A 57,671-nucleotide genomic window follows, 5' to 3' on the forward strand; every position below is an offset into this window, starting at 1 on the left:
TTTGAACGTCTGGATCAATGGACGCGAATGAGGGTGCGAGCCTTTATGCGCAAAAAGAGATCTACGGTGTCAAACCGGCTGATACCAAACAAAGTACTGGAATCAGCCGGAATGGTATTTCTAACAAGCTTACTCACCACACGTTCCTAATTCAGGAGTGAAATAAGCAATCCGGCGACGGATGAAGGAAACTCACTCCTGAAGATGGGGAACTGACGAAGGAAAGCCGTGTGCGGGAAATCCGCATGCACGGTTTGACGGGGAGTCCGAGGGAGTAATCCCTCGTCTTACCCTACTATCTCTGAAGAGGAGGAAAAGGGTTGAGCTTTTGCAGTGGACTGAGGAAAGGCTGATGACACCCATGATTTGTTCTGGCGAGGGCATACCTGTGTTTTGGCCTAAGCTATTTGAGCAGAGAAAATCCAAATTAGGGAGGTTACTATGGTCACTGGCCTTTATGCTGAGATTCACCGGATACTTCGTACAGATTCACAGCTTGTAGAGTTAATGAACCTTGATCCGGCAGATGTATTAAGGGTAGAGCAGCGGATTCAAAAGCGATCGCAGCCCCTAGATCTTATCAAAGGCAACCTGCCTTTAATTAGCTTTTATGCGAGCCGGAAGGGCAAAATTAGCCGAGAGAATGATCTGGTTTATCATTCGTTCATCAAATTCAATACTTACACTGCTAATAATGTGGATTTGGCTTTGAAGATCTCAAAACGGATTGTTGAATTATTTCGGAATGTCATAAGTCCGTTTAAAAATGTGGAGAACTTTGAAACAACGCTGTATAAGGAGCATGAAACGCCAATTCTTATGTCTGATGTATATTGTTTCACTACGGTACTTCACTTTTCTCTATCTTTGGACGGGGAATGTTAGGGATTATTGCAGCCCGCCTACTCTATGCAGGAAGAATAAATAAGAGCTTCGGGCTTGCTGATCAGCTCACAGATTAGACAAGCTTGATGTATCCATTAAAGGAGTGAATTTTCGAATGGCTAAAAAGATGATTATTAAGGGTGTTGGACAATTTCTTGCAAAGAAATATGCAGCCGATGGTAAAGGTGTTGAGGTGGTATCGCTGGGTACGCTTCAAAATCTGAAAATTGACCTTAACGTAGAGCTTGAAGATGTGTTCGGTTCTGATGGCCTATTCGCGATTGATAATCTTGTGAAGTCTAAATCGATTGAAATTACAGCTACAGACGCAAAATTCGACTTGGCTCAGCTATCCCTAATGATGGGATCTACAGTGAAAGAAGATGTAAATGGTTCTCTCTGGGTACTCAATGAACAGCATGAACTGATTAAAGGAGAGCTTGACCACAGTTCTGCTTCCGGACCGGATGTTGCTCTAGCAGAAGTCACATTCGGCAGCACCCTTTATGGCGATGGCAATTTCACTGTGAAGCTGAAGGATGCCAACTCACTCCTTGAGAAAGTGGCGTACAGCTCAACTGTTGCGCCAACAGACAAACAGTTCATGGTGACTTCCGATGCAGGAAAAACCTATGTGATTCTGAATATATCTCATACCAATAAGGATGTTGTACTGAGCTACCAGCGTACAGAGATCATTGATGTGGTAGATATTCTGGTTGACGAGGTTCCGTTCCCGGTTCATATCATTCATCATGGATCATTTTTGCAAAAAGATGGTACGTTTCAAGGCATTGAAACAGAGTTGTACCAATGCCGGGCAAAAGGTACGTTCTCTATCGATGCTGCCCGGGCTACTGCATCTACTTCTCAGATCACCCTGCAGGTGCTTGATCCGGAACGTGCGGACCGCAAGCTGGGAAGTATCAAACGTTATTCGGCAGCCTCGAACGTGTAACTTCTGAAGCTTGCTGCGGATGAACGAGGCCCGGGTCCCTACCCGGGCCTTTGTTTTTTTCAATAAAACACAAAAGGAGTGGGATTATGAGCAAGTCTGTCCAGGAACTACTGCATGCGAAAGAGATGAATGAGGCTGCACTAAGACGGATTCAAGCAGAGAGCACAGAAGAGGAATTACCAGAAGACAAGGAAGTTCGTTTATCAGAACGTGTGTGGTTTGAAGAGGATGAAGAGATTATGTTGCGTAATGGAGAACTGTACCGAATTCCACCAATGACTTTTGGGGATACGAGAGAGTTCATGCAGTACCTGAAAACGGTCAATGTAGGTGAAATCATTCTTAACTTTGCACCGGGCCAGGAAGCCAAGGAAAAAACACTTCATGATATTTTGGGGCTGGCTTTTCAAATCTATCCGGAAATTGCTTACCGCGATAAAGCGGGGAAACTGGTAGTGGATCATTCATTTATTGACCGTAATGTTGATCTTCGTACGGCTAAGCGTATTCTGGATGTCATGATGGATCTCAATGGACTAAAAAAGTAGAACGGGCTGAGGGAGAAGAGCCGACAGGGGTAGAAGTCCGCGACACAGAGACAGGAGGGCCTGTCACATGGAGCGAGGTTTTTTTCTATCTTCATAAGCATTGTAACCTCGATAAGTGGGCAATCAGGAGATACACTTACCCGCAGATTCAGGAACTCCTGAAGCAGGTGCACAAATATATTCGTTTTGAGGTAGAGGTTGTAACCGCGCCTCTTCGGGCAATGTTTGGGGGAGGCGGCGGAGAAGAGGAGCAACCCGAAGGTTATAACGATGAAGACTACCGTGAAATTGATGAAGACGGGGTTATGGCGCTGGCACGTATGTTTGGCGGAGGGTAAAAGTGAAGTCCTGCCTATTCTACTTAGGGTGGGCTTTTTTTTATTTGATAAGGGGAGGGATGAACTATGGCATCTGATCATAATCAGGAGCAAAGTAATTCGTTAGAAGCGGAAATTCTGCTCAAAATGGATTCTCTTGCAAGGCAAACTGCCTCATTTGCTGAGCAGGTGGATGCACTCATTGCTTCTTTGGGCGATATCTCGAAGGAAGCGGGAGCAGTAGATATCGTCGGCCGCAGACTGGAAGCAATAGTTGATAGGATAAAGGGGATGAGTAGTAGCATAGACAGTGTTGAGACTGCACCAGATGACTCCCCGGCTGTTTTTCTGGCCCGGAAGATGGAAGCTCTGCAACAAACCCTCACAGATAAGGTCAGAACGCTGCTGGATATTCAATTTACCGAGCTTGCCAAAGCATTGAACGAGCTGAAAGCTGTGCCGGTGAGCTTCGGTAACGATGCTGCTGGCATTCAGCTTGGCGGGTACCCTCAGTACGGGCGGGATTCCTTGGGACCACAGCGGAAACCTGAATATATGAGCGGTGAGCTGAACACTGCCGTGAAGATTCTGGCGGACCAAAGCCAAAAATTAATGTCCTCTGTTATGAATGCTATGCAAAATATCCTGGGGGATTCGTATGACAATGGTGCATCTCTGTTGCTCTCTATGGGGTATGAAGCCAATAAATCGTTTGAATATCAAATGGCACAGGCAGCTTCAAACTTTAAGATGAAGGATGGGGGGGGTCCAAATTCGCCAGAGAAGCCGGTTCAAAATATGGCACTTGCCTATGGACTGCCTGTGGAAGATGCCGCTGCGGCCTACCGGTATGCGTCTACGGCTGCAACCGATCCGCTTGAAGCACAGCAGATTGCAGCTCAGGCTGCCAAACTGAAAAATATTGGGGGCATGGATACCCAGCAGTCCGCAAGTGGTCTTGCTTCTATTGCTGCCAAGTGGGGACTTAACGCAGCAGGTGTTGAAGATGCCGCCAATATGATGGTTGCGGGTTCAAAATTAGCTTTTACCCAAATAAGTGATCTGCTCGAAATGCAAAAATCTGCAAATATCGCCCCTGCATTTATTGGATCTGATGAGGATAAGCGGCAGACGATGGCCCAATCTATTGCTGTGTCTTCCATGTACCCCTCAATCCTAAGCAGGACAGGAGATCCAGGGGAGGCGTTCTTTATGAATATGCTAGCCCCACTGGATAATCCTGCCTCCAAGAAATTTGAAGAGATGTCTCAGCGGACGGGGTTTAAGACTCTCGATCCCTGGAATGGAAGCCAAGATGTGAATGGGGAAAGGGGGAAGCCGCAAAAATCTGGAATGGACATGCTGTTTGCGATTACGGATGTCATGGATAGGCTCGATACGAATGACCAGGATTATGTTCAACAGACCTATGCCAGCAATTTAGGGAATGACTCCGGTGCAGTTACGGCCCTATTAGAGGACATGGCCCGGGTCAATACAGCCCCAAGTGTCCAGGCAGAGGGTGGTGCTGCAAAGTTTGCAGAGAAATTGCAGGACAAGCAATGGACTGCGGATCAATCCAATCAGATGCTTGCAGAGAGTATGCTGACCTATGAATTCCAGGAACAGAAGCTGAAGACGATGTGGGAGGTTTCGACACAAGGGATATTCGATCATCTGAAGGAAGAGTTCCAAACCGTAAGCTCGAGGGTTATTGCCTTTTTAGATGTGATCCGCAGCCATGTCGGACATTCTTCTGAGGAGAATATAAGTCTCGGGAAGGGTGGGCAGGGTTTAGCTGCTCAGCAGGCTCCGAAGGCAGATCTGCAAAATCACATTACGGCTGTACAAAAACGGCTCGATCTCGTAAACAGTAAGCGCAGCGTTCTGAGTGTCGGCCATTTGAATGACAAGCTTGGCACCCAGCGTGAGGAGTATGAACAGCTCAAACTGCAGCGTGCTGAGATCGAAAGCAGTGGTAAATATGGTTCTGAAGAGCATGTAGATGTTAACCGCCGGATGAACAAGAAGCAATGGGATGTCGATCAGACCCGGCGGAGTCTCGTGTGGGCTCAATCGGTTGATCCAAGGCTGGACTTAGAAGCACAGCATTTGGAACGCACACTGACAATGCTTATTCGCCAGATGAAAGAGATGGATCGTCAGGCCGACTTCGTAAACACCCGGATGGAACTGCTGGACACCGCCATGAGGGTTGACAGGCAGGATGGAGATTTGCTGGTTAACAGCATAGCAAGGATATCCGGGGGATTTATCAGCGGGACCATGAATGCCCGGAAATTTGAAGAAGAGCTGAGGCGGGTTAGTTCCAGTGCAGGCCATTCAGATCAACGTATCAAGCAATTCATTAATGACATGGTACAGCTTAATAAAGAGTTCCAAGATACAGGTGATATTCAAAATTATATAGACGCTTTAGCCCGGTTAGATCGTGTGGCTAGACTGCAAAATTCAGGGACTGCCCCTAAGCAGGCGACTGAAACTGAAAGCAAGCCAGCCTCCGAAGGCAAGGACAGGGATAAGGACAAGGACAAGGACAAGGACAAGGACAAGGACAAGGATGAGGATAAAAAATCCGCCTATGATGTAGCCAAGGAAGTCCAGGAATTTTTCAACGATGATTGGTATGAGGATAAGGATGAGGAAGATAACGGTGGCAGAAGAAGCGGCTCTGGCGGCTCGGATGAGGAAGATAGCGGTGGCAGAAGAAGCGGTTCTGGCAGCTCGGATGAGGATCATAGCGGTGGTAGACGAAGTGGCCCGAGTGGCTCAAATAGAGGTAGAAGGGGAAGCAGAAGAAGCGGCTCCGGCGGGGGCAGAAGGGGAATTGCAGGAAAGCTGGCAGGCTTGACCAGAGGAGCCGGGAAACTATTCTCTAAAGCCGGGAAATTTGGAAAGCTTGCTTCAACGGTGGGTAAGGGACTGAAGATCGGGCTAAAGAAGGTTCCATTGATTTCGGCAGTTGAAACCGCAATGGACTTTTATAGTGATGTTGTCGCTCCGCTCAGCATGACTAAAGAAGAAAGAGCAAAGCAAGATGCGAGCGGACGGGTTGATCTGCAGAAGAAGGCCCAGGCAATCGGCGACGGTAATTTTTTGACGAAAGCTTTTGGTATTGGTGAAATGATTCTGGATGGCGGTATTCGAGGTGGGATTAATCAAATTTTCGGTGGCACCGGGGTTAAATGGACGGAATATGCGGACGCTCTAAAAATTTCGTTTAGCGGGAAAAAAGGCAAAGATCTTACTAAAGCGCTGGAGCAAAAGTTTAAAGGGAATGCAGACTCTGAGAAAGTAACCAAAAAGGTTGAGGAAAAACCAAAGAAGTCGGATGATCCGCTTGATTCGAATGTAGATAGTAAGAAAGGCGATATAGATTATTCTGACCGGAATCAGGCTGTCCGATATGAGGACGCACAATCGATGATGTCCAGAACGATGAGTCTCCAGCAAAACGAAACCGCTAAAATTCAGGCAACCCATGATGAAAGCTATGCCAAGCTTGTCATGTCCGGCGTTCGCGAGGATTCCGCTGAGATGCGGGCCCTCTTCGAAACTTACTTTAAAAAGAATATTGAAATGCTGGACGGTATCCTAAATGGAACGAAAAATGCGGACGGGAAAATCATTGACGAGGGTCTAATCGCCAAACGCGACCGGCAGCCAGCGGGGTCAGATTCTTATAACGAAATAGACGCCCAGATTGCTAATATACAGGGACAAATCTCTTCACTGAAACTCCAGGACTATCAGATGAGCGCTGATAGTGAGTTCAATGACATCATGGGGCAGCTAAATCATGACTTGAAGATTTCAAATGCGGACTGGAGCATGAAGAGAAGTGATGCTATTCTTTCAGGCGCCAGAGAAGACTCAAATGGTGTCAAACAGATTCAGAACGCGATGTCTCAGGATATTAACTCGCGGATTGGTATCACACTAGGCGATTTGCATACCCTGCTTGATAAAAATAAGGATAACGAAACTCAGCGTAATAAAATACTGGAGCAAATTAAGGAGCTGGAGGTTCAGCAGAAGAATAATCTGGTAGACATTAAAAATAGCCTGCTGCAAGGGAAATCCACTTTCAATCTTCCGGATGGTGTACAGGCCATGAGTTATTACGAAATGAAGGTGAGTGAGGGGACAGCCAAGCAGGTATCCTTTGGTTCTGGAGATGTAAATGTCACCATTCAGGCGAATGTCAACGGCCAGCAGGATTGGACGGCTGTAGGCAATCAGGTGGCAGGCATCGTTAAGAATGCCAACGTCAATGTCTCTCGCGAGCTCTCTCAGCAGGTAAAGACAGGGATGCAATACAATCATAGATAGGGGGAGAGGCAATGCCTGCTCAGTATCCTTTTGGAACAGCAAATGATCGCTATAAGAAACGGTTATTTGTAGAATCAGGACTGAATTTCACAGAAGTAGACGCTAAGATCGTAGAACCCTATGCCCCGCCAAGTCCACAATTATCGCTTAAAGAGATCAAGATCATAAATGCTCCGAGCCATTTTCACCAGATGGGCATTTCTAGCTACAAGGTTCAACTGAGCCTGCTCTTCAAAGATAAAGAGGCTTACAATAATTATCTTACCTACTGCGGCTGGACCCACAAGTTTTATGATGAACGCGGAGTTCTGTATTTGGGATCGCTGGAAAGCATCAACCCCTCGCCAGTATGGCTTAATAATGGTTTGGACAGCAATCAAGACCGCAACAGGGGATATAAGTGCGTGATTGAGCTAGTGCTGATCAAGAAGGATGGCTATGACAAGAAGCACCGTTTTGAATATCAGGATACTGAGGGCCACTGGGCCGAAACGGATATAGAAGAAATGGCTGACGCGGGGCTGGTTACGGTGGTACAAGCAGACGGTACTCCGGTTCTCTACTTCAGGCCGAACGGCTATATTACCCGGGCAGAATTTGTTTCCTTTTTAAACCGGACCCGGCGGTTTGTCGAACGGATGTTGAGAGAGTAGCCTGCAGGCTATTCTCTTTTCCGTTCTATACTATAAATGAGGTGAGCTGAGATGACGACTTGGGTAGATGTTACCCCAAATGATTGGTTCTACAACGAGGTTATGGAAGCGTCCGGGATTGATCTGGAAGATGGGAATCCTATGATTTCCGGAATTGAGTATGGGATGTTTATGGCTGATGCCCCTTATTTGTACGAAGAACAGAGTGGTTCAGAGGGAAAAAAGCAATTTACGCTCTCGAAGAAAATCGTCCCCACTCCGGCAAATCCACTATTTGTATATGTAGATGGTGTGCAGACCGTATATAAGAAGGTAAGCAATCCTTCGGCAACATCGACTCTGATTGAATTCTATAGTGCCCCGCGCAAAGGGTCTATCGTGTCATTTGTCAGCCAGGGGAAAGTTCTTACAGACCGTTTTGGCCGTCCGCAGGACCCGACAAGCTGGTCAGGATTCGGGCATCCGAAGCATGTGCTGGATAATGGGGATGATTACGTCTGGGACCCGTTCAACAGAAGCTATCAGGAATATTGTTATGCGTTCGGCCGACCCTTGAAGCGAATTGTAATTGACGAAGAGCTGTGGGGAGTAAGTGTACCCAGCGCGCTTGTCGCTAAATATCTTGGGAACAAAACGGATTCCTATATGATATCCCCCGCCCCCAATGCCTGTATCTATCTCCCCTATAATCTGAATGGTGTGACCTGCAAATTTAACTATATTGTTTTTAAAGACGGGTACTACCAGCTGAAGGGCGGAGAGTTCAAGGCGACAGCCGGAATGACTTGGCGTAATGACCGTTTTTTCCCCAACGCATACATCACCCGGGGAGAGGCCTTCACCTTAATCGATAGAGTGCGCAAGACGCTGTATAGCCGATTTAGTGATATTGATGCCCCAACCGCCAAGCTGGATCAATATATGTATGCCGAGGAGGGGCAGCGGCGCTTCCGGTTGAATGGCACGTACCCGGCAGGTCAGGGTCTGCTGAAGGTCAAACGTAATGGTGTACTGCTCACTAAAGATGTGAACTATCAAGAGACGGACAACCATTCCATTACTTTTGTGAACCCGCAGCCAGCAGGCACTACTTTATATTTTTACTACGAAAAAAAGGTATCTACTAGATTTCTGGATGTGGGTACACTTACCGCACTATATAACAATGAAACTAAAGAGACGATCACCGTAGATGGACGGGTACCGGATGGGTCCTGGTGGGCGGAGCCGGTGCTTTCTATGGAAGGTGAAACCTTTCAGGATGGCCGGTATTTAATTGAAGGCTATGAGCTCTCCCGGTTTATGAATGGAAACCCTGTAGTGGATAACATGTACACACCGATGGATGCGGTTGCCGAAGGACAGAAGAAGCCTTATTTTCTGCCATCCACACTCTTAAACCGGGCCCAGGCTGTAACATTTCTTAACCGGTTCAGAAAATGGTGCATTGAACGTTTTAAATGAGTAAGGGGGATAAGGATGCAGTATGTGACCGAAGAAATGCAAAGGCTTCTGGCTGATCGTTTAAAGCTCGGAGAATATGCGAAACCCGTGTGCCGGGTTGAAGTAGACCGCATGGCCTTTATTCCTGGACGAACAGAAGAGATTTCCTTTGTGACCGGAGAGGCGTCAAAAGAAGTGAGTCTTCAGCAGACGTTCATTGAAGAGGGATCAGCGGGACAAACGCTGGTGAACTATCAGGCTATCGTGCCGCCAGTTCCAGCCCGGGGGTCTTTCTCCCCGGACGACATCACCAGTAAATTCGGCATGAGAAATGGGAAAATGCATACCGGTATTGATATAGGCGCATCCGTGGGAGAGACGGTTGTCGCAGTATGGTCTGGACGTGTGTCAGCAACGAGTCATAACAAACCCTATACCGGATATGGCTATTATATTGATGTGCAGCATGACAATGGCGTAATGACCCGGTACGCCCACCTTAGTCAGATCCTTGTCCAGGTAGGCAGCGTAGTCCAGCAGGGCGATACGCTTGGGCTTACCGGGAATACGGGACATGTGATGTCTGGAGGAAAGGATGTTCAGGGGAATTATGACGACCCCAGCTCTGACCGTTCGAAAGGCAAGGGGGCTCATCTCCATTTTGAAATCAGAGTAAATAATGATCCTAAGAATCCGCAGCCGTACCTGGAAGGCACCTCCAAAATGTTCACTTCTTCGACGAATACAGGTGGAGGTCTTACCAACGGAGCAACGATTAAAGGAACCGTAGGGGCGCAGGTGTTCAATCAGCAATTTAAGGATAAACAATGGATTAATGTCCCGGGGATCAAAAATATAAGCCCCGATGCGGTTAACCTAAGTTCTATACAGTATATGCAAAGGCCAAGTTATGACAGTTACTTGGTTTACGACTTTGTAGCCAAGAAGGTGAATGCACCGCGTTCATGCTCGTTCGACATCGAGTTTGAATCGGCGAAGGATTGCCTTCTAAAAGTCGGGTATTTCAGCAATGTGACGGAAGGTCTGGAGCTCAATATTTATTTCAATACACAGCTGCAGGTGAAGGTTAAGAGATTCGATGCCGGGAGTTCTATAGAATCTGTTGAAGATGTCCCCTTTCCTGCCGGAACATACACCATCAAGGTCGAGGTTCTATGGTATGGCGGGGTCAGCTGCAAGCTGGGCCTGAATGATATAAGGATTAATGAAGTGAATGGCGGGGTGAACACGGATAAGCTGTCCGCTGCGGATCCTGCGCAGAAAAACGGATACTATGAGACCGCTGAAATCGAGTCTATTGTATTCAATGAAGTGAAGAAAGAGAACTCCTTGCAGGTGGGCCAGTTCGTGTATATGGATACGCTGGTTCTGGACAATATTATTTCGGTTGATATAGATGATCAGCTTGAGATGGAGTCGCATGAAGCCCGAATTGTCATTTCGAACCCCGATGGATACTATTCCCCCGACTATAACCCTTTCTATTTCCCTGAAATGTATCAGGAGTCCCCTTGGAGCTACTATATTAATGGTTATCATGTAGGCGTTCTTTCCGAGAATACGCCAGTGCGTATTTATTACGGGTATGGTCAGAATTTTATTCGTGTCTTTACAGGGCTTATTGACAAAGTGGATGGCGTGGCAGAAGACCATCAACTGACCATTACATGCAGGGATATGTATAAAAAAGTACTGAATCATGTGCTGCTGGAGGATAAAGCCTATCCCAAGGTGAGTGTGCTGGACACTAAAAGAACGGAAACGAAAGTAACGGACGCAGGCAGTGTGACCGACGGATACAGTGGTTCCCGCTTTGAAGAAATTGTAGCGAGGGCTAAGTACAATGCCAAACACCCCAACTTCAAGGGAACTGCTGTAGATTACCTCTTCTTGCTGGCTATTGCAAAGCATGAAACGAATATGGGTACGACAGGAGCGGGCCGGGAGTCCAGTGGAGGCTATATCCTGGGATATGGTGTGCCCAGTGGCTCAGCCAAACAACCGGAATATGCGGGGATTAACAAGCAACTGTATTTTGGAGCCAAACGCTACGTAGAGGCGTTAAAAAGCCGGAGCTGGCGGATCAACTCGCTCGAAGACGTGAAATACTTCTGGCGGGGAGGAGACAAGGGAAGTTATCAATGGTCTAAAGACACGAACTGGCCAAATCCGGTATGGAATATCTATCAGAGTTATGTGGCGGACCCTTCACCCTTTGCGGATATACCGGCATATCCGCAGACTACGTCTTCCACAACTGCAGCAACAGGTACGGGACCAGATGATCTAAAGGCCGCATGGCTGAAATCCGCAGTCGTGACAGATCTGATTGTTTCTGCTGGAATGACCGGCTGGCGTCAAGCTCCAAACGATATCCACTATCCTGACTATGTGATTGAGGAATCGTATTTCATCAGTACTAGCCAAGCTTCTGGTAAAGTTATTCGTGCTGTCCCGAATAAGGAAGGCGAGTTTGAAGAGGTGGACATTAATGCTGTCTTGACACCGAATGGCTGGCTTAACCCTTATATAGAGGAGTATGGCAAGGAGTTCGAGGCCTTCGAGACTAAAGCTGGGGATGCCATTTCGGAAATTACCAAGGATACCAACTACCGTTCTTACTGTGACCGTTACGGGACATATCGCCTGGAAATGATTAATATGAATAATCCCATCGTCGGACAGTTCACAGAATATGACAACCTGGTTTCCTTGGAGAAGTCTACCGACTGGAGCCGGGGCCGCAGCCATCTTGCTGTGTTTGATGATGAAGGGAAATATATGCACTTTGTAGACACGGAGATCCTGCTGGAACTCAAGGGCGAGGTCCGGACTGCGGTCCTTAATGTTCCGTATGCCAAAAGTGAGGCGGAGAAGCGTAAGATTGCCGAAAGATTTTTCTTTGACAATAAGTGTATATGTCGTACCCTCCAAATCTCTGTTCCGGGAAATCCTGCGCTGGAAGTAATGGATAGAGTATACATCTCCGACTGCAATACAACGACAAGAAGTGTCTACACTATTAAAGGGATCAGATCATCGTTCTCCGTCGAGAATGGTTATCTGCAAATCATTGACCTAACCTGGTCGAGCGGAGAGGGGGCTATTCTCTAATGGCCGGTGTAGCCAATGACTATTTAATTTACCCCATTATGGATCTGATCAAGGCGGAGACAAAGAAGGCTGCTACGAATACAACGGCTGCCGATCCATTTGCAGGCACTCCTTCTGTCCTGCTGCTCAGAGAACATCCTCTTGATGCAGAGAAGGTTACCGGGGCGCACATGCTCTATGAATCAGGGTATGTTACTGATATTTATATGACGTTTGGGTGCGGTGATGATATGGCCGGGGTTCCTGTTAACGTAGACTCGGAGCATGCAGACTGGGAATACTACACGGTCTGGCGGCTGGGAGCAGTGAACGTGGTCCGCAAGAATCCGGCGGGGGCAACGCTAGAGAATTTAATTATCGGTCTAAACTATGATGAGGAAAGCGGACACTTAAAAGGGACAACCTTAACGCGTATATAGGAGGGGGTGAAGCAGAATGTCTTTTCAAATCACACACCCGGCAGGAGGCACGATTGATAAAGTCCGCGAGCTGCCTTATCCGCACTTTAGTAAATTCACCCGGCCCTTTGTACGCGGGAGAATGATTGATGTGACGGGTGTGGCGAAGATCTATGAGGATACGTACAGTCTTCCTTATGCAACAGAGTTTCTGTCCGTGGCCTTTGCGGCTAGCGAATATTGCATCGGAGATTTCTGGGAGCTAACTGTCAACGGAGATAAGATATGCGAGACAGTTTACACCAAGGAGCTGCCGGAAAGTGTATCCATGGGCAACTCCTTCGGAATCGTCTATCCACTCCCGGACAACGCCGAGATCAAGTTCGAGTACCACAATCTCAGCGGCTCCGCGAAGCAAGTATGGTACAACGTGAAGTTTTTGCGTAAATAAGGAGGGGTGTGTAAGATGCCAAGTAATACAGTTGCTTGGGTTGAGGGCAGCGCAAATGCAGACAAGATTGTCTTTGAGCTTTCAAATCAAATTGTAAATGCTAAACTGCCGGATGACGAGGAAAATGGTTGGACTGAATCCTATAGATCTGTACAAGACAAATGGGTAACTTATACACCTGTAAGCACACCGTCTACGGCGGGAATGTATACGCACATGGATGGAAAAAAGTATCCGGTGTATAAATTGAGTGACTTGACGGGAGCAAAGAATCCGGCTACGGAAGCCTCGCTTGTAGATTCCGACGGATACGTAAAAGAGGTCAACACGTTTAACTTTAGCAATACTCCAACAGGCAGGAAATTGCTTGTGACTAAGGTTGCGTATACGGACCCTGATACAAACTTGCCTGTAGTGCGGCCTGTCGCTGATTTACTTGTAGTTAACGTAGATGATGCGACTAGAGCATCTAAAAAAGCCTGTTACATTGTAAAACAGGGATATAGTAAGGGTTCTAATTTTACCGACCATGCCCGGTGGCAGGACTTTAAGATCGTAGCTCCGATGCCCTCGGATTATGATTCCTTTTTGGCAAATGGTCAGCTTAATATCTATCTGTATATCAATAAAGATTATGGTGCTGTAGCCCCAAATCTCGCCTTACCATACAATTTCAACCAACTCACATACAAGGCTGACTTAACACATTATTCAGATACGACAGTGGTGCTAAAGTCGGTCAAAAAGCCTCCAGAGGGACAGTCGGCAAAAGACTTCTATGTGATGCTGAAAATGCCTGCGCAGCAATTCAACTATTTTGATGTGTACTACGGTGGGAATTTTAAAGTAGTCGAAGCTGCGGGGAGTTCGCTCAGCACATATAATATGGCTTGTGATATAGCCACAGTAAAGATAAACCAAGTACCTACAGTTAAGAGTCAGGTAGAAGCTCACTTAGCTTATCTGAAGTGGAATGACCCTGATACATCCGAGGGTAAATATACCCCTGCGTATATAGAGTGGCTGTACGACTACGACGGAACAACCCAAGTTACCAGTCCACCGGCGCACTTTTTCTTTGGGGCAAATAGTACCGTAAGCTGGCTTGCCAACAAGAAGCGACGCCCGGACTATGGAGTGAACTATTGGCTGTCTGTCAATAACAACCGGGTGGCGCTGGTCCTCGAAGGAGATCCGGCTCCCGATATTGAAGGCTATTACCGCAGCTTTGGATACATCGGACGGATTATTCCGTTCAATGATACAGACTATGCCGGTAACTTCGGGGTGACTGTAGGCATGGGTGACATGACTGTGGAAAAGTCCGGCTTTACCATTGCTGATATTCGTGTAGACCAGAACCCTGCCTATGCCGGATTTGGGCGAAATACCTCGAACGGAATGTATTCCTTCTCTATGTTCAGAACGGCTTCAAATGTTATGTACCAATCTTACTACCCCGCATTTATCACACAGCTTCCCTCCTATAGTGGAGTTGGTAGTATCCCTTCCGATCTGTCTAAACTAATCCTTGATAAGACTAAAAACTTCTTCCAGGCATCGGTTTGGACCAAGCGTTACCATGCCAGTCCTGTCTACCTGGTACATCAGTACGAAGGTTATCGCGGTTACATGGATGGTGTTGTAGCCATCAATGATTTTAACTTAATTAACAAGGATGAGCTGATTGTAGACACTGAAGAGTGGAAAGACCCGGCGGACCATTCCAAAGGAACCTGGACAGAAGTCTATAAGTTCTTCAGTGTGAATTCCCCCGTTAATTTTTTGAAATTCTCTGCTAACCCTGATGAATGTTCTATTGCGATTCTGAAAGAAGTAAAGTAACAAACTGCTAAACAACACCCTTTCTTCTCCCCGCTTTACATTTCCCATTCTAAGGAGGACTCCCCGCATGGCAAATTTTAAGTACGCTGAAACGATTACCACTTCCCGTGAATTACTGGATACGATCAAATCACAGGTGATTGGAGCATCATACCCCTTCAATGCAACGGCAGGAGAAACTGCTGTTACTAACACATGGGCCCTCGAATCAGAAGTTGTAGACGTAGCAACCGGTAAGATTAAAGAGTTAGTTCTAAAGGGAACGAGCAAGATCAATGCGCTGACCCGTGAGTTCTATGTTAAATTCACTAACAGTGGATTCGGAGCTTCTGCAAAGCATAGCTCAATGGTTGTACAGGTTCTTTTTAATAAAACAGGTTCCGGCGGTTCAGCTACCTTCGGAGAGGCAGGACAGCCTGTCAATATTGAATGGGCAAAGCAGGATGCAAGCCCTGCGACGGACCGTACCCATGATAAACCGGTGTATCTATATATGAACGTGATGAATAATCGGCTGGCGATGGTCATCGTTGGTGATCCGGCGGTAAACTTTGATGATTATCGGAAGTCTTTCGTTTATATTGGAGCGCTGAAGCCGTTTAAATATAACGAGGATGATGTGGATGGCAATATCATGGTAACCGGTGGATCAGTAACCAACGAACCAAGTACCGTTCCGGGGGCACCTTATAATTTTGGCGCATATACCAGCTATGGAAACAATACCCTTCAAATGTTTAAGACGAGATCAGGAATCAAATTCCAGCAGCACTTTGCGTCTTTTATTACTCAAGCACCGGGACCAGGAAAAGCATTTGTTGATACTCAAGTAGGCGACACAGGCCTGAAACTAGAGCCGCAGGGTTTCAACGCCTCTTCTTGGACTAAGAAATATCATCTTTCTCCGATTTACATTGTTCACCCGTTTGACGGGTACCGCGGCAGCCTGGACTACTGTATTGCTGTTTCGAAGAATAATATTCTTCATCTGGATGAACTGATTGTGGATATCCCTGAAAATACAGAAGGAAAGGCCTGGAAGCAGGAGGTCTATCGTTACTTCGATCACAACACCGAAAACCATTTTATGAAAAAATCAGCGAATGTTCAGATGGGGATCGCTTTTCTGAAGGAAGTTCGTTATTAAAAGATTACCCAATCAAATCGTATAAGTGCTTAAAGGGAAATTTCAGATAGCCCTCTGGATTTCCCTTTTTTCTTAGGACGGAGGATATTATGCCTAGCCAACAATACAGCTTCAAAGTATCCGACTATGCAATATCCAAGACCGGATACATCCTAAAGGCAACCACTCTGCCGCCAGCCATCCAGCCGTACTTTTTTGTCTATGTTCCGTTCGGAAGATACAACAGCGTGTTAATGCTGGATTTCCTTATGGCTACACGAAAAGAAGTTCCAGCTCTGTTGCAGCAGCAGATTTCACAGGCTGTTCGCGATGATCTGGCTGGGATTGAGAATGGAATAGTTATTTTTGGGCAAGAGCCTAATCGGCCTGCTGAACTGATGCAAGCAGCGCACGCCACGCATGATAAAAGAATGGCTTTCTTTCTAAGGAATATGCAGGCAAAAATGCCCGAACGAGCCGGAGAGCTTACTGACCTGAGTGTTGCTAAGCTGAGTGAGAACAGCCGGAAAGCCGATCATCTGTTCAGTACAGAAGCTAGTGTAAATGAGCACAACCGAGAGGGATATATCCTATTGGATGCTATAGGCAATCGCGACGATTATGGAAGTTCTATGTTTAAGGACGGTCTGCCTGGAACCATTCTCCCCAAAATATCTGAAAGCCTGCAACCATTGAATGAACTATGGGCTGAGCGTCCCATTGATTGGGACTTTAATGTGTTTCGTAGTATTTTTATATCCAATCGTGTCGCTGTCTCCGATCTTGAGCGGCTGCAGATGAAGGATCTGGCCTTTCGCGTAGATAATCATGATCTACTCGTTGATCTGCAGATTGAAGCAGCGTTCCGTCCATATACGCCCCAAGGAACAATTATGCGTGAGAGATTTGAGGCTAAACGGAGCAATATTTTCGACCTGCGGGTTAACACAGAGCGTTTACTGGGGCGCCGGATGTTCAACTGGGATGGCGCTGTGAATCGTGACTACTTGTTAAGCAGCCGCATTATTAATTGGATAGGGAACGTACTAAGTGACCGGGAAGAAGGGAAACGGCTGTTTACCTGGGATGCAGCTCCGGTTACTACCCGCCAAATGTTGGCTGGGCGTGTTAATGATCCACGCACTATAGTCGATTATAACAGGATTAAAGGTGCCCGCATTGGAGATAATCATCCCACATCAAAAGTTCCGAACGTCTTTTCCGCAGATAGAGATGATGCAATTAGTGAAGCTATTGTCCATAAGGACTATCACTGGGCGGAAATCAAAACAAGACAATATAAAGCGCATTTAGCAAAAGAAGTTCAAGCTCAGCGTGAGGCTGAGGTTATCACCCGCCGCTTCATTGATAATATAGTGGGCAGTCGGAATATCAATCATGCTGCACATGTAATACGAGAACGTGGAGAAGCCGAACGAGACATATCGTTTCAAACCTATACCCTACGTATCCGGCAGGCTGCGAGGAATGTGCTGAAGGATTGTGGATTCTTCGTTCACTCGGTTGCTACCCGCAAGCACGATGCACTTCTCGCGTTGGAGCGAAGCGTGCAAGGGGGAATGAAAAATATTAATCGCTCAGCGATCCGTGGAGGGGGAGCCTTAGGGTCGCGCAACTGGGATGGCCGGATCTATCGGCATACGACAGGTTCTGGTAAACGTTCAGTGGATCTGGCACTTCACCTGACTTCCTTGGAGCAGGCAGAGCTGAACCGTAAAGTGGTCGTTCAGGTTATTCGTGAGTTTGGACAGGCTCAGCGAAATTCAGCAGACTTATATCTGTCTCAGAACTTGGAGGCGGGTTATGGTCAAATCCGTAAGCTTCAACTCTCACATGATGAACTGGCATCAAAATCAATTGAACTGAACACAAAACTCGCTCGCTCCATTATAAGCAGCAAAAACCCGCAGCAGCTTGCAGCCCTCGCCCGTGCAATCGAAGGCAATAGGTCAAGTGCTATACCTGTTCATTTAACAGACACACTAAATAGCTTCAAAAAAGAAAAAGACCTCTACGTGTCTGGGGGAATTGCTGGAGCGAAGGTACGTCAGGGAGGTATACCTCTCGCTGAGCTTACAGATTCACCTACTTTTGCAAATGGTATTGCGATTCCACGTGCAGGGGATATGGTCGAGGAATTTGAACGCTTTTTTAGTGAACTTCGTGAAGGAGACAAGTGGGGAATACTGCCGGAGGATCTGGATGTAGGCATCATTGACCGGGAATTCATGAGCACAATTCTGGATGTTATTTTTGCCTGGAAAGGATTCTTCTCTGATTTCTTCGATCCGATGATGTTTGCGGACCGCCTGCATGACAGCCACTCTCTGTTTGATTATGCATTGCAGTGGGCTAAAAAGGAGAGGGCTGCTGAGTTAATGTCTCCGGATTTTCTGGTAGGAGCAAGAGGCCGCCTGGATGCTCTTATGGAGTCCAAAGTCGTGTTTGCTACAGATCAGGCCCATAACGGTCTGCTTGTATTTGATGTCGGTTTCGCAGATCGGGATAAGCTTAGAAGCGCCTTAGAAGCGCCGGTAGAAGAGTTGGCATCCGGGATGGAAAAGCCTGGTCACGTTGAGGAAGGTCAGCGCTTCGATAAGGAACGTCTTTCTGCTGATTTGTCTGAGGAACTGCTGGCGGATGATATGCTGCGCCCCGCTATTATCCAGGTACAAAATCCTTTTGGATATTTTGAACCTGACCCTTCTTATCTAGGTGTTCACACCGAAGGGGAGCAGAGCCACCGCCTCACCCATTTTGAAGAAGGGAAGATTGCCGGTAAACCCCAGAGGCCCTCCGAATTAAGCGCCGGGGACACCGGGAAGCAGGAAGGAAGGCCTTCTGAAAGAGATGATTCCAAACAGGGGCGTCTCGAAAAACGAATATCACACTACGAGGAAGCTATCCAGGGAACAGAACCTATTCGTCCTGGCGATATGTTGGATACTGCAGAGATGGATCGTTCCACTAAACCGTCAGAGGTGGCTGCAGGACTGGAAGGAGTACGACCGGATACCTGTCCTGCCTTATATGCCCAGGAAGCCTTCTTTGCTCAGCAAGAAGAGCGGCCTGCGGAGCACTTGGAGAGAGGAAGTCTGGGGCAACAGGAAAAGCGTCCAGCTCAAACAGATGATGGAGCATCAGGAAGTCAGGTTTCAAGGGCTGCTGCTGCTGAAGAGTCCATGCTTGCAGAACTCCAGGAGCGTCTAAGCTATCTGGCTTCAGGGTATATCTTTGGAGAGCATCAGGATCGGGCAGGATTTATCGCAGAGATGTACTACGAAGCAGCTCGAATGAGTGAGCACGGAAGTACGCTTGAAGATGGCCTGCTGGGGTATATGCGTCTCGCATTTCATCAAGCTTTCTTGGAAGAGCACATGTTTGCAGTTAGACCTTCGGAAGCAGCGGAGTTGTTTGAAGATATTGTAGGGAGAGTAGAACCATTTCCGGCCATGCTTGAGGAAGACAAGCACGCAGAGCCTGAAGCTCAGCCGTCCTATTATCACGATGCACTTATCGCTGACAAACGGGAACATTATACCGAGCTATTAAGCGTCATTACCGGTACGAAAGAGGCTGCTGAATCTATCATTGAGGATTACCTGGCAGCGGTAAAGAAACTGAAGGACAGTACTTTTAATCAAGACCTAACGGCTACTGAGAGAATTAAGCAAGCCTTCATGGAGGCTATCCAGACCGAGGGACAAGGACTTGTGTACGACTACAATAACGATGTATTAGAAAACGGTATGGACCCGGAAGAGTGGACGGGGGGCTATGGGGTGCCAGAAGACTATGATCCGCATGATCCGTCAAACCCTTATTATCCTTGGGTAGAAGACCTGAATACGCTGGAACTCGGTCAGGATGACTGGATTCGATTCGACAATCAGAGTGGCACAGCTTGGAGCAGGGATAAGAATCAGGGGTTGTTTATATGTGAGCAGCAACTGGAATCCCTGACAGGACTATACCGAAACGATTTTTCCCACACAGATTATATGTTTGAGGCGGACTTTAGGGTAGGAGCGGAACAAGGAGATCATGCAGCAGGTATTTTGTTCCGGTACACCAACCCGCAAAACTACTATATGTTTGTGATCCATGGCGGCGATGTAGACGGAACGCTTGGGATGAGTCGCCCTATGCAGCTCTACAAGGTAGTGGATGGCAACCAGCAGCAGATAGGGGCTCCTATGAACCCTTTTGCCTGGGAGAAAGACAAGTGGTATAAATTTCAGGTTTCTGTCGAAGGGTCTCGGATCAAACTGTCCGTTAGCGGGCGGCTCCAATATGATTTTACAGATTAGAGGTGCAGGTATTGAAATCAACATTTGGTATTTTCACGAAAGGGCAGGGGCAAGTGTCCTTCGGGCGGATGAAGGCATCGCTAGTGAACAATATTAACGACCCCAATCACCCGGACAACCCAGCAAGTCCAAATAGACCAAGAGTAGGCACGAGAGAACCGGGGGAGGTTAATCCTGTTATTGGTGATCCGGGAAAAGGACAAATTGGGCGCTGGCAGACGGTGAATCTGGATTCCCTGGAATCTGTTATTGACCAGATTATTGAACAGTATCTTCGGGATAAGACCTGGTACTCTAACGTTCGCTGTCGTGAAGCTCTTTGGAATATGTACAAACGGCTTGCGTGGTGGGTGAAGCAGCAGGTTGACCCCAACCGGAGTGACTACCAGCGGGCTTTATTGTTAATTAAAGACTGCATAAGGCACATTTTGGAGGAAGCGCAGGACCCTGAGCTTGCCCACAATGTCAGTCTCCCTACATGCCCGGCCCCGTTTTACTTCCCATTCAACGCAGACTATTTTAATCACTTTGACGGGAATGACGTGGAGCGCACACTGTTTGACATGACAGCACTGCCAAAGTCTGACGATTTCCATGGACTTTTTCGCTATGTTTCATCCGTCGAAGATCAGGAGTGGGAAATTGTCCATTCTGTGGGTTCGAACGAGACTAAGGGAAATGAAAATATAATGAAAATAGCCCTCAAGCAGTTACTCCCTGGCAATTCTTCTAAAGTTACTTTTAACTGGCGCTGGAAACGCATGGGCTATATTTCTTTCAAATACTGGGCAAGTGCAGCCAATGGGAACGGACTGAACTTCTTCATCAATAACAATCAGGTGGGCGGGGAATGGTCTGACGGGACAGGGTGGCAGGAAGTGAAATTTAATGTGGCTCCTGGACAAACGTATAAGTTCGACTGGCTAGTACGTAAGCAGGTCGGGGATCAGTTCGGACAGAATGCTGTCTATATCAAAGATGTGAAGTGCATTGAAGTGATCCGCAGCCTGGGCGGAGATACCCCGCCTGACTTTGACACCATGGGTTCTGAGGCTTACGGTATACCGGGCTTCGAGTGGACCACCTGGTCGAAGAGCAGTGTGGTTAAAACCCATTTTAACGGAGTGGTTACAGACGAAAACCGAGCCCGGACCCTCCTTTACCACCTGGACAATGAATGTGACGGTACTGTTCGCTTTGCTTACAGAATGGGCACTGCACAGCCTGGGGTGGCCAGCGAGCGTTACTGGATGTTTTCCGACAACCTAAAAGATTATTTTCAGTACAGTCAGGGGAAGCGGGGCAGTTCAGTTTCGGCAGCACACGACCCGTCGTGGACTTTGGATGGGAGCAGCTCCACTACGCAGACGAATCAAGCGAAGATCGCTTATTCTCTAGTGGTTGGGGAGGGGTGTACAGTAGATGCCCGAGGGACAATTGAAATGGTCTGCCCTCCTCTAGAAATTGACCACTATGAGGACTCCGTACTTCAGACGATCGAAACCGCAAACTGGAGTCAGAGTGGTAATCTTCACTGGCAGAAAATAAACAATAGCAGCACTTACCGCATTGACAATCCTACTGAAGGAAGTGGTGCTCTCCAGACGGTTCTTTACTTGGAAGATGACGGCTGGTTTGAGTTTAGTTTTGATCACTCACTACGACCGACAGAACGGCTTGAGGTTCTGGTTGACCAGAAAGTTGTGTTTGAATCTGGGAACACGAACTCTGGACAAAACATTTATATCCCGTTAAATCAGGGTCAGCGCTTTATTTCTTTTCAGATTACAGATACCTACACTGAAGAAGGGATCACTGCCACTACAAATCTTGATTACAGCTATGGTTCAGCAACAAAGGGAAAATCATATACCAAAACGGGCCCGTTTGAAAGTGAGTTTACGATTACAAGAAACTGGGAAATGAGTAATGCTGGAACCTTTACAAGCCAGGATGGGAGCCAAATCAATTACACTGTCACCCTAAATCCAGGGGCTTCTTTTGAGGTGGAAGAGATGCTTCAGCTCACCGCTCCCTTGAATGAGAATCCGGACGAACCTATTTTCGAAGAGGATTTTAACAAAAGTGATGGCAAGCATGATCCAAGAATCAGCATGACTCCCAATTGGAAGTGGAAAGACATCCTCGATTATGCTGACCCAGATATAGGGGACGGGGTATACAAGGTTGTAGGAAAGGACAACTTTCCCAACACTATCACACTTTCCGGTGTTCCTTTAACGAACGATGGAGTCCTTGAATTTGAGTATGGAGGGAAATTCGGGCTAAAAGAAAATCTAGTTCTTACCATCGATGGGAATGTAGTCTGGGCTGATGCCAAGACTGAAACCAGTGCCACAGGAAACACCGTAAAAGTTCCGGTCAAAGCGGGTAACCACACGTACCAGTGGATTTATCAATACCTTGGAGGAACAACATATATTGATCCCGAAGCCGAAGGAACCGGAGCTCCCGATTCAGGAGAGGTGAGCTACCTTGCAGGCTCCCTTAAACAGCCTATTGTATATGGTCAAAGCGACTGGACCTTACTAACAGATCGTCACTCACGGATGCGCAGCGGAGGCACACATTTCAACACTCCTTTATCGCAGCAGGAGCAGGCATCAAGCACCAACGGAGCAACCATTACGCGAAACTTTTCTTTTAACAGCTATGCGGACGTGAGTTTCTACGAAAAGCTGACCATTCAGGCTGGGAAGGATATACCTCAGGCAAGCCGGATTAAGCAACTATCTGTTGGTATTTCCCGGAAAAACGACCCAAATGGAAATTTATTCGCTGGTAATGGGTATTACTGCTTAAATATTACAGGGGTAGACCCCGGAGAGGGTTCAGGCTGGGCCACTGCTTCTTTTTATACCCACGGGTGGATCAATATCACCTTTGATTTACTGGCGTATCTGGTTGATGCGACAGGGGGCCTTGTCACATCGGATAACAGAAACAAATCGGGGCGTGACACAGATCATCGGGGAGAATTTAGTGTACACATTGTCCCTGTCGGGGGAGAGGCTACAAAGGGTAACCAAGTCTATCAATTGTTGGAAAATATAGGGCCACAGGATAACTATAAGGATATTACGGCCTGGAATAAAGCACTGTCCGTTCCTCCCATTAAGAAAAGTGTTCCTCCAGGTAACTACTATGTCTATTTTAGGATGTTTGATGCCATCGCAGACTACGACAAAGACGCTAGTGGTCTTCCGTACTATGCAGCATTTAAAAATTTTAGTCTTACAGGTTCAACAGCCCCCTCAACAATACCTAATAGTGTAGACGATACAAGCGTAAAAGTTGATCTCCTTGATATCTCAAATGGATCTTTGGTGGAATCATACACTTACGGAACAGAAGGTGCAGTAAGCCGGGATATAATAGTGTCCTTTGGCAGCTTGCAGCCAGGGCGTGCCTATCAAGTGAGGTATACCCTGCTGAAGGGAGAAGGGACAACTGGAGGATTGAACGGCAATGGAGGGAGCATGCAGCTCAGCTCCGGCTGGTTCTCCGAAACCTGGTCCCCCTATTGCCGGGATAAGAACGGGAGCTACTACTCCCCAGGCAACAGCCCGTACCCGCCGTCCCCTAACACCCCCCCTCAAACACTGCCCGCAAATGATGGTTCGTATTGCTGGATTGATGTCATCAAGCTCTATCAGTCCAACCGCACAGTCTGCCCAGGAACTGGGCTTGATGTGGTGGTCACAAGTGGAGGTAGTCTTATTTCACAGCATGTCTACAGTTCACCAAGCCAGCAGGAAGTAACTGTAAGTTTGATTAACAGTACCCAAACAGCCAAGACATATGAAATCTCAATGCGTTTCTTGGCTGGCTGCAGCGGGGATAAGGCTTCCATGTATAAAGGGAAGTACAAACTGGTTGATAAGAGCATAATTATGCCTTCCTATGCCCAGATCACGGGTTTTCGTGCAACTAATCACAAGCCTATCTGGATGGGGGGGTGTTATACAAGTAAGATTCACGTCAGGGTATATAACGAGACAGGAACTTTGGTGTACAGTACTGATTTCATCGGTGGAGGACTGGATTCATTCCTTGTTAGTAAACTACCCTTTTCACCCTACTCTAAGTATAGAGTTGAAGTTGAGACAGAGCAGGGTGGACAGATCAGTACTGTGACTGGGAAGCATTATATGACTACTTTCAAATTACTTGACTTTACAGCCTACGAAAATTGGGTTTTTGTCCCTGATCCGTTCAAGGGGAAGCTGGAGTTCTTTATAGACAGCACACTAGTAGACACGTACACAAATCAAGGCGGCTTCTATGATGTTTCTTACCCGGTTCCAAAAGGGGCTCATGAGTTTAAGTGGGTATTCACGGAACTCGGAAACGGCTACAGCTGGGATTACTGCGACATTGATCTCCTGGAGCTGACGAATTGGGTATGTGACAGGGTACGTGTTACACCGTATTGCGAAAAAGGAGGAGGGGATAAATGTGTTGAGGAGCTCATAAAGTGCCTGCTGAAATTGTGGCAGGACAGACCAAAGGCTTGCTCGATTGGTAGAAAAATATGGCTGTTTACGTAAGGAGGACTTTGTTATGGGTGTCGTGGCGCTCAAGAAAAGCGGATTGATTTACCGTGATACGTTCGAGGCAGTGTCCTTAGATGGGAGATGGGAGATGTCACCGAACGACACATCACGTTATGAGCTGCTTGGGAACGCACTGCGGTTAAAGTCTGGTGTTGATCCTCTGTTCGCATTCTTTTCTCCACTTTCTGCGACTGAAGAGTTTGTGATTGATCTGAAAAATCTATACAATCCATCCGCCAAAAATAATCTGGGTGGGCTTACGGTGTTCGGAACTGCCGAGGACCGGCTCGATATGGAAGAGTACTACGATGAAGTTGAAGGTACAGCCCGATCATATCCGTGGATGCGGCTGGTACGCAGCTATAACGCATATAGTGCTTATTGGTCTGAGGATGGTGCGAACTGGAATATTGAAGGTACGGATCAGTTTGACGTGGCAGCGCCTAAGGTTGGCCTTTATCTGACGGGCGAAGAGAGCATGGAGGTGGAAGTGGTTCGGATATTTAGCTCAACAATGATAAAGATGACTGGACTCATAGAAGGCAGTCAAGTGGAGCTGGTTCAGGCGGGAAAAGTTGTCTCCTCCGCCATTTGCCGTACTGGAATGTCTGAGGCGGAACTGGACGTATCAGGGGTGCAGCTACCCTTTAACGGGAACTTCGTTGTCAGGCTGCCTGAGAATAACACCTTTACCAGTACTGAAGTGCAGCAGATCTGGGGAGGTGACGAATATAATTTTGAACCTAACGCTGATCTGTACCTGATTGACGGGAGTGGCAATGAACTGCCCTTAATCGAAAATATGGAGAAATTCTTAGGGTACGTGCAGTCTACGACGCAGGACTATAAGGATTTTCGAATATTGATCCGCAACAATATGGCCAGCGGGACAATCAAGAGCGTGAAAATCAACATTACCTGGCCGGACGGGACCCCAGCGGATATGAAGCTGGCGGATCTGTACCGGGATATTAACGGGGAACCCGCTGTGAAATATGCTGTTCTTGATTATCCTTCAATTGCTGCAGGTACAGTTACTCCATTCTGGCTACGAGTGCGCCGGATTACCGACTCCATGGCCTCGAAGGGAATCTCTGATGTTAATTTTGGGATAAGTATGATCTCGACCTATATTAACTAAGCTGTAGCTCGTATATAAAACAACAGGCGGGTGGGGGTGAATAAGTTGGCCGTTCGCTTTACGCGTACCGGAATGAATAGCAAAGTTACAGACCATAACCAGTTGCTGAATAAAGGCACTCACACACATGCTGAAATTGATGCCGCCCTTTCGGAGCTTGATGCCGCACGAAAAGATTTCAACAGCTTGGATGCCCGATTAATTTATATTCAGGAGAACTCAACTGGCGGCGGTGGAGGAGGCAAGGGAGGCTACGGAGGCCTGAAGTACCGCTATGAGTCAGCTCCAGGAACCCGAACCTCTCCACAGACAGATTTTACAGTCCCTGCGTACACCGTTGGAAATCATTCATTACTTGTGTTCGCGGAAGGTATTCTAATGTCCTCGCAAGAGGATTATCACGAAATAAGCACAACTAAGATCAAGTTTAATGACAGCATTCCCGTGGATCAGCGGATAACCTGTATCTGTCTTGGTGTCGGGGGTGGAGATACGGAGTCACCTTCAGAATCGGTGGATGTAGATATTAAGTATGAATATAACGAAGACCAATCCATAAAAACGGAGCGGACATATAGTGCTGGCAGTGAGCCGTCCCTGTTGAGAGAAGTGGCTTACACTTATGTAAGCGGCCGGGTTCTGACAGAAAGTGTGACCCAAGGGAATGTCACCATCCGAAAAACCTTTCAGTACGATGCTTCATTCAACGTTGTACATGTAATATCAAGAAAATTGTAAGGAGTGAAAAAATGGCAGCACCTAATAGATATAATTTAGGCAGGGTATATATTTACAACCTGGCTAGCACGGTTGTAGCCGCTATGATAGACGACCCTTACTGGTCAGTTTCATACTCTGATGTTGTGCCTAAGCCTTTTAGTATTACAAACCGTGGAAGTATGATTTTTAAGAATAAGATAGATCCTTCCTTGTACTTCATGCTTAACGTCAACTCTTACAATAATCATTTTATTCAGCCCGGTTTTTATGAATCCGAAGCAGGAACTATTGTTGCCGATATAGTCAGAGATGCCCAGTATCCAGGTGTTTATGCGTCTACGCCTATAACAGCATCAAATGTAAGTAATATATCTTATTTTCAGCTTACAGTTCTTACAACGAATAACTTTATATATTTAAACGGAGAGGGGGACGGAACAGCCGACCAGTATCCGTTACGGCTATACGCGGGCAGATTAAAGCCCTATGAATCAGAAGACCCCCTTATTGCAAATGATTTTGTAGGGCTGTTCACTCACTTTCCTGTTGGCAACAACGGTTCTGATTACACAGCCTATGCCAATGGAGCCAAAAATGTAGGTCGGGGATTTGTAAGGAGATCAAGGAACGGGACAAAGAACCACATCTACAATTTTACAACTAACAGCCAGCTTGTATCCCCAGGAGTAGGAGGGCGTTTTTTCATCTCTCCTTTTTATATTTACGATAATGCCGAGGGTGTCCGTGGTGAGTTTTTCGATATGTACACCGTCTGCTTTAGGGATGGAACTGCCTATCAGGATGGTTCAGTGCTTTCAGTTGGAAATGATAAGTACTATATATTTCATGTTGTGGATCAGATACCTCCTTCGAATTTCCAAACTTCTGGAGCGCAGTCAAATGGTGCAACTACTCAAGGTAGATGGTATTTCTTTGATACTGCGGTTCTTCATACCAGTAGCGATAAACCCCAGCGGGCGATCCTCGTCAAAATATAAAGGGAGGCGGTGATAATATGGCTTTTTTCAGCAAAAAGATCAAAATCAATCTACTGTTCAGCTTTTTGGTGGCGAATTTCAAAAGTATTAGCGATGGCTCCTGGACTGTAGTGTTTGAGAGTGCCACTATGCTTGTCGCAAAATCTGTCGGCTCTTCCGGAAACGAAAAGATGTACTTGAAAATCGAACCGGATACCAGTAAGAGTGCCACGGGAAATACTGTAAAAATGACGATATCAGATAACATGTCCTCTACGGATGGCAGTGTTCCTTCCCCCTCTATAGCAGTAAGTAGGTTAGTTCAGTTTCACACCGCTGCTGTGGATACTAACGGACTGATTGACTATCATATGTCTGTACTGGCAGACCGGATTTTTCTTTGGGTGGCAGGGGATGCCAATTCTACAACGGGTCTATCTGTAATGGCTTTCGCCGGACGTATTTCTCCCTACAAACCGGAAACTTCGGTAACCAACGGCTTTTCAATTGGCACAAGTTATAAGTCTCCAGAAGATGGCTTCCGGGTGATAAAAGATTCTTCAGGAGGCACAGCGAGTTCTCTTTACAAGTCGTATTCCACACTGGTTCCTGCAAACCCAGGCCCTGGAGGGGATTATAATGTATTTCCTCAAGTGCTGGCTAATGCGGTAGATGGGGCACGTGGAGAGCTTCCTGATATTTACCATATTCCACCGATCGGAGTCGGTCAGGGGGACATCGTGAATGTAGGGGGTAAAGCCTACACGGTGTATGCGCTCAGCCCTCAGCCTGCTGGGGGTGGTTATAGTAACTTCGCTGGCCCAAAAGTTGCGGTATACATGGGATAGGTGGTGACGGATATTGCCTTCATTTGACGGTAAAGCAATACAAGGCCGGATCGGAACCCGGACCTACTCGAAAGAAACTAAGGTATGTTTACCTCCGCTAATTCGCAATAAATTCCCCCTTAGCACTTCCAGTGCCCTTGTAGGACTGACAGAGCATACTGTGAACATCCTCAAACGTAATTTCTTTGTATATCAACCCCTACAAGAATCAAAGCTTGCCCAAGTACCTATTGGTACTTCCGCCATTTTCAGGGGATTGACAGAGCGGGCTGCTGACATTCACCAACGTGCTATTCCCCTCTATCAACCCCTCCTGATCTATAATGCCATTCAAAGGCCGGGACTGCCGGGCGTTGTTCTGGGTGGCGCCTCAAAACAGAAAAAGTACCGCCGGTTCCCCAATCCCCATATCCCTCTTACGAAGGGAGTGAAGTAATTGAATGAGGTGTGGATGATGCTGACGCACGATAACAAGCCCCTTACTATCGAGTTTGAATCAAGGCTGGAGAGTGGTGAGGCGCAGGTCGTCTCAATCCCCTTTAATGCACGAAACCTAAATATAAAGACTGTGAGGGTAGTTCCTCAGGAGAATGACTGTGACGTTGAGCTGACAATTCTAAGTAACAGGTCAGAGGCTGATGCTGAAGAACTCTACCAAAATGATACGACCTTTAGCACAGGTGACCCTGAAGAGGGAATTTACGACAACATTGATATGCTGTATATCGACGGGGATGGCACCTCAAAGCTGCACTGCCGGATCAAGAATACCGGAGCACTAACGACCATTTTTAAAACTAAAATAATGGCCTTAACAATTCGATCGGAGGTGTCTAATTGATTGCCTTATTAAACGGAGGGACACTTAGCACTCTTCAGGCTGGAATGGCTTATCTCTCCGAAATGATAGATGTGAGCGTGGAGTATGAGTATGCCGGTGAAAACATCTCCAAAGAAACTGTCTATGATAAGCTAACGCCTCGCAGCGTCCTGAAAACTACTGCATACACGTATAACCAAGAAGGCCTTCTGGAGACGGAAACGGTCAACAAGGCTGGAATCACAGTGGTAAAAACCTTTTTCTATAATCTGGACGGTAACTTGACTAGCGTAGATATCACCAAAATGGAGGGATAATCGTGGATCTGTCTGCTACTACAACCATGTCAGTGGTACAAGATGAGCTTAATATTTACACTTTGAAGAGCAATTACCGGCGTATATTCAAAAAGCTAATGGGTCTGTCATTTGGCTATGATGCCCCAGGTAAAGAGGGGGTAACCTCAGAATCCACTGTAAACAAAGTGTTAACCCGTCAGGAGTTCGAGATTTTGTTATTTGGACTGAACAGCCAAATTCTGTTTCCCAATACTGGAGCGATGTTTGCTGCTTCCTTCGGTTATTTGGCTGATGACCTTGAAGCAAATGCAGAGGCTATAGCTTTTACGTTTGGAACCTTGGTAGAAGAAGAGACTGCCTATCAAATGCAGATGCGCTTTGGCGTCTAGGAGGAGGGGGAAAAGTGTCCTACGATTTAAGTGCTATCCGGCGTTACACGCTTGCCAGCTATGCTAGGTATCAATTTGTGAATCAACTGGGGATTTTGCTTGCTAACGATCCATTCTGGACAGTGATTAGCCTAACAACGACTAATGGTGTTACAGGTGCAACGCATGGAGTCATTAAGCTAACCAATAAAGCAGATACCAATATGGAGTTTTTAGTAGGGTTGGACTGGAGTGTAAACTATGGGGCTGCTTTGCGGTTCGGTCTTAAAAAACAAGGTGCAACGCCATCTCTTGACTGTTATACAGAGAGTGGAAAGAGCAGCCAGTACGATATGGCTTTGCAGCTTCAAAATCCTGGTACCCCCGCTAAACATATGGCTGCTGGTGCGTTATCCCGAATGGATGTAATCACACAGAAAGAATGTATTTTTGTAATGACTACGCCAATAACCTACAACGATACAGATGTTCCTGTTCGTCTCTATCTGGGGCGTTGCAAAGCCTTCGAGGTGGAGGACAACAGCTATGGGAGAGAGTTCTATGGCGTGTTTGGGCATGTTCCCCTGGGAGTGGCTGATGCTGCTTCGTTGGAATTTTCTAATGCAACCGGATATGTGGTTAGCCGTGGCGTAGTCAAGAAAAACCGGTCAAATCAGCTTTATGGTGAGTATGACTTTGTGGGAAGCTCACAGGCACTATCTCCCGGGTCGGGTGGACGGATTATCATGTCTCCCTTTTTACTGGGTAATGCACAAGAGGGTATTCGCGGCACTTTTTGGGACGTGAATACTGCGGTGCTGCGAAGTACACAATTCTTCCCGGATGGCTCTGTCATTGACATTGATGGTGCTCGGTATTACGTGCTGCACTGCAATATTGAAGCGGGCAGCTGGTGGCCCCAAAGTGCTATAGCTACTCATACTGTCGCTCAGTATGGATATAACTTTTTCGACTCCGTGGCTGTTCCGTTCGGTACAAGAGTGATGTTATTTAAAATCTAGGAGGTGAACCGCGCAATGCCAATGTCAAGCATTCGGAGATATGACATTCCTTCAATAGCCCTTTCAGGCCTCATGCAAGGAATTAGTACTGCGCTAGCTGATGATCCTTTTTGGTCTATTCAATTCTTGGCAGGGAATGGACTGGGAAACGGTGTTACCCATGGAGGCATCGTTTTTACTAACAAAAATGATCCCAGTATGGTGATTACAGTAGGAGTGTGTACACCTAACACGAACTATCCTTCGTCTCTGCGGTTTGGTTTGTTTAAGAACGCAACACCAAAGCCTGATTGCTTTACTAATACTACAGCGGTTGCCTCACTCAATGCTCCTTATTTTGGGGGATGGGGGGGACAATATCTGGATGCCGGACTTGGTTGTTACAACTCGGCGGGGCAGTCGATTATTTCTGGAACTCAAAAGATAGTGGTAGTGTCACACAAGGAATATGTGATGATTCTCTCAGAGCCCATTACCTATCCCAATGTGCATTACCCCATCCGTTTGTACCTTGGCCGCTGCAAGGCCCTCGAGACGGAAGATCCGGCTGTAGCGAATGATTTCTACGGATATTTCCCTCAAATTCCTGTAGGGGTGAATAGCACTTATCAGACAAATATTCCGAACTACCTAAATTTTGGACGGGGTGTAGTCAAGTATTCTCGTGCAAAAGAAGCATACCAGTATTACAGCTTCATGCCGCAGTCCCAGCAATTATCTCCGGGTGTAGGAGGGGCTATCTTTGTGTCTCCATTCTATGTTTACAACTACAACGAAGGTGTCCGTGGCGAATTTTATGGTATGCGTACCGCTGTGTTAAAGCCATCCTCACTATCCTCTTATCCGGACGGCTCCATAATGAATGTTGGAGACGATGAGTATTACGTAGTTCATGTTAGCACTGCTGCTAACATTAATAAAGCATCCTACGGCACGTGGTATAGCGGTTCTAGTTCTGGAATGAATGCCTTCCCCAAATTCTTCGATTCTCCGGTCCTTCCCAACAACGGCCAGCGTATTTTGCTGTTCAAAATTAATTAAGGAGGCGAACTATGCCTGCATTCTCTGGAAAAGTTAGAATCAACCAGCTTTACGATGCCCTTGCCAGTCACTTGAAAAGCTCTGCTGCTGCAGTGCTATGGACTCCGGTTAACGAGGCGGAGACAGCCCTCTCGCTGACCTCTACAGGTATAAGCGGCACGGATAATCTTTTTGTTAAATTAGATGCGGGTAACTCCAAATCAGCAACAGGGAATCAACTGGTACTGACGGTAACGGACCTGATTAGTGAGGATGGTATGGTCAGTGCTACGAGATGCGACCGGAATGTCGTTGTTTTTTCGGCTGCTGTGGATACCAATCTCCTTTGCGAGTATGATTTATCCGTTACCAAAGACAGAATTATCCTCTGTGTAAAGGGGGATCCTTACGCCAACAACAATGTTAGTATGATTGCTTACGCAGGTCTTTTTAAACGCTATAGTTCTGAGATGAATTCGATGGCTCAAGGCATCGGCGTATCTTACCAGGGGGATAATGGATTCTATTGTCTACAGGATATTACCGCGCAGCAATACTATAACGTGTATCAGGGAAGAAGTGTCATTGTCCCGTTAAATCCTGGCTGGGGTACATTATACAATGGCAATCCTGTTATTCTTGCGAACATGTACGAAGGTGCAAGAGGCGAACTGCTGGATATTTTGGCGCTGCATTACTCAGGTGTAACTGCGGGAGACCAAATAAAGATGAATAGTAAAGAATATAAGGTTCTACAGCTCACCACAAACGGCAGCAGCTTCCTCCCAAGTACAACAGTTGCTGTTTGTCTGGCCTGATGGATGTTTTGCAGGTAGGACAAGTTCAGGTGCGCCGGGATCTGGCTGGAAGTCTGAGCAAACCACTGCCACTCACACTTTCATATGATGTTGCAGTTCCGCAGGGTCTGATTTTTAATCGCTCATCACGGCCATCTGCAACCCTCGGCGGGGTGTACACCACTTCCTATGTTGGGAGTATTCCAAACCCAATCGTCCCCGTACAAAACCTGATTTTCAACGATAACTTTCGTGCCATGCTTCATGCAAAAGGATCAACCAGTGAATATAAAAACGGTCCCAGAGCGTACGCGCAGTTTATCCCGCAATATATCATCATGGATACACGCCAGCAGGAAGCAAAGGAGCTAAAGGGGGTCTCGCTCAGCGGAACGGGGAGCGCAACTACCAAACGGCCCCGAAAGTATCCTCTGGAGTTCCTGCCAAAAAGGAGTTGAGTGCAGTGAACGGAGATTTTTTCTTATTGCAATATCAGAAGACAGCAGGTGGCGGGATGAAGCTGGTAGACCTTGATTTCAGAATCAATGCAGTTGATCCTGGGAGTACAGCCCGGAAATCCTTCTACACTGGAAAGGGTAAACTGCTGCTCAAGACAGTCAAAGTGATTCCGATAGGTGTATCTTCCAGCTGTGAGCTGACAATCGTACGAAGTGCGACGGCAGAAATCAGTGATATGAAAGAAGTCGTCTATGCGAATGCAACGGAATATAGTACAGGCAATACGGCAGACGGTATTTATGATCTTGTAGATATTCCATATGTAGATGCAGACGGAACAAGAAATATCCATCTCGCCCTAAAAAATACGCTGAGCACAGGCACAGCCGTAGACTTTCGCATCATCATTGAGGCCATAGAGTTAAAATAAACCTGGCAGTCCTTTCTTGTATAAGAATGGACTGCTTTCTTCATGTAACAACAGGAATCATTCCAGTATTGAATATGAGAGCAATCCGCACAATCGGCCTATCCTAATCATACTAGAAGATCAAAGGAGTGGAGCCGTTGCATAAGCAGCTCAGGAAGTTCATTCACCGGTGTAAGCCTGTTGAGTCATCTTTGGCATTCATAGCGGGCTTTTGGGGGCTACTGTTACTTACCCCGCTAGACACTTTTGGTGCCGGTGCTGACTACACCAAATTCTTAAAAACTCTGCCCGAAAATACATGGGGATGGATCATGTTGATCCTCTCTGCGGCAACCGTGGCGGGTATGCTCGGTCGGTATTACCACATCAGGAGAGCTGCGCTCTTGGCGTCAACTTTTATATGGTTCTTCATCAGCTCTCTGCTGTTTGCAGGGAATCAAGCATCTACCGGGTGGGGGGCTTACCTGAACTATGCATTATTATCTTCATGGGCTTACGTGAAAGTGGGGGAGCAAAGGCATGGACGTTAATGCGCTAGTAGCCCTGGCGGGCGTGCTCGTTACAGCGCTTGGCAGTGTGGCTGTGACTAAGTTCAATAATCGCAAGGATCTTACACTCAGCGACCGCCAGCAGCTCTCCCAGGAGCAGAAGCAGATTCGGGACGAGCTGAGAGAAGAGATTAAGTCTCTGCGTGATGAGATGAAAATTTGGCGTGACCGCAGTCTGCACCTGGAGGACGAGCTGCGGAACTGGAAAGAGAAATATACTACGCTGGAGCTTGATTATATCAAGGCGACTGCCAGAATTGAAGAACTGGAGAAACGTCTGAACCAACGCGAAGGAGGTGATTAATTTGTTAACAATCCAGCAGCAGCGAATACCAGTCAATCCGTTCTCGCGGCCAGGGAAAAAGCTTGTGGCCAAGCGGGGCATTGTCATGCATTACACGGCTGATCCAGGTGCTTCTGCACAGGCCATTGGCAATTACTTTAGCAGTCTTAAGAATCAGAATCCGGATGACGGAACAGGTGACCGTTACGCCAGTGCGCACATTCAGATCGACCGGGTAACGATTGTCCAGTCCCTGCCTTTTGATGAGATGGGCTACCATTGTGGCAGCAAGCAGCCTTACCTTCCAGAAGCCCTTTCCAAGCTTGGCTCGTACCCGAATAATTCCACAGTAGGTATTGAGATGTGTATTGAAGCAGACGGATTGATCCATGAAGATACCTTCAACAATGCTGTGGACATGGTAGTGTACCTCATTCAGCATGAGGGTTTCCCAGAAGTGATTTTTACCCATAAAGGGGTTGTCGGCTGGAAGGATTGTCCGCTTCCGTGGGTCAGGAACCCGAGTGAACTTGAACGCTTTAAGCAGGAAGTGCACAGCCAACTCAATTCACAAGAGGAGGAAGAAGATTTGAACTTGTCAGCGAACCAATGGACGATACTCACTACTCAGCTCAAAGAGCTTTACGATAAAAAACTCATCACGGATTCAACTTGGCTCGACAAGGCAGCCGTAAAGAAACTTACGGTTTCCGAGCTGTTATTCATCAATACCGCTATTATAAACCGGGGTATCAAGTAAGAAGCTTCTATAAAAGGAGGGATAAGACATGAACGTAATTACTTTAATGGCGCTAGTGGCCTTTTTATCCGAAGCCTTAACTGAGATTCTGAAACAGGCCTTTCCGATTCAAGACAAACAAACCTATCTGCTGTCCATTGTTATCGGTGTGATTCTGGCCTTTGTTTTCGAGGTGGATTTATTCAATCTTACCGGGCCCGGGCACTATGTCTCTATCGTTCTGTGCGGTATTCTTGCCTCACGAGGCTCCAATTATATCAACGGATTGTTAAAACAAATAGGGATTATCACAGGCAGGTCATAGGGTTGCTGCCAACAAAAGCGAAAAACCGAGCAGAAGTTCTCTCGGTTTTTTTGCTTTGGACCACAGTATACTCAGTTATTTCTTATGTTCTTGTCTACTGCCCGAAGAGGAGCGGTCAATGTAGTTGTTCAACACTTCCAGGGAATCCAGGTCAAGAAGAGTTACGCTTAATTTAGAATCCAGCAGCAGCTCCGCTACCTTTTTCATAATTCTCCCGGCCCGCATTTGTGAAATGTTCTCCGTTTCTGCTGTCTGGGTCTGATTTAAGCCGGCGATACGATGCTGAAGAACCCGCAGCTCCAACTCGGAAAGATGTTCTTGAATAGAGGCGACTATGTCTTTGACATAACTGCTGTCGGTAGCCTCTTCTTCTGTATTGTCGCTGCTGGTGAGAAAGTCCATATAAGTAGGATCTGAGTCTATGCTGGAGCCATCGGTTACCTTTTCCTGCAAATACTTCACTCTTGATCCAATAAGCATCGCTTTTTTGATCTGTTCCTCTGGTTTCTTCAGATTTTTTGCCAGAAGCTCTACTGATTCCTCTTCGGAACCGTTACCAGTTCGGATGTTAATCTGATTCATTAATTCATGGGCGGTTCGGGTAGGACGGATAATCGGGGCGTTGTCGCGGAGGTAGCAGCGGACTTCGCGAACGATAGAGGGTACTGCGTAAGAGGAGAATTTCACTCCCCGTCCGGTGTCAAAAGCCAGGATTGCCTTAATAAAACCCAGGCGGCCGAGTTGAACAATATCGTCTTTTTCCACGCAGTAGTTCTGAACAAGCTTTTCGGGTTTCCCGATGTATTTGTGTACGCTGTGCCAGATTAAGGTTTCATGAAGAATTAAAAGATCACCCAGAAAGTCTGAATCTCTTTTGGCAAGGTCAATATTGGACATACTAGTTAACGAGTAAAAGTTCTTATCATAATCTAAGTTATTGCGTATATGTTCGGGGTAGCTGCTCAAGTGGGGACACCTCATATAGTATGAATAATTTCCTGGAAGGCGGTATTTGAGGGGGGATTATTCTAAACTTCGTTCTGCGGAGAGGTCCTTCATTTATCAATGGCTTGATTCGCCAGGTGCTCTGCAAGAGTATTGTCGAACTCTTCTTTAGTGATGATTTGAATTTCTAACTCTTCTTTGGAGAGTACCCATCCTGCACCGTCTGTCATAAGCAGATTGATAAATACAAGGGGATCACTCATAAATTCTCTGTTCACGTAGTCGAATGAAATGACAGCCTTCTCGTAACCGGCGATCTGACCTGTAAACCAGGCATTTACAGATTCTCCGTCTGGACCTGTGTGCGTATTCTGAGGCACAGAAATATACTTGCCAGCTAGAGAGATTACCTCGTCTTCAGTTATGGTCTGATTGTAAATTTGTCTGCTCATACAAGTTCATTCCTTTCATCTGGATGGTGTTCATTTTGTAGCTCCCGCAGTCTTCGGGTGATCGAGCCGGCTGGAGTGGCTTGAATCAAATCCCTTGGCTGCTTTAATTCATCGAACATTACCCAGTAAGCATGCAGAAGCTCATTCTCTCTTTCGACAAGTGAAGGCATGAGCGATACAAGCAGCTTTACGTTTTCTTTAATGGTTCTCATAATAACCTCCTATCAAATAAAAAATCCCTTCCAATCACTATATACGTGAGGAAGGGATGTGAATTTAGGGATAGTATAAAGTAATTATGAGGTCCAGGGAAAATAAAAAAAAAGGCCCCGGTTAGGGCGTGATTAGGGAAATGAATTAAATGACTACAGCACACTTTGCCGTGATGCCGCTCCAAATTTGTGACATCCTTCCACGGCTAATGTCGAATACCTGTGCAATTTCTTTGAATTCATATCCCGAAATACGAAGACGGAACATCTCTTTCTCGCGTTCTGTCAGTCCCAGATGGTCCATAATATCCATCATTAGCTCTGCGTTCTCGTAACCGAGATCCTTTGCCCCTGCTTCGTAGGTAACTTGTGTATCATCGACACCATCAAATATAGCCAACGGAATAGCATTGACAACCTGTAAGTTGGATTTTGCTCCAGCCTTTTTCAGACAATCCCGGATAGCGCTCGTTACGATGCGGTCCAGGTAAGTCGATACTTTTGACTTGCTGCTATCATATTTAGGGAGATATCGGTAGACTTTAATCAGCGCTTCCTGCACAACATCCTCACCATCAGTGCCCGCAAGGCGCATTCCATGTACTCGCTTTTCCACTTTTTCCTTGCTTTTTTGAAAAAAAACATCCATTTCTCCCAACGCGTAAAGCTCATCCAGTGTTTCAGTCCCCATGTATATCTGCTTCCTCCCAAGTTGATCACTTGTTAATTCATTATCAATATCTATTGAAATTAGGTATAACGTAGCAATAAATCTGTTCGTATACCTATTATATTATACGAACGAGTGTTCGTATATGAAACTATAGTCATGCTTTTTTGCCCTGATTAACTAAATATACCACTTGCCAAATGTCGATAGCTGTCGTAAAATGCTGTATTTTTACAAGATTGAGCATTATTCATAATCCATACATCTTATTATAGGGAAGGAAGTCGTAAAATGCTGAATCCAACCATATCCTTCACCTGTTTGTAGTCGAGCTGTTCGCTGCTGATTCTGTTCATAGCTTCGTCAATAATACGCTCTATTGGGCTTGTGGTACTTGTAAATTCAAAAACAATAATCTCCGTTCCGTCGATTGTGTAGGTTACCCGATATGTCTGAAGGCTCATATCCCACCTCCAAAGAAGTTAAGCTGTTCTGTCGTTCCTTGCGTAGTCGTGTATTCTGGATTTTGGGTCACTGAGTAATTCCTCCTGATTCGCGGATTATCATTTGTACCGCTTCCTGATGTTTTATACGCGAGGTACTGGACGGAATTTAGGGGAGGGATGCTTCGGATTAGGAAAAGTTGGGCTGTATGCGGAAGAACGAAGTCAAGTTGAAGCATTTGAGGGAAAGTAGTGTGGAAATTGGGGGTTAGCTTAAAGTGATGCTGTTCTCTTCATCAATTATTTCATTCATTTCTGCCTGCGTAACATGAATGGCTGCAAATTCACTGCAAACCCTTTGGATTGCCTCAAAAAATGTATAATTTTGCAGAAGGTCTTCGGCATTTAACCCTGCTGTCTGCAGTGCTTCCATCACTTCGTCAAGATCTGATTCACTTGTCAAAGTTTGTACGGTTTCGATCATCTCTTGAATTGTAGCCATGAGTAAAAGGGCTCTTCTTGCTGGTTTCATTCATTCTCCTCCTTTATTGTAACGCGTTGAATTTAGGAATAGATCAATTTGGGCATCTCAGTATAACTGCATAATGATCATTTGGCAAGTAAACAATAGGGCAAATCAAAAGGCCACGATTAGGTGGCCCTGACTTCGCTTATGATAGAATTCACCAAATCCTCGTTCATGACTTTCTGTGCTTCAATTAAGACTGCTAAAATTTTCACCTTGTCGCCATAGATCGTAAGCAGAATTTTATTGATATGCTCCGAACTTAATCTACCCGCTTTGGCCATGGAGATTAAAGTGACGACAACAATGTCACCCTCAGCTTCACCAGAATGGACCCGGCGTTGTAGTTCATTAGCGATGGCTGTTACCTGGGTTTCACTCATCAAATTGTCCATTTTAGCAAATCCCCTCGCTATTTATAACTTCTTGTAGGTTCGGCTTTTCAAATGGATTAACATCCACCTCCGATGAAATAATACTCAACACAGTATATGGTGCTACAATTACTAGATTAACAGATTGTGTTTTTTAGCCTGCTTTCAATTAAGTTACATGGATCTTCCGGTAATGAAATCGTCTCCTTCCAACATAGTATCATACATCTTCGCTTAATTTTACTCTTGTCTTACTGGTTAATTATTGTAATTATTAGCTCTCGGGGGATTGATTGAAGATTATTACGAAATCCAGAAAGTACTCATAGTAGTATATTTATATAAGAAGGCGGGGAGGGAAGGAGCGGTGATTAACTGAAGCATTACAAGGCAAGATTATATATGTATATATTATAATTTTAACAAAAGTATTGGTAGTATGTTTAGGAGTTTAAAATTATAAGAACATTGGGCTTGTCCTGGAAAGTTGAGCGGACAGCTCTTTTTTTGTGACCATATACGTCTAAAGATTCTCCCCGTCATAATTTATGCAAATAAAGGAGCGGGAAAAATAAAAAATATGCTTCATCCAAATTTGGATATTTTACAGCAAATTCGAAAAATTGTATAGTAATTTCCTATATTGCGAATGTATGTTCGCATGTTATAGTGTAATTACCAATTTATTATGACGACAGCACTTGGAGGTGCGCACCTTGCCTTATGATTATTTTCCAGTATGTAGCGTATGCGGAGCTGTGGATGAATACGTGGCAAAAACATCCCAAAAAGACGAAAACGGCAATCATTTCATTCAGACGCTATGTTCTGTATGCGGTCATCCTATCTCAATAGTTGAAGCACAATACCGTTCTGAGAAACAGCTCCAATATTGTCCAGTAAAAGAGCGTTCAGAAAATTTCTTTCGTGAATTATCTGGTGATGCTTTAATAAAAGAAGCCTTTTTTTTAGAGAGCTTATATCTAGAATGGATGAAGCTTGAAGAAACACAAGGAAAAGTTGATCGGCGACTAGTTTTAGCTAGAACCTTCTGTCTTAAAGAACTCCGGCGGCGACTTATAAGCCCTGAATAACATAGATGCAGAATAACGGGGATAATCTGAAATTCTTCAACTATATGATCATTTATAAATTGAGACAATAACAGCTGAATAAAGGAAAGGATAAATGCGAAAATTACAGGCTATTACCCGGTACAACCGGATAATAGCCTGTTGTTGTATAGAGTCAGACGATTTCTATTGGATCTGGCTCTTAATAATCTAGAAGGCGTCCATTGTCATGCCAATGACCGTACATCTTATTTTCTCTAGTGTTTGATATCAATTTTTCTAATCTGCTCTTGAATATATCCGGCTGATTTTTATGGCTTTGTATCGTGTCGATCCGAACTCTTTGGTAAAGAGCCGGAAATGCCAAGAAATTTTCATATACTTGTCTTTCCTCTTGTAACCTTTGTTCTATGACCCTATCTATTGTAAAAGATTTGTAATCCATATCAGGAAGCACCTTTCTTCCTTCGTCTCTCATGAACCCCAACTTTTCGAGGCGGCGGACCCGTTCTTTGTTCAATTCAGTCCATCCACTTCGTTTGTTTCTGGGAGACAGTCTCTGCGCCAGCTCTGATTCCGATATTTTCTTTTTAACCCCGTCAATCCAGCCAAAACACAAGGATTCTTCGACCGCATCCAAATAGAGCAGCGCATCCGGATGTGGTGTCATACCTACTACGACTCAGCAGGATTTCTCGGTCTTGGAATTTTCCTGCAGCCAAATCCTCAGCTCCTCTCTCGATGCGGCTGTGAGTAAATTTTCAATCTCCATAAAAAGTTAAACTCCTTTCTGGCAGAGTGTCAGTCTGAGGATTCCAAGCGTCTCTCCGCCAGGACGGAATCATCATCGGGTTTCTGATACCAAAAAAGGGCATAGTCGTTCATCGTGGATGCGTGACCCAGTTGACGCAGCATTGTAGAAATATTGCCCCTGTGATAGGTTCCGTGATTAACCAGGTGCAGCACTATTTCGGACAGGCGTGTCTGGCGGATTCTGGTGAACGGATTGTCAAGCAGAATGATTTGCTCCAAATCGGACTGGTTTTGGAACCATTCGCTGTATTGTTCTGCTAGCTGGGCAAATAGATGGGAGTATTCGTCCACAGAATGCAGGAGGTTCTTATTAAGCGGTAGGGTTGCCTGCAGCGCCTCTGGCATACCCGTACCAGTTACAACCAGATACCACATTGTATCTACCGCATAAATGTGACTAAGGGCATGAGCAACGGTGGGGAACGAGCTGTTCACTTCTTGACTTAGCACAGAGGATGGGAGTTCTTTGATCCTCCCCAGGATCGTCTGGTTGGCCCAGGTGTGGTAATTCAACATTTGTAGCGGATGATTCATTTGCAATGTCTCCTTTGGACTTATCATGAATTTGATTTGGTTTCTGTTGTAATCATAAAAAAAGAAGTTTGACAACAGAGTGTCATACTTCTTCATAATGTTTGAGTGTATTTTGAAGCTGCTCTTTTATAATGGCTCGTAGTAGAGGGGGTTCTAGGACTTCGGCACCGCTGCCAAAACTCAGCAGAAGGGTCCAAAGCCATCGTGCGCTCAATGGTTTGTAAACTGGAATTCGCATCGTCATACTCCCATCGGCATGGAATTGCTTTTGGACCTGATGAAACTGATCCATCGCTTCCGCCAAAGCCTCCGGCCCTACCCGGATCACTACATCCTCCAGCTGATCTTGCTTATCCTTGTTTGAACAAGCAGCCACTTCCGGCACCTCATGATGCGGTTCAAATGATTCCTGTGTCAGGCGCAAATTCATCAACCGGGACAGCCGGAACTCCCTGTAATCCCCCCGGGTTCGGCAAAATCCATAAACGTACCAATTCCGAAATTTAAAATGAAGCCGCAGCGGCTCCATATCGCGGGTAGTACGCTCATTCTCCGCATTAATATATTCAAAGCGGACGATATTACGCTTCGCAATGGCCGTACGTAAATGGGGAAGCACATCGGGCTCCGTCCGGAGGGTTTCAAGATCCACTGCCAGGCTTGTGGTCAGATGCTCCGGTCCGATCGTCTGAAGCCGTTCGATGGTCCCCTGCGCACGCTCATCTTCAAATACGGAGGAAAGGCTTCTGAGCACGGTAATCAGGGAATTGACATCATAAGAACCGAGCAAGCTTTTATCCATTTTGTATCCGTTCATCATGCCATAACCGCCTTTAGTCCCCTGATAGGATACGACCGGAAAGCCGGCAGCACAGATCACATCGATATCCCGGTAGATGGTTCTTTGGGAAACCTGGAACTCATCGGCCAGCGTGGAGGCAGACAAAACTTCGTGATTCAGCAGCTTATAGATTATAGAGATCAATCGCTCTAATTTCATAGATATCCCCGCCTGTTAGTCCGTTTCGTATTACTGCCCGTTATTATATCACAGGATAAAGAAGTCAAGAGAAGCGCTGACGGTATTGGCGCGGGGATATGCCCTCCAGCTTCATGAAGCTGGAGCTGAAATAAGGAGCCTGGTTGAAGCCGACCTCTTCGGCAATCCGCGCAATGGGGAAGCTGGTCTGCATCAGCAGCAGCTTGCTCTGTTCAATGCGGTAGCGGAGCAGATACTCTATGGGGGAGCAACCGTACTCCCTGTTCATGCAGCGGGCAATGTAGACAGGATGAAAGTTAAGACTTTCCCCGAGCCTTGCAGTCGTGATTTCCTCGCGGTAGTGGGCCCGCAGGAAGGAGGCAGCCTGTTCAGCACAGGCGGTGGACTGGGAACCGGAGCGGCCCTGCTCTATGGAAGCCGCGAGCTGCTGGAGGATTTCCTGAAAGAGAATTTGCTGCCTGAAGCGGACGGAGGTCAGATGGGCATTGCTTTTGAGCATCTCCAGCTGGAGCAGCAGCTCCTCTATTCTGGCAGGCTGAAGCAAGGTGATGAGCTGGGAGAGGCGCAGGCTGAACGGACCGATCCCGAAGTAGGCTGCGGGAAGCGGCTCGGCAGATACACTGGCTTCAACAACTGGATCAATCATGGCTCCACCGGCTTCATACAAAACAGAGGAAGATGCACTGTCCACACTCCAGCTGCCGGAGGTTTGGAAATGCAGCCAATAATAGGTCGTATCTTCTCGGCAGCCCTCACTTCCATAGTGATGGCAATCCGGCCGCAGGATTAGCGCTTCGCCTGCGTTCACTGTAAAGCTTCGGTCTTCCTCGCCGATATAGAGACAGCCCTGGCGGACGATCAGCAGATCGAACACCTGAATGTGCTGGCGGTTTGGATGAAGATAGCCAGTCTGGAATTGATTCAGCCCGCTGATAATGTAATGAGGCAAAGGCGGGACGGAAAATTGTAAGATATCCATGAGGCACTCCTCCCTAATGAAAGTTGGGATATTGAAAGTTTAGGTTTCGTATGTGGTACATTTTTCAGAGTATATCACCTATAATTTAGTTCTGACAAGATGAATTGTATCGAAGTGGGCGTAGGATTCGAGTATGGGCGTCCACCGGAGGAGGGTTGATTTCGTGAAAGCTATAACCGGAAAATCCGGTCTGTGGATGCTGGCCTGGCCGATCTTCATCGAGATATTTCTGCAGACGCTGCTGGGAACGGTGGACACGATTATGGTCAGCCGGATTTCGGATGACGCGGTTGCGGTTGTAGGGATTTCCAATCAGCTGTTCGGTGCGTTGACCACGCTCTTCACCACCTTGGCCGGAGGGGCGGGAATTCTGATTGCCCAGCGTCTGGGTTCGGGGCGTTCAGAGGAAGCGCGTACGATTGCTATTATGGGAGTAACGTCCAGCAGTATCCTGGGCTTCGGAGTTAGCCTGCTAATGTTCCTGTACTCGGACCCCACGGCCCGGCTGCTGCATATCTCCGAAGAGCTGCTGCCGCTCGCGCATGTCTATCTCACCTATGTCGGGGGCGGATTGTTCATGGTCGGGATGACCGTTGCGCTGGGTTCAGCGATCCGCAATACCGGAAATACCCGTGGGCCGATGTATACGGGAGTGGCGGTGAATATCATTCATATTGCCCTGAACTATCTGCTGATCTTTGGAGTGTTCGGGCTACCGGAGCTGGGCCTCGCCGGCATCGCGGTGTCCAATATGATCAGCCGGCTACTGGGTGTCTTCATTCTGCTGTATCTGTTCAGCCGATCCTTTGAACGTACAGTCCGGCTGCGGGATTTCCGGATCTTCAACCGGAAGCTGTTCGGGGAGATCGTCCGTATCAGCTGGCCGCTGGGCCTCAATTCTTCATCATGGGTACTGTCACAGCTGGTGATCTATTCGTTTATGGCGATTCTCGGGGCCAAAGAACTGGCAGCCCGCACCTACCTGAATACGCTGGAATCCTTCTGCTTCACATTGGGTTATGCCGTAGCGATGGCTGGACAGATTCAGCTTGCTCATCTCTTCGGCGCCCGTCAGACGCAAGAGGTCTATAAAGGGGCTTACCGCACGCTCTATATCGGGTTGGTTATTGTCGGTGCCAACGTGCTGCTGCTGTTTGTGTTTGGGAGAACGCTGCTGGGATTTTTCACAGAGGATGAGGCGATTATCTCGATAGGGGTATCCCTGCTAGCCCTTAATCTGCTGCTGCAGCCCTGCAAAATGCTGAACATGGCCATGGGTAATTCGCTCAATGCGATTGGAGATACCCGTTATACTATGTATGTCTCCATCTGCTCCATGTCGCTCATCGGCGTGGGCTGCTCTTACTTCCTCGGGATCAGTGCCGGCTGGGGTCTGACAGGCATTTACTGCTGTATGATTGCCGATGAGGCGACAAGAGGGCTGCTGGTGCTGCGGCGCTGGCGGAAGCGGAAGGTGCTGAGTGAGGCAGAACGGCGAATGGATGAGGAAACACCGGGACTGGCGGTGAAACGGGGCCGGGCTCTTTTCGTGGAATCTTAGATTAGTTATACGGTTAGTCTTCTATATAAAGCTCCGGGGCTGTCCTGATACAGGAGAGTTTACGGGGCTTTTTGCCGTTCAACCTTTGTTTACTCCACAGAAGTCAGAAATGTTCACTAGGCGATAGTCCACAATATACAGGAATACCCTTAAGCTGCACTATTCACCCTGAAAGGTGTCTTCTATACTCAAAACATACATTGGACGGTGCCGCTGAATACAGCTTCAGGCGTCCAAGCGGGGGAGCAGGCATATGCTGCCGCAAATTGCAAATTATTTTATAGGGGTATAGGAGGGTGAAGGCTTTGAGATACCGTAAACGCAAGAGTGGAATACCACTCGCCATTGAGCTTCCTATTAAGGGGGCGGGGCTGCCGTCCGAGACGGGGGCCTGGACACAGAAGAAGAAAAAGAAAGGTTTCCTGCATGAGCTGGTCCATAACCGGATTCTTTTTCTGATGCTGCTGCCTACACTGCTGTTCTTTCTGGTCAATTCGTATTTCCCGATGGTCGGCGTGTATTACGCGTTTACCCAGTTTGATTTCAATTCCGGTTTGTTCGATGCACCCTTTGTGGGTCTCAAAAACTTCGAATTTCTCTGGAAGTCCGGCACGCTGGTGAAGCTCACTCTGAACACGATTGGCTACAACCTGGCGTTTATCCTGCTGGGGAATGTGCTCGCGATTGTCTGTGCGATTCTGCTCAGCGAACTGCGTATCAAATGGTTCAAAAAGCTGACCCAATCCATCATGTTCCTGCCGTATTTCGTCTCCTTCGTTATTCTGAGTGTTATCGTATACAACGTGTTCAATTATGATAACGGTTTCTTAAATACGCTGCTGGCCCAGTTCGGGGCGGGACCTGTCGATGTCTACAATAAACCGTCGGCCTGGATTTTCCTGATCATTCTATTTTATCTCTGGAAGAATCTTGGCTACAGCATGGTCATTTACCTCGCTTCCATTACTGGAATCAGTGAAGAGTATTATGAAGCGGCCAAAATCGACGGTGCCCATATCTTCCAGCGGATCTGGTATATCACCGTGCCAATGCTGAAATCGACCTTTATAGTGCTGTTGCTGTTCTCGCTGGGAAGCATTATGAAAGGGCAGTTTGACCTCTTTTACCAGCTGATCGGTAACAACGGGGTCCTCTACAATACCACAGACATTCTGGATACGTATGTGTTCCGTTCGCTGAAGGTTACCTTTGATGTCGGAATGGCGACGGCAGCAGGGCTGTACCAATCGCTGTTCGGTTTCATTCTGATCATGACAGTGAACTACATTATCCGCAAAATAAATGATGATTACGCTTTGTTCTAGGATGTGCTGAACACGATACGGAAGGAGAAATAGAGCATGCATATCAAAGACGATCATTATACAAGGCTGCTGCAGGGTCTTGCCTACACGGTTATCATTCTGGGCTCTCTGGCCTGCCTGATTCCGTTCCTGCTGATTATTTCGGCATCCTTGACTGCCAATGATTCGATCATTAAGGATGGTTATCATCTGATTCCGGCTGAGTTCTCGCTGGAGGGCTACAAAACGGTGTTTACCTTCCCGGACGAGGTGCTGCGTGCATATGGCGTTACACTGTTCACTACGGTGACGGGCACGATACTGGGACTGTTTTTTATGACTATGGCCGGATATGTACTGGCCCGCAAGGATTTCAAGTACCGCAATACCTTCTCATTCTACATCTACTTCACCACCCTGTTCGGTGGGGGGCTGGTGCCCTGGTACATTATGATGACCAAATATCTGCATCTTACAGATTCGTATGGGGCGCTGATTTTTCCGGGGCTGATGACACCGTTCCTGATTATTCTAATGAAGAACTTCATCCGTTCGGCCGTTCCCGAGGAGTTGTTCGAATCCGCCAAGATCGACGGAGCCGGTGATTTCAAAATCTATTGGAGGATTGTCCTCCAGCTGTCGATGCCCGGCATCGCCACGGTCGGCCTGTTTCTCGCCTTGGCCTACTGGAACGACTGGTTCTCGTCTTCGCTGTTCATCAATGATCCGCATAAGTACCAGCTGCAGTTCCATCTGTACAATGTAATCAATTCGGCAGCTTTCATTGCCAACATGGGCGCGGGTACCGGTGTCAGCCTGGGCAGTGATTTGCCTACCGAGTCAACCAAAATGGCGATGGCCATCGTCGTTACCGGACCCATTCTGTTTCTGTACCCGTTCATCCAGCGCTATTTTGTAAAGGGCTTGACCGTTGGGGCTGTAAAAGGTTAGAACCGAGTGGCAGAAAGTACCATTACCGTGCTTCTGTTATTCGGCTAACATAGAGTCATACAAGATAAGGGTAGCTCACCAAACGTAGCGTATGCTTCCAAAGTCAGTTTTGTACGAAGCCTGAACAAGGAAGCTGTGCTCACAAAACTTTTAGGAGGGTTCATATGAAAAAGAAAGCAGGCAGAAAAACTCTGGCAACGCTTACAACAACTGCGCTGGCCCTATCGCTTCTTGCAGGATGCGGTGGTAACAACAGCAACAGTAATGCTAACAAAGGCAGCGCTGGAACAGAAGGCAAGACCAATACTGCCGCCACAACAGAGGGTAACGCAGCCCCCGCAGCTGAAACTGGAATCGACACCTCGAAGAAGGTTGAGCTTCAGTTCTACATGCTTGGAGACGCTCCGAAGGATCTGCCGATCATTCAAGATGAAATCAATAAGATGGCTCAGGAAGATCTGAATGCTACCGTGAAGTTCAACTATACAAGCTGGACGGACTGGGATCAGAAATACAAGCTGCTGCTGTCCTCCGGCCAGGCGATTGATCTGATTTTCACAGCGGACTGGACCCAATATCAATCCTATGCCAAACGCGGCGCGTTCCTCGCTATCGATGATCTCCTGCCCAAGGCTGCACCGGAGTTGCAGAAATTCGTCCCTGAATCGATGTGGGAGGATGTGAAGGTAGACGGTAAAATCTATACGGTTCCTGCGACCTTTAAAGAATATGTAACTAACGGTTTCGTATATCGCGAGGATCTGCGCAAGAAATATAATCTGCCGGCTCCAAAAGATCTGGCTACCTATGAGGCCTACATGGACGGAATCAAGGCCAATGAGCCGGATATGATGCCTATATCCCTAAACAGCGACATCGGCAATAATCTGCATTACATTTATACGGAGTTGAATAAAATGGTCGGTGCTCTGCCTTACGGTATGGGCGTGAAGTATGAAACACCTACAACAGTCTACTCCTATTGGGGCTCTGATGAGCAAAAAGAAGAGCTGAAGACCATGAAGCGCTGGGCGGACAAAGGGTTTATTCCCAAGAACGTGCTGAACATCAAGGATACGATGCAAGACCCGATTACTTCAGGTAAAGCGGCCAGCATGTTCGGAGATAATCCTAACCGCTTTAACGATATGAAGATGAAGATCAGCACAACACATCCTGAGTGGGAGCTGGCCTATTCTCCATTCGGTAGAACAACAGGATATGCAACGCCGGTACATCCGATACACAATGGTTTTGCCATTCCCAAGAGCAGCAAAAATCCCGAAAGAGCACTTGCTTTCTATCAGAAGCTGGTCCTGGACAAACGGTATAACCAGCTGACGCAATACGGTATTGAAGGCAAGAACTACACTGTAGAGGGCGGTTACTACAAGCTGGTAGGCACTAGCCAATCCAATGGCTTCTCCCGTGAGGGAATGAACGGCTGGGCTTGGAGAAATCCGGAATTCATGTTGTTCGATAAGGGATTTGATGGAGTAAAGGCGATCTTCGACGAGCTAGACAAGATTCAGAAGCCAGATCTGTTCTTGGGCTTTGCGGAGGATTACAGTTCGTATCAGGCTGAAAAAGCGGCTCTGGAGCAGGTAGAGAAGCAGTACCTGTTCCCGCTGGAAGCCGGGCTGGTAGATGATGTGGATAAAGGGCTCGAAACCTTTATGCAGAAGGCCAAGCAGGCTGGTCTGGAAAAGATTCAGGCGGAATGGACGAAGCAGTGGAATGCTTATACTGCTGAAAAAGGGATCAAATAATAGAGGAATGCCCCGGCAGCGGTTGCCGGGGCTTCTTTTTGTCTGGAGCCCAGCCAACTAGAAAAATGTCATATTTGGTGCTGGCCGTAACTCCAGGGAATGTTTGGACTTCCGGCCGCTGTTGTCTCCAGATGTTTTGGATTGTACCGCTTATAGCGGATAACATCCGGAGACAAAGGCGGACGCTATCGCTCCTCCAGTTCCAAACTTCCCCTCCGTTACTTTTCACCTTAATGGTATTTTCCAAGTTCATCAGGACAAGACAAAATGCCCCTTTGCCGCTTCCGGGACAAAGGGGGAGGAGAAGGGGGTACTATTTCTTGGCGAACAGCTCGATACTTTGCTTCTCCAAAATTGGATTCCAAATGCGTTCAACCGATATGGTAAGCGGCTGCGGGTAATCTGCAGCTTGACTGTCAAAAAATAAACTCATCTCATCTATTCCTGTACCATCACTAGAGATCGTGGTGCCGCCGAAATTGTGAAGTGCAGTTTCTCGATTCGTTCTTTCATGCACCTTGCCGTTCGCATCGGTAAATTTGTCGGCCAGTCCTGCGCCGATGTACTCCGCCTGAACCGCCCCTTGCGAATCGGTATAATAAGACAGGTTGGCTACTTTGCGCCGCAGCAGAATCTCATCCGCTGTTGCATTATGCTCTTGCTTGGATGTGACCATTTCAAAATCGTTTGTCGGAGCTTCAATAACTTGCTGCTTGTTCAAATCGACCACAAATTTCATACGGTCAGGCTCCAGAGCCGAGATACCGGCAATCGTCAGCGTGGTGGAGTCCGGGTGGTTAAGCTTGGTATACCTGAACACCAGCGTTGCCTGCGAGTGGTCTTTGTACACCTCGGAATTATCGGCCGTGATTCTGCCCGGATAAACCAATTTATCGGTTTGACTCCCGGTTGTTGCGATCAGAACGGGGTTAAGCAGGCTGAACATCCGTTTGGTGTTCGCCTTGTCATACTCCAGATCAACATAGGTATTCAGCGGAGTATATTGCACTTGGCGCACTTTGATCTTTTGACCGTCCACCGTCAGCGTACGATTCACAGACAGTGTACGCTCCTGGTCTTTAAACCTGGCCGGGTCAAGCTCGAACGATACCTCCAGGGCGGTCCGATACTTGTTGCTGCTGGAAGTGAGCGCCTGGTCAGACGTTCCGGTGAGAATCAGAGTGAACTTCACATCCTTGGAATAGGCGATGGAGGCCGGATAGTTGGTGGAATAAATAAAATCCTTGCTTTGGCCGGGCTGAATCCGGGAGTCACCACTATCGTACGCCATTTCCAGGGCTGCGCCTCGATGCGGATATGGAACCTCGAAATCCCCGAATTGAATCTTCGTATCCGCAGGAATAACTTCTGTATCCGTATCGTTTTGCACGCTGAACAGGATATACACTTTACGGCCATCCGTGACGGCGCCATCCACATTCATGCGGTAACCTTTGTTTGTTGCGCTTTGACGGACCGGCTTGATCAGATCCCGTTCCAGAATGTCAGCAACCAGCCGATTGTGTAAGGGCTGGTTACGATAGGCCGCAAAATGATCCCAGCTTTTGGTGCTGGCCGCCTGTGCTGAACCGCCGAGGTCAGAATCGCCTGTATCTCCGGCTGGCAGGCCGATGGAGAAGAAAATCAGAAAAATGGCTGCGGCCGTGGCGAATACGGCCCCCGCCCCATAGGAATAGAAACGCCGTTGGCTGCGTTTTTTGCCTTGCGCCACTCCGCTGCGCATTGCATTATAAATTTTCATTTCCTGAATCGTCTCCGCATTTAGATTGACCTCTTTGGCATCCTGTTTCAGGATACGTTCTTCTTTTTCCAACATCTTTAGCCACCTCCCACATGCTCACAAATAGTTCCGCAACTGCCCCAGTCCTTCACGCAGCCAGGTTTTGATTGTGCCCTCAGGCTTATTCAGTACCTTGGCAATTTCGGCGGTCGTCATATCCTGGTAATACTTGAGCATCACGGCATGCCGGTATTTCGGCTTCATCCGGTTCATCGCCCGCTCCAGATCGAGACGATCGCTGCTCCTCATCTCCTGGGCTTCCTGCTCCTTCAGCTTCTCCGCCGGAACGACGCGTTTTTTGCGCCGCAGCTCATCCATGCAGCAGTTGATGGTAATCCGGATTAGCCACGGTGTGAAGGCCTGTTCGTTTTTGAGCTTTTTGTGCTTCATCCAGGCCCGGCACGAGGCTTCCTGCACCGCTTCCAGGGCATCCGCTTCGGAACGCAGATAGCTGTACGCGATCGCATACAGTTTACGGTGCTCGCCCGCAAGCCGTTGAAAGAATACCTCTTCATCCATCAGCGTAACATCCGCTGTATTGGCCTTGTTCATTATCTTCTCCACCATTCACCATCCCCTCTTCCTTGTTTGTGTCGGTCTATGGAAGAAGTCGCCCCGAAATATGTTTTCACAAGTAAGACGGAGTTGACCGGAAAAACGATTGATTATTTTACTAAATTAAAACACATACAAGAATAGGCCAACCAGTAGTTCTGGCTGACCTAATAATACTAAGACAACCTAAAGGTGTCTTAAGAGGATACTATGCATGCTTGGAGCGGCGGTAATCGGTAGGCGTGGTGCCAAAGCTGCGCTTGAACATCCGGTGCAGGTAGGAACTGCTGGTGAACCCGCAGCGTTCGGCAATGGTGGTTACAGGCAGATCGGTATTCTCCAGCAGGCTGCAGACTTCGCGCATCCGCACCTCCAGGATGACGTCCACGATGCTGGCCATCGTTTGCTGCTTGTATAGGCGGCTGATATAGATCGGCGACATATCCAGCTCGTCAGCAATCTGATTGAGGCTTAGGCTGGGCTCCATGTAGGCCTCATTTATTTTTTGATTGATCAGGCGGACCAGTTCGTGCTGCTTGGAGCTTTTTTTCTCGGCCAGCTGTTCATGCATTTCATTGAAAAGAGCGAAAAAGGCCTGCTCCAGCTCCGCGACCGTTTCTACCAATTCCAAAGTGGGCAGTTCGACAGCCCCCTCATTTTGCAAGCGGTTACGTTTTTGGACGTTGATGATAATCTCCTTGATGGTCACGCTGAGTCTGGATACAGTCAGCTGTACCGACGAGAACGGATAGGCTGAGGTCTCGCGGATAATGCTGCTGAAATACTCACGGGCTTCTTCCATTTTGCCGCTCATCAGCGCATCGACGAGTCTTTTTTCTTTTTCTGTAGGATAGTGATAAAGGTTAGCTTGAAGGGCATGGATGGACTGGGCGCTGATCATGCAGCCATGCCCGTAGAACAGCCTATGATTGGACGCTTCCCTAACCTGCTTATAGAGCTGGTGCAGCTGCAGGGGATTGCGGTCAATATGACTATAGGTAAGGGTCAGACTCACCTTCAGATAGTCGGAGCAGGCCTGCTGAATCTGGCGGAGCAGCGTCTCAATCAGTTCGGTGTCCGTGTATTCCTTGGGATCTACAATATTCAAAAGCACCAGGATGCCGTCATCGTTCATGTCTACAGTCTCCACACGATAGGTCTGACCACAAATTTCTGAAGCGATATTCATAATGGCGAACTTGTAGGCCAGTAAATAAGATGAACGGGATTCCCTGAACTCCTGGTAATTGTCAATCCGCAGCAGAATCAAGCGGTAATCATCATTGAAAGTGAAATGGATTCCGAGCTGGCGCAGCTTCTCGACCTGCTGGATGGATTGCAGGGGCTTGAGGCCGAGAATCAAATCGCGCAGCGTATTTTGCCGGATGGTGAACATGCTGTCGCGTTTTTCGGATTCCAGAATATTCATCTCCCGGACAATCCGGTCGATGGGAAGATACAGTCTGCGCGACATGAGCCAGGAGAAGGCGATACCTGCCACAAAAATCAGTGCGGCAATCAGCAGGGTGGCGTTGCGGATGCTGTTGGTCTGCTTGGTGATGATATCGTAAGGTGTGATGCGCACATACTGCCAGCCTAAAGCATCCTGCGAAGTATATGAGATCAGCGAGCTGACCCCGCCGAATTTCCCGATAAAAGAGCCGGAGGCCTGACCCTGAATCCGCTGCTGAACCCAATTGGTCTCCAGCGGAGACAATTCCTGCGGCTCAAGACTGCCTACGGACAGAAATTTTCCTTGATCAGCGAGAATAAAGGTAGCGCTCCTGGAGTCCACGGGACTGGTGATTTCTTTGTTAATCCATGGCGCGGAAATGTTGACAATAACGGCAGAATTGATGGCCCGGTCCCAGCCAATGGCGTCGAAGCACAGGAAGGTATAGGCCCGGACCCGGTCATTCTCCGCGGCGCCGTTGGAATACACGCGTGGAATGGGGGTGAACGGTTTGTATTCCTGATAATGATTCAGAATATCCAGAATGCTCGTGTCTACTAATTCCTGCTCCGTAAATACACCGTTCTGGCCGTGTGAAGAGGCGATGTACAGCTTTGCGCTTTTGGGATTGTAGACATAGATGGACTCGATATAAGGCATGGAGCTGAGGTAATTCCCCAGTTCGGACATGGCTGCTGTAACATCATAGATATCCGGTTTGTCGTAAAATACAATTTTGGAAACAGTGCTGTTGCGGTAGATCTGAAATGAAAGCGATTGCGCGGCATCGGTCATGTTGACCACCTCTTTGCTCGTTTGCGTGAGGTTGCCAAGGTCGGAGCGGAAAGCCTGCGTTTTTTCCACGCCAATATAATAGTTGTAATAGATGATGGTGGAGACAAGGAAGGTTAAGGACACACATAACGTCATACTGACCAATATTTTGCTGTACAGTGCTCTTTTGTTGCCGATCTTGTTCAGTCTCATAAGCATCCCCCTGATTCACTGTGTATGGGTGTGATGATCACGCCTTCTCTCTATTGTTCACAGTATCAGTATAAGCTTCACACCGTGAACAGAACAGTGGAGCAAGATGAGAATATTGCACAGGTTGAAGTTCAAGGGAGTGAACAAATCTAATATTTATGTACAAAAGCTACTTACAGCGCATTTTGATTTCTTGATAAAGTAAATGTACACAACATAATCCAATTGTGCTAGGCTAATTAATATTTATTTTGCTGGTACAACTTTACTCTTGTGGATATGAGAAGGGAGCAGGACGATTGCTGAAAGTAATGCTGGTGGATGATGAGCCATGGGTGCTCGAAGGATTAAGGACTATGGTGGACTGGAAGAGATATGGATTTGAAGTGTGCGGGGGGGCTCAGAACGGCCCGGATGCGTTCAGGATGATTCAAGAGCTTCGGCCGGATTTGGTGCTCACGGACATTAATATTCCTGTGATGAATGGATTGGAGCTGATTACCAGGGTGAACGAAATAATGGACAAGGCGCCGCGGTTTGTGATTTTGAGCGGATATGACGACTTCAATTATGCCCGGACAGCCCTGCGTGAGCGGGTCGATCAATATTTGCTGAAGCCGATTGACGACGAGGAGATAGGGATTCTCTTAGATAAGCTAGGCAGGATGATCCGAAATGAAATCGCTTCCGAAAAAGAACGCTGGAAGGAACAGGCCTGTTTGACCAGCCATCTGCTCGGCCGTTTCATTCAGGGCGAAGACAGCGAAGAACTGCGCCAGCTCTCCAGGGATGTGCTGCAGCTTGATGAAGATGCTGAACTGGTGTGCATTCTGATTGCAGCCGCTACTCCTGTGGTCCATGCAGAGAGACAGAGGGATGGAGGATTTCCTTGGGAAATCAGTTATGCGTTTCAGGATGGCGCGGGCCGGGCGGGACTGGTCGTGCAGTCCGCTGCCTTGTCTTCCGATGCGCTGGAAGGAGCCGTCAGTCTGCTACAAAGAGAACTGGTGGAAGAGCTTCAGGAGCCTGTTATTGTAATGGTCAGCGACCGGCTGACCGGTATGGCCGCCATCCGTGAGAGCTATCTGCAGACTCTTGAGGTGTGGAAGCTTAAGTACCAGAGAGAGCGCAGCGGGATTTTCCATTACAGTGATCTCAAGAAATGCCGGCCGGAGAAAAGGATTCATGAAGAAGGGTTCACGGCACTTGTGAACAAGGTCAAGGCGGGTGAAGCAGCGAAGCTGCAGGTTTATGTCAAGGAGGCTTTTGCGGGGTTTGGTGGTAAGCTGTTCACGGTAGAAGAGGTCCAGGCAGAGGTTGCCCATCTGGAAATGACTCTATACCGCCATCTCAAGGAGATGAATGGTGATCCTGACATAGTGATGGGTAATCTCCAGGCTGAATTCGGAAATCTCGGAGGGCTTGGTGATTATTTTCTGCTGAGCAGTTATGTACACAGGCTGTGTACAGAGAGTACTGTCTATCTGGCGGAATTGAAGCAGGCCAACCAGGGAAACACCATATTTAACGTCATACAGTATGTAGATCTTGAGTTCAGGGGGAAGCTGCAGCTTCAGGATCTGGCCAGGCAGTTTCACATGAATTCCACCTACCTGGGACAGTTGTTCCGCAAGGAGACCGGGTGCAGTTTCAGCGAATATGTGAATGAGAAGCGGATTGAAGCAGCCAAGGGGCTGCTTAAGCGGACGCAGCTCAAAATATCGGATATCGCGCTGCAGGTCGGTTTTTCGAATACGGACTATTTCATCGAGAAATTTAAGGGAATGGTGGGGGTCCCGCCCTCCGTATACAAATATTCGGGCAACAATAAGCAGTTCTAAGAAAGCCGGTGCGTGCCATGGAGAAAAAAAGATTCCGGTTTGCTCATTTTGTGAATGATATTCCGCTGAACTATAAATTTTTTCTGATTTACTTCGTGGGTGTCCTGCTTCCCATCATGATCATCAACCTGGTCTTCCTGGACCGGATCACCGATCTGATCCGCTCAAGAGAGCAGCAGAATCTGGAGATCTCGCTGGAGCGGGCACGGAAGGATATTCATGATTATATCGAGGGCGGGGTCGCGGTGGCCTACACCCTGTCTACGGATAAGAATCTGTATGAAATGCTGGACCGGGAGTATAAGAATCTCATCGACTTTTACGGTGCCTATGACGAACAGCTCCGGGACCGCTTGAACAGCTATATGCCGGTGAACAACCAGATTGACCGGATCAGTATATTTACGGACAACCGCTCGATCGTATCCGGGGGCAACTATCAGGCCATGAACAATCGGGTCTGGAACAGTGACTGGTATAAGCAGCTGAAGACTTCGCATAATCAGGTTGTTGTAACCGCTTACCGTACGAGTGTGGAAGGAAATACATCCGCTTCTATTCCAGCTCTCAGTGTGGTCCAGATTATGAACAACTTCAGGAATTACAATACATACGAGAAGCTGGTACGGATCGATCTGGATCTTACTGAAATCTATGATGTGATTGCCCGTGAAAAAGATTATCTCAGTCTGTATCTGGTCAACGAGCAGAATCAGATTGTCATGTCGGCGGACAGCGGCTATCAGCGGATCACCGACGAGCCCTACCCGCTGTTCAAACAGCTGGATGATGGATCCAAGGAGGATGTTCATATCGCACCCTTAGGCACAGCCGTCTACCTGAAGGGCTGGCGGATTGTCGGGATCACCCAGGGGGAGCGGATTTCGCAGGCGGTGCTGGATATGCGGCTGTATGCTGCCTTTCTGGCGACCACGATTACCCTGCTGACCAGCGGCTTTATCTATGTGATGCTGAGATCGTATAACTATAGGGTCAAGCGGCTCTCCAGACATATGCAGAAGGTGACGAACGAGAAGTTTGAGCTGATCCGCATTGACGAAGGCCGCGACGAGATTGGAGGACTAATCCATAATTTCAACCGGATGACCACCCGGATCAATTCGCTGATCAATGACGTGTACAAGCTGGAAATTCAGAAAAAAAATCTGGAGATGGAACGTGTCAGGGCCGAACTCAATTTCCTCCAGAGTCAGATGAATCCCCATTTTCTGTTCAATACGCTGAATGCGATCCTGGTCGTCTGCACCAAAAACAATTACTCCGATGTGACGGATATTGTGAAAAGCCTGTCTAAGCTGCTCCGGAGGCTGCTGAGCTGGAAGGAGGATCTCGTGTCGCTGGAGGAAGAAATGTCGTTCATTGAGATGTACTTGAAGATCGAAAAATTCAGGTTCAGAGATAAATTCGACTATGTGTTCGAAATCGATGAGCAGTCGAAAAGGTACAAAATCCCCAAGCTGAGTATGCAACCGCTGGTAGAGAATTCCTGCAAGCACGGGCTGCAGACCATTGAGGGCCTGGGTATTATTACGGTGAAAACAGCTGTTGAGGACAACCGCCTGCAAATTACAGTGTCCGATAACGGCAAAGG

Annotated in this window: 51 protein-coding genes and 1 pseudogene (1 of these 52 running past the window's edge); 38 read left to right on the plus strand and 14 right to left on the minus strand. The window is 47.2% G+C overall.

The annotated features are described in order from the left end of the window. The first annotated feature begins 441 nt into the window (after nucleotides 1–441). The 31 genes from A3848_RS04065 to A3848_RS04215 all read left to right on the plus strand — a co-directional run bounded on the left by A3848_RS04065 (nucleotide 442) and on the right by A3848_RS04215 (nucleotide 35,816). On the plus strand, nucleotides 442–885 hold the full coding sequence (locus A3848_RS04065; RefSeq protein WP_074083688.1) for a hypothetical protein: 444 nt from the start codon (nucleotides 442–444) through the stop codon (nucleotides 883–885). A gap of 115 nt (nucleotides 886–1,000) precedes the next feature. Continuing rightward, the gene (locus A3848_RS04070; protein WP_074083689.1) at nucleotides 1,001–1,843 is read left to right on the plus strand and encodes a major tail protein; all 843 of its coding nucleotides are present in this window, start codon (nucleotides 1,001–1,003) and stop codon (nucleotides 1,841–1,843) included. Nucleotides 1,844–1,929: 86 nt separating this feature from the next. Then, complete coding sequence (locus tag A3848_RS04075; protein WP_074083690.1) at nucleotides 1,930–2,391, plus strand: hypothetical protein; 462 nt, start codon at nucleotides 1,930–1,932, stop codon at nucleotides 2,389–2,391. 167 nt (nucleotides 2,392–2,558) lie between these two features. Further along, a complete protein-coding gene (locus A3848_RS32115) occupies nucleotides 2,559–2,729 on the plus strand; it encodes a hypothetical protein (RefSeq protein WP_167374639.1) in 171 nt (56 codons plus the stop codon). 66 nt (nucleotides 2,730–2,795) lie between these two features. Next, complete coding sequence (locus A3848_RS04085; RefSeq protein WP_074083691.1) at nucleotides 2,796–7,061, plus strand: hypothetical protein; 4,266 nt, start codon at nucleotides 2,796–2,798, stop codon at nucleotides 7,059–7,061. An 11-nt stretch (nucleotides 7,062–7,072) separates the two neighbouring features. Then, nucleotides 7,073–7,714: an S-layer homology domain-containing protein gene (locus A3848_RS04090; protein WP_074083692.1), complete on the plus strand. Its 642-nt coding sequence runs from the start codon at nucleotides 7,073–7,075 to the stop codon at nucleotides 7,712–7,714. Between the two features lie 51 nt (nucleotides 7,715–7,765). Continuing rightward, on the plus strand, nucleotides 7,766–9,178 hold the full coding sequence (locus A3848_RS04095; protein WP_074083693.1) for a hypothetical protein: 1,413 nt from the start codon (nucleotides 7,766–7,768) through the stop codon (nucleotides 9,176–9,178). A 15-nt stretch (nucleotides 9,179–9,193) separates the two neighbouring features. After that, a complete protein-coding gene (locus A3848_RS04100) occupies nucleotides 9,194–12,292 on the plus strand; it encodes a M23 family metallopeptidase (protein ID WP_074083694.1) in 3,099 nt (1,032 codons plus the stop codon). Continuing rightward, a complete protein-coding gene (locus A3848_RS04105; RefSeq protein ID WP_074083695.1) occupies nucleotides 12,292–12,711 on the plus strand; it encodes a hypothetical protein in 420 nt (139 codons plus the stop codon). Before A3848_RS04100 ends, A3848_RS04105 begins: the two co-directional genes overlap by 1 nt. Nucleotides 12,712–12,727: 16 nt before the next feature. Further along, nucleotides 12,728–13,141, plus strand: a complete 414-nt coding sequence (locus A3848_RS04110; protein ID WP_074083696.1) for a hypothetical protein — start codon at nucleotides 12,728–12,730, stop codon at nucleotides 13,139–13,141. Nucleotides 13,142–13,156: 15 nt separating this feature from the next. Continuing rightward, nucleotides 13,157–14,986, plus strand: coding sequence for a hypothetical protein (locus A3848_RS04115; protein ID WP_074083697.1), 1,830 nt, complete (start codon nucleotides 13,157–13,159; stop codon nucleotides 14,984–14,986). A 67-nt stretch (nucleotides 14,987–15,053) separates the two neighbouring features. Further along, a complete protein-coding gene (locus A3848_RS04120) occupies nucleotides 15,054–16,133 on the plus strand; it encodes a hypothetical protein (RefSeq protein ID WP_074083698.1) in 1,080 nt (359 codons plus the stop codon). Nucleotides 16,134–16,222: 89 nt separating this feature from the next. After that, entirely contained in the window at nucleotides 16,223–20,443 is a 4,221-nt protein-coding gene (locus A3848_RS04125) for a hypothetical protein (protein ID WP_074083699.1), read from the plus strand. A gap of 2 nt (nucleotides 20,444–20,445) precedes the next feature. Then, nucleotides 20,446–25,014 carry a hypothetical protein gene (locus A3848_RS04130; RefSeq protein WP_178381903.1) on the plus strand — a complete coding sequence of 1,523 codons (4,569 nt, stop codon included), beginning with the start codon at nucleotides 20,446–20,448 and terminating at the stop codon, nucleotides 25,012–25,014. Nucleotides 25,015–25,027: 13 nt separating this feature from the next. Next, nucleotides 25,028–26,161: a hypothetical protein gene (locus A3848_RS04135; RefSeq protein WP_074083700.1), complete on the plus strand. Its 1,134-nt coding sequence runs from the start codon at nucleotides 25,028–25,030 to the stop codon at nucleotides 26,159–26,161. Nucleotides 26,162–26,233: 72 nt separating this feature from the next. Further along, nucleotides 26,234–26,899 carry a hypothetical protein gene (locus A3848_RS04140; RefSeq protein WP_178381904.1) on the plus strand — a complete coding sequence of 222 codons (666 nt, stop codon included), beginning with the start codon at nucleotides 26,234–26,236 and terminating at the stop codon, nucleotides 26,897–26,899. A gap of 11 nt (nucleotides 26,900–26,910) precedes the next feature. Next, entirely contained in the window at nucleotides 26,911–27,879 is a 969-nt protein-coding gene (locus A3848_RS04145) for a hypothetical protein (RefSeq protein WP_074083702.1), read from the plus strand. Nucleotides 27,880–27,896: 17 nt separating this feature from the next. Beyond that, nucleotides 27,897–28,706, plus strand: coding sequence for a hypothetical protein (locus tag A3848_RS04150; protein ID WP_074083703.1), 810 nt, complete (start codon nucleotides 27,897–27,899; stop codon nucleotides 28,704–28,706). Nucleotides 28,707–28,719: 13 nt separating this feature from the next. After that, complete coding sequence (locus A3848_RS04155; protein ID WP_074083704.1) at nucleotides 28,720–29,142, plus strand: hypothetical protein; 423 nt, start codon at nucleotides 28,720–28,722, stop codon at nucleotides 29,140–29,142. After that, nucleotides 29,143–29,547, plus strand: coding sequence for a hypothetical protein (locus A3848_RS04160; protein ID WP_074083705.1), 405 nt, complete (start codon nucleotides 29,143–29,145; stop codon nucleotides 29,545–29,547). Then, the gene (locus tag A3848_RS04165) at nucleotides 29,544–29,843 is read left to right on the plus strand and encodes a hypothetical protein (protein ID WP_074083706.1); all 300 of its coding nucleotides are present in this window, start codon (nucleotides 29,544–29,546) and stop codon (nucleotides 29,841–29,843) included. The genes A3848_RS04160 and A3848_RS04165 overlap by 4 nt, the downstream gene beginning before the upstream one ends. 2 nt (nucleotides 29,844–29,845) lie before the next feature. Further along, entirely contained in the window at nucleotides 29,846–30,214 is a 369-nt protein-coding gene (locus A3848_RS04170) for a hypothetical protein (RefSeq protein WP_074083707.1), read from the plus strand. 14 nt (nucleotides 30,215–30,228) lie between these two features. Continuing rightward, nucleotides 30,229–31,215 carry a hypothetical protein gene (locus A3848_RS04175; protein ID WP_074083708.1) on the plus strand — a complete coding sequence of 329 codons (987 nt, stop codon included), beginning with the start codon at nucleotides 30,229–30,231 and terminating at the stop codon, nucleotides 31,213–31,215. 15 nt (nucleotides 31,216–31,230) lie between these two features. Beyond that, entirely contained in the window at nucleotides 31,231–32,256 is a 1,026-nt protein-coding gene (locus tag A3848_RS04180) for a hypothetical protein (RefSeq protein WP_074083709.1), read from the plus strand. An 11-nt stretch (nucleotides 32,257–32,267) separates the two neighbouring features. After that, a complete protein-coding gene (locus A3848_RS04185; protein ID WP_074083710.1) occupies nucleotides 32,268–33,053 on the plus strand; it encodes a hypothetical protein in 786 nt (261 codons plus the stop codon). Beyond that, nucleotides 33,041–33,490: a hypothetical protein gene (locus A3848_RS32120; RefSeq protein WP_074083711.1), complete on the plus strand. Its 450-nt coding sequence runs from the start codon at nucleotides 33,041–33,043 to the stop codon at nucleotides 33,488–33,490. Before A3848_RS04185 ends, A3848_RS32120 begins: the two co-directional genes overlap by 13 nt. Nucleotides 33,491–33,495: 5 nt before the next feature. Then, a complete protein-coding gene (locus A3848_RS04195; protein WP_074083712.1) occupies nucleotides 33,496–33,921 on the plus strand; it encodes a hypothetical protein in 426 nt (141 codons plus the stop codon). Between the two features lie 137 nt (nucleotides 33,922–34,058). Further along, on the plus strand, nucleotides 34,059–34,451 hold the full coding sequence (locus A3848_RS04200; protein ID WP_074083713.1) for a hypothetical protein: 393 nt from the start codon (nucleotides 34,059–34,061) through the stop codon (nucleotides 34,449–34,451). Further along, nucleotides 34,441–34,773: a hypothetical protein gene (locus tag A3848_RS04205; RefSeq protein ID WP_074083714.1), complete on the plus strand. Its 333-nt coding sequence runs from the start codon at nucleotides 34,441–34,443 to the stop codon at nucleotides 34,771–34,773. The genes A3848_RS04200 and A3848_RS04205 overlap by 11 nt, the downstream gene beginning before the upstream one ends. A 1-nt stretch (nucleotide 34,774) precedes the next feature. After that, a complete protein-coding gene (locus tag A3848_RS04210; protein WP_074083715.1) occupies nucleotides 34,775–35,512 on the plus strand; it encodes a peptidoglycan recognition protein family protein in 738 nt (245 codons plus the stop codon). 28 nt (nucleotides 35,513–35,540) lie between these two features. Then, entirely contained in the window at nucleotides 35,541–35,816 is a 276-nt protein-coding gene (locus A3848_RS04215; RefSeq protein ID WP_074083716.1) for a hypothetical protein, read from the plus strand. A gap of 75 nt (nucleotides 35,817–35,891) precedes the next feature. On the opposite strand, the gene A3848_RS04220 is transcribed toward A3848_RS04215, so the two are convergent. The 7 genes from A3848_RS04220 to A3848_RS04250 all read right to left on the minus strand — a co-directional run bounded on the left by A3848_RS04220 (nucleotide 35,892) and on the right by A3848_RS04250 (nucleotide 39,459). Next, nucleotides 35,892–36,713 (minus strand): sigma-70 family RNA polymerase sigma factor, encoded by an 822-nt coding sequence (locus A3848_RS04220; protein ID WP_074106934.1) that lies wholly within the window; start codon nucleotides 36,711–36,713, stop codon nucleotides 35,892–35,894. A 158-nt stretch (nucleotides 36,714–36,871) separates the two neighbouring features. After that, on the minus strand, nucleotides 36,872–37,213 hold the full coding sequence (locus A3848_RS04225; RefSeq protein WP_074083718.1) for a hypothetical protein: 342 nt from the start codon (nucleotides 37,211–37,213) through the stop codon (nucleotides 36,872–36,874). Then, entirely contained in the window at nucleotides 37,210–37,425 is a 216-nt protein-coding gene (locus A3848_RS04230; RefSeq protein WP_074083719.1) for a hypothetical protein, read from the minus strand. The genes A3848_RS04225 and A3848_RS04230 overlap by 4 nt, the downstream gene beginning before the upstream one ends. Before the next feature lie 145 nt (nucleotides 37,426–37,570). Next, the gene (locus A3848_RS04235; protein ID WP_074083720.1) at nucleotides 37,571–38,116 is read right to left on the minus strand and encodes a sigma-70 family RNA polymerase sigma factor; all 546 of its coding nucleotides are present in this window, start codon (nucleotides 38,114–38,116) and stop codon (nucleotides 37,571–37,573) included. A 248-nt stretch (nucleotides 38,117–38,364) separates the two neighbouring features. Further along, on the minus strand, nucleotides 38,365–38,559 hold the full coding sequence (locus A3848_RS04240) for a hypothetical protein (RefSeq protein WP_074083721.1): 195 nt from the start codon (nucleotides 38,557–38,559) through the stop codon (nucleotides 38,365–38,367). A gap of 247 nt (nucleotides 38,560–38,806) precedes the next feature. Then, nucleotides 38,807–39,070, minus strand: a complete 264-nt coding sequence (locus tag A3848_RS04245; protein ID WP_074083722.1) for a hypothetical protein — start codon at nucleotides 39,068–39,070, stop codon at nucleotides 38,807–38,809. A gap of 119 nt (nucleotides 39,071–39,189) precedes the next feature. Then, complete coding sequence (locus A3848_RS04250) at nucleotides 39,190–39,459, minus strand: hypothetical protein (RefSeq protein WP_074083723.1); 270 nt, start codon at nucleotides 39,457–39,459, stop codon at nucleotides 39,190–39,192. A 695-nt stretch (nucleotides 39,460–40,154) separates the two neighbouring features. Here A3848_RS04250 and A3848_RS31600 point away from each other — a divergent pair. Further along, nucleotides 40,155–40,532, plus strand: coding sequence for a hypothetical protein (locus A3848_RS31600; protein ID WP_143192023.1), 378 nt, complete (start codon nucleotides 40,155–40,157; stop codon nucleotides 40,530–40,532). Nucleotides 40,533–40,713: 181 nt separating this feature from the next. Here A3848_RS31600 and A3848_RS04255 read toward each other — a convergent pair. The 4 genes and pseudogenes from A3848_RS04255 to A3848_RS04270 form a co-directional block, all read right to left on the minus strand. After that, nucleotides 40,714–41,283, minus strand: a pseudogene (locus tag A3848_RS04255) (YdeI/OmpD-associated family protein). Between the two features lie 29 nt (nucleotides 41,284–41,312). Continuing rightward, complete coding sequence (locus A3848_RS04260) at nucleotides 41,313–41,858, minus strand: DinB family protein (protein ID WP_074083724.1); 546 nt, start codon at nucleotides 41,856–41,858, stop codon at nucleotides 41,313–41,315. A gap of 82 nt (nucleotides 41,859–41,940) precedes the next feature. Further along, the gene (locus tag A3848_RS04265; RefSeq protein ID WP_074083725.1) at nucleotides 41,941–42,858 is read right to left on the minus strand and encodes a helix-turn-helix transcriptional regulator; all 918 of its coding nucleotides are present in this window, start codon (nucleotides 42,856–42,858) and stop codon (nucleotides 41,941–41,943) included. Nucleotides 42,859–42,922: 64 nt separating this feature from the next. Next, nucleotides 42,923–43,837: an AraC family transcriptional regulator gene (locus A3848_RS04270; RefSeq protein WP_074083726.1), complete on the minus strand. Its 915-nt coding sequence runs from the start codon at nucleotides 43,835–43,837 to the stop codon at nucleotides 42,923–42,925. Nucleotides 43,838–44,000: 163 nt separating this feature from the next. Here A3848_RS04270 and A3848_RS04275 point away from each other — a divergent pair, with 163 nt between their 5' ends. The 4 genes from A3848_RS04275 (at nucleotide 44,001) to A3848_RS04290 (ending at nucleotide 49,422) form a co-directional block, all read left to right on the plus strand. Then, nucleotides 44,001–45,398, plus strand: a complete 1,398-nt coding sequence (locus tag A3848_RS04275; protein ID WP_256702142.1) for an MATE family efflux transporter — start codon at nucleotides 44,001–44,003, stop codon at nucleotides 45,396–45,398. 458 nt (nucleotides 45,399–45,856) lie between these two features. Next, on the plus strand, nucleotides 45,857–46,723 hold the full coding sequence (locus tag A3848_RS04280; RefSeq protein ID WP_244169711.1) for an ABC transporter permease: 867 nt from the start codon (nucleotides 45,857–45,859) through the stop codon (nucleotides 46,721–46,723). Between the two features lie 36 nt (nucleotides 46,724–46,759). Beyond that, entirely contained in the window at nucleotides 46,760–47,653 is an 894-nt protein-coding gene (locus A3848_RS04285; protein WP_074083728.1) for a carbohydrate ABC transporter permease, read from the plus strand. A 164-nt stretch (nucleotides 47,654–47,817) separates the two neighbouring features. Continuing rightward, entirely contained in the window at nucleotides 47,818–49,422 is a 1,605-nt protein-coding gene (locus tag A3848_RS04290) for an extracellular solute-binding protein (protein ID WP_074083729.1), read from the plus strand. Between the two features lie 313 nt (nucleotides 49,423–49,735). Here A3848_RS04290 and A3848_RS04295 read toward each other — a convergent pair whose 3' ends face one another. The 3 genes from A3848_RS04295 to A3848_RS04305 all read right to left on the minus strand — a co-directional run bounded on the left by A3848_RS04295 (nucleotide 49,736) and on the right by A3848_RS04305 (nucleotide 54,218). Then, the gene (locus A3848_RS04295; protein ID WP_074083730.1) at nucleotides 49,736–51,259 is read right to left on the minus strand and encodes a DUF4179 domain-containing protein; all 1,524 of its coding nucleotides are present in this window, start codon (nucleotides 51,257–51,259) and stop codon (nucleotides 49,736–49,738) included. A gap of 21 nt (nucleotides 51,260–51,280) precedes the next feature. Continuing rightward, complete coding sequence (locus tag A3848_RS04300; RefSeq protein ID WP_083606724.1) at nucleotides 51,281–51,790, minus strand: sigma-70 family RNA polymerase sigma factor; 510 nt, start codon at nucleotides 51,788–51,790, stop codon at nucleotides 51,281–51,283. 196 nt (nucleotides 51,791–51,986) lie between these two features. After that, entirely contained in the window at nucleotides 51,987–54,218 is a 2,232-nt protein-coding gene (locus A3848_RS04305; protein WP_074083731.1) for an AraC family transcriptional regulator, read from the minus strand. A gap of 299 nt (nucleotides 54,219–54,517) precedes the next feature. On the opposite strand from A3848_RS04305, the gene A3848_RS04310 reads away from it, so the two are divergent. Together A3848_RS04310 and A3848_RS04315 are read left to right on the plus strand one after the other, a co-directional pair. Next, nucleotides 54,518–56,059, plus strand: a complete 1,542-nt coding sequence (locus A3848_RS04310; protein WP_083611905.1) for a response regulator — start codon at nucleotides 54,518–54,520, stop codon at nucleotides 56,057–56,059. A gap of 17 nt (nucleotides 56,060–56,076) precedes the next feature. After that, a protein-coding gene (locus A3848_RS04315) for a sensor histidine kinase (protein WP_074083732.1) crosses the window boundary here: on the plus strand, nucleotides 56,077–57,671 show its 5' portion. Its footprint extends 229 nt past the window's final position; the window shows 1,595 of its 1,824 coding nt (coding positions 1–1,595); it begins with the start codon at nucleotides 56,077–56,079; its stop codon lies off the right edge, out of view.

The organism is Paenibacillus sp. P32E, from assembly GCF_001909085.1.
GTDB lineage: Bacteria > Bacillota > Bacilli > Paenibacillales > Paenibacillaceae > Paenibacillus_AQ > Paenibacillus_AQ helianthi.

Coding starts and splice junctions, on each gene's coding strand:
- A3848_RS04065 (WP_074083688.1), top strand. CDS start 442: ATGGTCACTGGCCTTTATGCTGAGATTCACCGGATACTTCGTACAGAT.
- A3848_RS04070 (WP_074083689.1), top strand. CDS start 1,001: ATGGCTAAAAAGATGATTATTAAGGGTGTTGGACAATTTCTTGCAAAG.
- A3848_RS04075 (WP_074083690.1), top strand. CDS start 1,930: ATGAGCAAGTCTGTCCAGGAACTACTGCATGCGAAAGAGATGAATGAG.
- A3848_RS04085 (WP_074083691.1), top strand. CDS start 2,796: ATGGCATCTGATCATAATCAGGAGCAAAGTAATTCGTTAGAAGCGGAA.
- A3848_RS04090 (WP_074083692.1), top strand. CDS start 7,073: ATGCCTGCTCAGTATCCTTTTGGAACAGCAAATGATCGCTATAAGAAA.
- A3848_RS04095 (WP_074083693.1), top strand. CDS start 7,766: ATGACGACTTGGGTAGATGTTACCCCAAATGATTGGTTCTACAACGAG.
- A3848_RS04100 (WP_074083694.1), top strand. CDS start 9,194: ATGCAGTATGTGACCGAAGAAATGCAAAGGCTTCTGGCTGATCGTTTA.
- A3848_RS04105 (WP_074083695.1), top strand. CDS start 12,292: ATGGCCGGTGTAGCCAATGACTATTTAATTTACCCCATTATGGATCTG.
- A3848_RS04110 (WP_074083696.1), top strand. CDS start 12,728: ATGTCTTTTCAAATCACACACCCGGCAGGAGGCACGATTGATAAAGTC.
- A3848_RS04115 (WP_074083697.1), top strand. CDS start 13,157: ATGCCAAGTAATACAGTTGCTTGGGTTGAGGGCAGCGCAAATGCAGAC.
- A3848_RS04120 (WP_074083698.1), top strand. CDS start 15,054: ATGGCAAATTTTAAGTACGCTGAAACGATTACCACTTCCCGTGAATTA.
- A3848_RS04125 (WP_074083699.1), top strand. CDS start 16,223: ATGCCTAGCCAACAATACAGCTTCAAAGTATCCGACTATGCAATATCC.
- A3848_RS04135 (WP_074083700.1), top strand. CDS start 25,028: ATGGGTGTCGTGGCGCTCAAGAAAAGCGGATTGATTTACCGTGATACG.
- A3848_RS04140 (WP_178381904.1), top strand. CDS start 26,234: ATGAATAGCAAAGTTACAGACCATAACCAGTTGCTGAATAAAGGCACT.
- A3848_RS04145 (WP_074083702.1), top strand. CDS start 26,911: ATGGCAGCACCTAATAGATATAATTTAGGCAGGGTATATATTTACAAC.
- A3848_RS04150 (WP_074083703.1), top strand. CDS start 27,897: ATGGCTTTTTTCAGCAAAAAGATCAAAATCAATCTACTGTTCAGCTTT.
- A3848_RS04180 (WP_074083709.1), top strand. CDS start 31,231: ATGCCAATGTCAAGCATTCGGAGATATGACATTCCTTCAATAGCCCTT.
- A3848_RS04185 (WP_074083710.1), top strand. CDS start 32,268: ATGCCTGCATTCTCTGGAAAAGTTAGAATCAACCAGCTTTACGATGCC.
- A3848_RS04205 (WP_074083714.1), top strand. CDS start 34,441: ATGGACGTTAATGCGCTAGTAGCCCTGGCGGGCGTGCTCGTTACAGCG.
- A3848_RS04215 (WP_074083716.1), top strand. CDS start 35,541: ATGAACGTAATTACTTTAATGGCGCTAGTGGCCTTTTTATCCGAAGCC.
- A3848_RS04220 (WP_074106934.1), bottom strand. CDS start 36,713: ATGTCCAATATTGACCTTGCCAAAAGAGATTCAGACTTTCTGGGTGAT.
- A3848_RS04225 (WP_074083718.1), bottom strand. CDS start 37,213: ATGAGCAGACAAATTTACAATCAGACCATAACTGAAGACGAGGTAATC.
- A3848_RS04230 (WP_074083719.1), bottom strand. CDS start 37,425: ATGAGAACCATTAAAGAAAACGTAAAGCTGCTTGTATCGCTCATGCCT.
- A3848_RS04235 (WP_074083720.1), bottom strand. CDS start 38,116: ATGGGGACTGAAACACTGGATGAGCTTTACGCGTTGGGAGAAATGGAT.
- A3848_RS04240 (WP_074083721.1), bottom strand. CDS start 38,559: ATGAGCCTTCAGACATATCGGGTAACCTACACAATCGACGGAACGGAG.
- A3848_RS04245 (WP_074083722.1), bottom strand. CDS start 39,070: ATGAAACCAGCAAGAAGAGCCCTTTTACTCATGGCTACAATTCAAGAG.
- A3848_RS04250 (WP_074083723.1), bottom strand. CDS start 39,459: ATGGACAATTTGATGAGTGAAACCCAGGTAACAGCCATCGCTAATGAA.
- A3848_RS04260 (WP_074083724.1), bottom strand. CDS start 41,858: ATGAATCATCCGCTACAAATGTTGAATTACCACACCTGGGCCAACCAG.
- A3848_RS04265 (WP_074083725.1), bottom strand. CDS start 42,858: ATGAAATTAGAGCGATTGATCTCTATAATCTATAAGCTGCTGAATCAC.
- A3848_RS04270 (WP_074083726.1), bottom strand. CDS start 43,837: ATGGATATCTTACAATTTTCCGTCCCGCCTTTGCCTCATTACATTATC.
- A3848_RS04280 (WP_244169711.1), top strand. CDS start 45,857: ATGCTGCTGCCTACACTGCTGTTCTTTCTGGTCAATTCGTATTTCCCG.
- A3848_RS04285 (WP_074083728.1), top strand. CDS start 46,760: ATGCATATCAAAGACGATCATTATACAAGGCTGCTGCAGGGTCTTGCC.
- A3848_RS04290 (WP_074083729.1), top strand. CDS start 47,818: ATGAAAAAGAAAGCAGGCAGAAAAACTCTGGCAACGCTTACAACAACT.
- A3848_RS04295 (WP_074083730.1), bottom strand. CDS start 51,259: ATGTTGGAAAAAGAAGAACGTATCCTGAAACAGGATGCCAAAGAGGTC.
- A3848_RS04300 (WP_083606724.1), bottom strand. CDS start 51,790: ATGGTGGAGAAGATAATGAACAAGGCCAATACAGCGGATGTTACGCTG.
- A3848_RS04305 (WP_074083731.1), bottom strand. CDS start 54,218: ATGAGACTGAACAAGATCGGCAACAAAAGAGCACTGTACAGCAAAATA.